We start from the raw sequence: 57,671 nt of genomic DNA on the forward strand, positions 1-57,671 counted from the left end.
TCGTGGTACTTTGAACATTGCAGCAGTTAAGGCTCCTGGTTTTGGTGATCGTCGTAAGGCAATGCTCGAAGACATCGCAATTCTTACCGGTGGTCAGGTTATCACTGAAGATCTCGGTATCAAGCTTGAGAATGTTACTGTTAACGACCTTGGAACCTGTAAGCGTATTGTAACCGATAAGGACAATACCACCATCGTAGATGGCGCAGGAGATGCTGAGAAGCTTGCTGCACGCGTTAAGCAGATCCGTACCCAGGCAGAAGATACTACTTCTGATTACGACCGTGAGAAGCTCCAGGAGCGTCTTGCTAAGCTCATCGGTGGTGTTGCAGTAATTAATGTTGGTGCTGCAACTGAAATCGAAATGAAAGAGAAGAAGGCCCGTGTTGAAGATGCACTGAATGCAACCCGTGCTGCAGTAGAAGAGGGCGTTGTTCCTGGTGGTGGTGTTGCTTATCTCCGCTGTCTTGGTGCTCTGGCTGCTCTTGAGCTTCCTGGTGAGCAGGCTGTTGGTAGAAACATCCTTCTCCGCGCTCTCGAAGAGCCTGTACGTCAGATTGCTGACAATGCCGGTCGTGAAGGTTCTGTTATCGTTGAGGCTGTTAAAAACCTCGAAGGTGCTAACGGATTCAACGCTGCTACTGAAGAATACGAAGACCTCATCGCTGCTGGTGTTATTGATCCAGCAAAAGTTACCAGAACCGCACTGCAGAACGCTGCATCAGTTTCCGGTATGCTTTTGACCACCGAGTGTGTTATCGCTGATGCACCTGAAGAAGCTGGCGCTGCTGCTGGTGGCGGAATGCCTCCAGGAATGGGCGGCATGGGTGGAATGGGCGGAATGGGCGGAATGATGTAAGACCCATCTGATCCTTTTAGTGCCTTACTCCTGAAAGTTTGTCATAAAAACAAGAAACTCAGGAATTGAAGTTGAAATGGTAAGTTTAGTCTAACCGCCAAGGCACTTATACCCCTCAAGGGGGTACTGAAAAGAGTCCCGGCTAGTTTGTATTTTTCCGGGACTCCGGATTAGTGTTGTAATGAAAAAGGCTTCCCATTTCGGGAAGCCTTTTTCTGTTTGTGCATTAAAAATAGAATAAGGTGTGAAAAAGTATTGACAGTATCTCCGTAGTGGGGTAAATATTTTCGCCTCACATCATGGCGATGTAGCTCAGTTGGTTAGAGCACACGGCTCATATCCGTGTTGTCCGGGGTTCAAATCCCTGCATCGCCACCACGAAAATAATGGCTCTATTTAGTTAGAATCATTTTTATATATAAGCCTACTCTTAGCCTAGCTTTGAGTGGGCTTTTTTTGTTGGTGCCTTCTTTATATTTCAGGGACAGATTCAATCAATAGAGGTGGACTGTGAAGGTATTGGGTCGCAACTCTTTTGCTATCAATATCCTTATAAACATTTTCCACCTGCTCCGCTGTTAAGCCAACCTGAGGAGCAACTTCTGCTGCTGAAAGACCATTATTTTTTCCATAGAGGCATACGTCCATTTTGTCATAGGTGAGACTGAAATAAAACTCATCCTGAGTCTGGGGTAGTGAGTAGGTGTCTGTGGTTGGTGGTCGTTTGCAAATTTCATTTGGGACACCGAGATACTCTGCAAGTTGATACACTTGTGTTTTGTAAAGATGTGCAATTGGTTTTATATCAGCTGCACCATCGCCTAGCTTGACAAAGAACCCCTGATCGTATTCAAGACGATTGGGTGTACCCGTTACGGCAAAATTAAGTCGATCTGCATGGTAGTATTCAAGCATTTTCCGAATTCGTTGTTTGAAATTTGTTGCGGCAACAATTTCCAGATATGCCTTCAGAGGCAAGCGCTTTTTAATGGTATCGCCAGCAGGCGACTGGGCAATAATCGAAAAATAGGTAAAGCCTGGTTTGTAAACGACGTTTGGCACCACGATTTTTGATTTCCACTCCGCAGTATATTCCGGAATAACTATTTTAACTGCCTTTTCGTAGCGTTGATAAAAATCAACAGCTTCCAACGGGCCTGAGATGTCTTCATGAATCGTTGCTACACCGAATGTCTCAGCTAACAAGCCGCTCAAGGATAGTGTTTCATCTGCAGAATGGCGTTCGGGCATTTGTAAAGCTAGGACCCGGTCTGTGCCCAATGCTTTTACCGCTAAGGCAAGAGTTACGCTACTATCAATACCACCGGAAATAGCAACGATAAGTCCTTTTCTTTTCAGTGTTTTGAGGTGGTTTTTAAGTCGTATGCAGATTTTATCAGTTGCCTGCTCCGGGATTACATTCAGAGCACTTTGGATAGTTTGAGAAGAAGTCATGAATAGTTACCCTTTTTAAAAATTGTGTTGAATGTTGAGATACTATTGCGTTTCCATAACGCACAATTGGTATTCTAAAGTGAGTTACTATACATATTAGTACCTTACTTCGGTAAAGGTGTCACAGAAAATAAGAAATGGGGTTGGCTCAACGTACTGGCCGTAATGAACCTCCAAGGTACTTATCCCGTTTATCGGGGTTAGGACGTTCGAGACTCCAAATGCAACGCCTTTGTTTACCATTATGGGCATCCAATTCCTTAAAGCAATATTACTGGGTTTTTCTGTATTGGCTTTTTAAGAAATGAATAAGTCCTTTAGACTCTAAAATTGAAGGGTATTTTGGGAAATCAGAGATGATATTGTTATGTGCTGAGGGGAAATTATTTTTCTTGGTCGCCTTGATTAATTTACAATATTGCCCCTATAATAATGATATGTGTTGCGTTTGGTACATCTGTTTTAGCAGTTGAAGAATTGTTTTAATGAGTAATGCGCGGCTATAAATAATTACTGCTTTGAAATAATACAACAAATACTGTGCCTGCTGTGTTGGCTGGTGAAGTTATAATAGAATTTTGGAGATAATCATATGACGAATAAACCGCGTTTGGGTGAAATCCTAGTGCAGGAGGGTCTCGTTAAACAAAGTGATATTGACCAGGCACTGCGAACTCAGGTTGGTGGAAATCGAAGACTGGGTCACATTTTAGTTCGGATGAAACTCATTTCTGCTGATCAACTTGCTGAAACTATTTCAAGTCAATTAGAACTTGAAATTTGTGATCTCTCAAATAGCTTCTCATCAGAAGTTTCCGGGGTGGTCCCCCGTTACTTGTGCCGTCGCTACACTGTTCTTCCTCTAGCTCTTAAAGAAAACAATATTCTTGAGATGGCAATGGCTGATCCTTGCGATGACGAGGCAATAAATAATCTCGAGCATTACACAGGTATGGTTATTCAGCCATTGCTTGCGCGACAATCAGATATTGAAAGAGCCATTCCTACTCGAGTTCCTCTGGGGATGAAAGATTTTTTTTCGCCACAATTCAATATGACCCTAACCCGAGTCGGAGTTGCTGCTTGTCTGGCTATGCTTCTGTTTTTAGGAGGTTTCACCTATCGATATGTGCATGAAACGACCTACGGTACAGAAGAAATTGCTGATGGTTCTAAAGTATACAAAAATCACGATTTGATTTTGGAAGTTAATACGAAGGGGGCGTTAAAGTTCTCAGGTCGAAGTGCTTTTGCAAAAGGATATTATTCTGTGACTTTCAATAGCAAGCAGGAACTCAATAAGTTCTTGGAGCGCAGGCAAGCGGATTTCTCAGAAAAACAGGCTGATTGGCTAGGGTGGGCAGTTTCAAACAGGTTACCATGATTTTTAGTACCGTAAAAATACAATCGAAGTCCTCGACTAAGGATTGTTTTTAATCAAAGATTTTTATGTAAATACTTATCCCTGCACAATTTTTGGTTGCAGGGTTTAAACTAAAATATGCCTGTAATTTGCTGAAATATAGACATCAGCTCATGTAGCATTTTGATGTAAATGGTTAATATGAAGATATTAAAATTAAATAAGCTGTTGTTTGTTACGATCTGCACAGTACTACTCTGTGGTCTAGGGGTAACGTTTGTAGTTGCTAAAGATTACTCATTTAGCTGGTCAGCAAATGTCGAGCCGGTAGAAGGATATAAACTCTATTACAAAAAAGGTGGTAGCGCAGGTCCCCCTTTTGATGGAGCAGATGCTGCTGATGGTGTATCTCCGATTGATCTTGGTAAAGTGACAAGTTTTACCATTACTGGTTTAGAAGATAACTCTACCTACCATTTTGCCCTAACTGCCTATAATGGAAGCGAAGAGAGTGATTTTACAGATGTAATTACTGTTGTTCCCGATACTCCAGATCCACCTGTTGTAATCGGAGCAAGTTATCCTTTTAGCTGGTCAGCTAATACAGAGCCCGTAGAGGGATATAAACTCTATTATAAAAAGGGTGGTTCTGCAGGTCCTCCTTTTGATGGAGCGGATGCTGCTGAAGGTGCATCTCCTATAGATCTTGGTAAAGTGACTAGTTTCACTATTACTGGTCTAGAAGATAATACAACCTATCATTTTGCCCTAACTGCCTACAATGGCAGTGAAGAGAGCGATTTTACTGATGTTATTACTGTTTTTCCGGATGGTAGTTTAGATCCTCCTGTTGCAGACCTTTCGGCATCAGTATTGACAGGGCCCGTTCCGTTGAATGTTACGTTTAATGGATCTGGTTCAACTGGAACTATTTCATCTTATAGTTGGGATTTCGGTGACAATAGTAGTGCAGGATCAGGTGAATCTATAACACACACCTATAATGTAGCAGGCAGCTATACTGTTGTTCTTACGGTTAGTGATGCAGCGGGTCAGACATCTCAAAAAAGTTTAGTGATTGTTGCAAGTGGAGCTGTTGCTTCAGGAGCGAGTTATCCTTTCAGCTGGTCAGCCAATGCAGAGCCCGTAGAGGGATATAAACTCTATTATAAAAAGGGTGGTTCTGCTGGTCCTCCTTTTGATGGAGCGGATGCTACTGAAGGTGCATCTCCTATAGATCTTGGCAAAGTAACTAGTTTTACTATTACTGGGCTAGAAGATAATACAACCTATCATTTTGCCCTAACTGCTTACAATGGCAGTGAAGAGAGCGATTTCACCGATGTTATTACTGTCTTTCCTGATGGTAGTCCAGAACCACTTTCGGCGACTATATTGGCAGATAGTCAAGCGGGCGAGGCTCCTTTCACAGTCAATTTTAGTGCAAACGGCTCTACTGGATCCATTACAAACTATACTTGGGTATTTGGTGATGGAGGTACAGGAACCGGTAATAGTGTGTCCCATACATATCAAGACTCCGGAACGTATACGGCTATCTTGACAGTAGGCGATGGTGCTGGTCAGACAGAACAGGCGAGTGTCGATATTACAGTTGCAGAGCCCCTTTCAGCAACTATAGTTGCAGATAGTCAATCAGGTGAGGCTCCTTTCACTGTCAATTTTAGTGCTAACGGCTCTACTGGTTCCATTACAAACTATACTTGGGTATTTGGTGATGGAGGTACAGGAACCGGTAATAGTGTATCCCATACATATCAAGACTCCGGGACGTATACGGCTGTCTTGACAGTCGGCGATGGTGCTGGTCAGACAGAACAGGCGAGTGTCAATATTACTGTTGCAGAACCACCACCAACAGATCCTCCTGTTGCGGGCATGAGTGCCTCGGTCACCTCTGGTGAAGCGCCGCTGACTGTTACCTTTAATGGAAATAGTTCGACCTCTGTGGTTCCTCCTATTTCCGCCTATAATTGGGACTTTGGTGATAGCAGTAGCGGAAATGGAGCATCTGTTGTCCATGTTTATTCCGAGGCTGGAAGTTATACTGCTGTATTAACGGTTGAGGATAGTAATGGTGTATCAGAAGAAGTAAGCACCACAATAACAGTTACAGCACCTCTACCCGATCCACCGGTAGCAGACCTTTCAGTATCATTGTCTACTGGCCCTGTGCCGTTGGACGTTACATTTAGTGGTTCTAGTTCAACTGGTACTATTTCATCATACGTTTGGGATTTTGGTGACAATAGTAGTGCGGGTTCAGGAGAAGCTGTAGCGCATACATATGATGTTGCCGGTAGTTATACTGTTATTCTTACAGTAACTGATGTCGCAGGTCAAACATCTCAAAAAACTACTGTAATAACTGCTGTTTCAGCTGGGGTGAGTTATCCCTTTAGCTGGTCGGCTAATGCAGAGCCTGTAGAGGGTTATAAACTCTATTATAAAAAAGGTGGGTCAGCAGAGCCTCCGTTTGATGGAACTGATGCTGCTGAAGGGGTGTCTCCAATTGACCTTGGTAAAGTGACAAGTTTCACCATTACTGGTCTTGAAGATAATACAACCTATCATTTTGCCCTCACCGCTTACAATGGCAGTGAAGAGAGCGATTATACCGATGTTATTACTGTTTTTCCAGAGGGTAGCACAGACCCACTTTCAGCTAATATAAGTGTTGATGGTCAGACAGGTGATGCTCCTTTAACTGTTAATTTTGATGGCTCAGGTTCAACTGGTTCCATCAGTTCCTATTCCTGGAATTTTGGTGATGGTGATACTGCTGCTGGTGTTACGGCCAACCATATCTATAGTTCAGTTGGAAATTACACAGCAACTCTTACTGTGGTTGATAGCAGTGGTTCATCCATGCAGGATTCAGTGGTTATTAATGTTACTGAAACGACTAGTGTTGATCTAACTCCGCCAACGGCGGTTGCTGAAGTCGATACAACAGAAGGAATTGTTCCCTTTGTGGTAGGCTTTGAAGGTGGAAGTTCAACATGCGCTCCTGGTAATACTATAGTCTCTTATGAGTGGGACTTTGGAGATGGAAGTGAAAAGCAATATGGAACAACCGTCGAGCACTACTTCAACCAGGCAGGGACGTACCTGGTTGCGCTCAAGGTAACTGATAGTAATGGTAATTCGGCTGAAGCAACAACATTGGTAACTGCTACCGAACCTGTGGTCGAAGAGAATAGTGATCCAGTTGCTGTATTTACACAAACATCAACTGTCGGAGCGGTACCATTCAGTGTTGAATTCAATGCCTCCGGGTCTAGTGATCCTGATGGAGACAACCTCACTTATAGTTGGACTTTTGGAGATGGTGCTGTTGCTTCTGGTGCTGTTGTTGAACACAATTATGCAATTACTGGAGTCTTTTCTGTACAACTTACCGTTGAGGATAGTAAAGGTGCAGCAACTGAAGTAAGTCAGACCATCGCCGTTTTGACTGATCGTGAGTATGAAAGATTTTTACGCGGGAAAAAGGTTCGTAGTATTATTAATATAATCAACACACTGTTGTTGAGTGATGAATAAAATATGTGATTAAACGGTAGGATAGTGCTGGTGTTTGGGGTCTATTGTACAAGAGAATAGGTCGTATGTTCACCTGCTTTCTCCTCTGTCTAGGTGAAGGCCTCTGGCCGAAGCCGTTTGGTTAGGGCCTGCTGAAATTACTGTATTAAAATGCCAAAAGTTAGGAATAGATGTTTTCCTGATTTTTGGCATTTTTTTGGTGCAGCTATTTTTAGTAAGGGTCCGCAGGTATTTGAGTACGTCCTGTGCAATAAAAGCTCTTATTGCAGTAAGTTAAGAATAGTGTTAAAGATGTTTTTGTTCATGCTGTTTTATACACAATAAATGGAGAAACTTTACTCAGTATAAAAATATCATTCTAGATGATTGTAGACAGTGGATAAAATGAAAAATACAACTATACGTAGGTTGAATGTATATTTGATGTGCATTGTTGTTCTTTTTGCTGTGTTTTTTGCAACATTGGTTTCTGCAAAAGAATACTCTTTTTCCTGGGCTGAAAATGATGGACTAATTGAGGGCTACAGGCTCTATTATAAAGAAGGAGGAGCGGCATCTGTCCCCTTTGATGGTATTTCAGCAAATGAAGGATGTTCACCAATAGATATTGGCAACAAAACTTCTTTTACCATTTCGGGGTTAGACGAGAATGAGACCTATCACTTTACCCTTACGGCGTATTCAGGCAATGATGAAAGTGATTTTACCCAAGTGATTACAGTTTCACCTGAAGATGGACAATTAGAAAAATGGAAGTTAGCAGGTCCCATCATACTGGATTATTTACTTGATCCTGATAATTAGCAATGATTCTGCTGCGTCGTTTATACGACTGTATTGCATTACAGTAGGCGTACATTGTCGATATAAAGAATCCGTCTGTTCTTCTGTTTTACAACAAAAACACCAAAACATTGGATGGTATCCAGGTTCATTTTTCGGTTGTCGGGGCCGTGGAGAATATCATCCATGGGGATGATTATTTCATTCCATCCATGGTGTAGGACTGATCTTCCGTTGAAACGATTGGAGAAATCCTGGAAATCGCCACTGTGTAAATTATCATGGACTCTGTAGTGTAATTGAACAGCTTGGGCAGGGTTAAAAACATTAAAAGCAAGCCCGCTGTGATTTTTCCAATTCCTTGGGAAATGATTTAAAAATATCCCACTGTACTGTTCTGTGCTAAGTTCAATTTTTCCCGAATAGTTGCCTTCAAGATGTACCGTAGAATCAATAGTTAACCCTGCCTCTCCGTCCCAACGATGTAATTCAGTGAAATGTTCAAACCCCGAGAGTAATGGAAACTCTCTGTACGAAAGGTATGTATCGACACTGATTTTTAGTAACGGAATCAGATTAATACCAAGACAAAGCAGAGCAATTGTTTTGAAAAGTATTGCTTTGATTCTGGCTTCTTTTTGACCAATTTTCCAAAACAGGACAAGCGCTCCTCCTGAAATGTCTTTCACTAAATCCATCCAGGAAAAATACCGATTGGACATACCAAGTTGGATTAACTCTGTTGTAAGGCCAATACTCAGCAAAATAATTAGAGTGGAGGTGATTCGAAAGAATTTTGAACGTTGTTGTGAGCACCAGTAACGGTCGAGTACAAAAACGAAGAGGGCAAAAAAGAAGAGATGCCCAAGGTTCCATAGTTCTTTCAATAGGCGGTGCGAATTCAAATCTGGGCCACCCAAGAAGAATAGAGGTAACACTGCAAGCAGAATTAAAAAGCTCCATTTATGCAGAGAATGAAACATTACACTTTTGGATAACAAAGAATTTTACGGTGGAGATTTCAGACTGTGCATCGCTTAGATGAAGTGCTTTGAAATACTGTGCGAGTATCTGAAAAATGTAAAGATGAGGGCCACTCATTTTTGCAATGCTGTTTTTTGTATCTTACCTGAAACCGTTTTAGGCAGATCACTTATAAAAGTAACGTGATGTGGGACTTTAAAAGCCGGAAGGTTTCGTCGACATTGACGGATTATTTCTTTATCTGTGGTATAACACCCTTCTTTGAGCACGACAAAAGCAACAATTTTCTCGCCGAGAATTTTATCTGGCCGACCAACGACTGCGACTTCGTGAACAGAGGGAAGCTGTTGGATGGTCTCCTCGATCTCCTTTGGGCCAATTCTGTGGGAACCGGATTTGATCATATCACTTTTCCGGCTCTCAATAAAAAGGAAACCATCTTTGTCGATTCTGGCGAGATCACCTGTCCACAATCTGCCATTTTTAAGAACCTTTTCAGTCTCTTCAGGATTTTGCCAATACCCGGCCATAATATTTTCGCCGGTTGCTACAATTTCACCAAGCTCCCCTGGTTCTGTGGCGGAGCCATCAGCTCGACAGACAGTTATTGTGACACCCGGTATTGCCTTGCCAATTGACCCGGCTTTGTCTTTGAGCAGTTCTGGCGGGAGATAACTCAGACGAGAAGACGCTTCAGTCTGGCCATACATAATAAAAATTTTGACTCCTTTAAACACCGCCGATAGTTCAGCTGCGAGCGTCGGAGACATGGGTGCACCCGCTTGGGTCAGGTAGCGCAGTTTGGGGAAACTTCGTTCTCTTACAGCAGAGCGGTGCAGTAGAATGGCAAAACTCGATGGCACCCCTGAAAACCCAGTTACCTTTTCGTCTGCCATCTGGTCGAGTATGACATTTGGATAAGTAAAACTTTGATTTACAATTAATGTCGCCCCGACAGCAATGTGTGTTAGCATAACAGAATTGCCGTATGAGTAAAAAAATGGCAGGACAGCCATGACTGTGTCGTGCTCTGTAAGCTCTAAGTACTCAATGACGGATTGTGTATTTGCAAACAAATTACGATGCCTGAGCATTATGCCTTTAGGGGTTCCGGTAGTCCCCGAGGTATAAATGATCTGGCAGATATCTTCGGTATTAAGCTGAGGAAGGGCTTGGACTTCTGTTACTGTGCTATTTTGCCACAGTGCGGGAATATCTGTTTCAAAAAGTCTTACATAAGGAGCATCCTCAGTAACGGAACTATACTTTAGGAATTTTTTATGTGAAAGGACAATAGAAATACCACTATCTTCTAAAACAGAATGAAGTGCATGATGAGAGGTTTGAGTGTTAAGACCCACAACTACCCCACCAGCATGTAATACACCAAAATATGAAGCAATATACTCACAGGCTTGATCTGTTAATACACCAACTCTATCTCCAGCCTTGAGGTTATTGCGTAGCAACCACTGACAGATTTTTTCCGACCGGTTATAGAGCTCAATATAGCTGACCTTCTCTTGACCATGAACTAGAGCAGTTTTGTCTGGTTTAGAGAGGGAGGCTTCTTTGAGATAGGACTGGATCAGGTTGGATTTTGACATTACTGTTTTTTTCTATCAATGTATGCTGAAAGAAGGATAACACTGTCAAGATTTTCAGGAATCAGTTCATCATCTTCCACCTGGATAGAAAATTCCTCTTCCAGCCAGTCTACTAGCTCCAGAACTCCAGTGGAATCGATGATTCCTTGTTCTAAAAAAGAACTTTCATTCTGCAGTGAATCCTCTTCGGCGTCAAATAGAAAATTTTCAAAGATAAATGTTCTTATTTTCGGGATGTATTCTTTCATGTTGAATTGTCCAAATTGTTAAATATATTTATTAGAGGTTTGCTACCCTTACATTTTTCAAATTTTTTGGTGTTACAATCGCAAAGTTTTTTATCATCTTTTCATAAAGTATCTGGCTGGATAAAATACCAACAAAGGCCATGTTTTCTTTAAAACCTTGCCGGCCTTTCTTGCGGCATTTCTTAATGAGTTTCTCTACATTCTTGTGCTTAAATAGTCCGGCTTCTTTAATTAAACTCTCGGAGAGATAGTATTCTAAGTAATCAGGTTCAGCATCAGTAAAAAAACTACTGGTGTCTGGAGCCATGTAGGGTTGTTTTTTTCGCTTTAGGATACTCCCAGGTAGTATATCACTCACCGCCTGTTTCAGTATATTTTTTTCATTCAGTACTTTCATTTTATATTTGCTTGGGATGCGCCCTGCATATTCAACAACTCGGTGATCAAGGAAGGGGAATCGTCCCTCTACCGAGTTGGCCATTGCCATACGATCTCCTTGAGATGAAAGCAAATAATTTGCCATAAGGACTTTGCATTCGACATACTGTGCTCTATTGAAAAAATCCAACCCCAGCAGGTTTTCTTGTAAATGTGACAAGCAATTGGGGGCTTTCGATGCACGTTCGAGTATTTCAGCAGTAAAAAATAGATGGGTCCCCTTGGTTGTTTTCCAACGTGGTCTATGGGCGAAAAAAGGGTCATGTATATCTGCATCTGTTGCGAAGAATTTTTGTGCATATTCAGCAGATCGTGTTGGAGATAGGGCTAGATAGGGATAGAGGCGTTTTAGAAGTTGCGGGCGGAGCTGTGAGTTCGGTTGAGATTGAATGAAAGCTCTGATTTTTGCTTCTTTGAAAATGTCATACCCACCAAGAACTTCGTCCGCCCCCTCCCCAGTAAGTACAACTTTGTAGTTGTTTTGGCGTACCAGTTTTGACAGCAGAAAAAGTGGGGTCGGGGCCGTGCGTAATATTGGGGCTTCCGTATGCCAGATTACCTCAGGAAAAGCAGTCGCAATATCATTATATGAACAGGCAACTCTGTGATGATCGGTGCCGAGGTAATCCACCATAGAGTTTTGTTCCTGCGATTCATCGTAGATCTTGTCTTTAAAAGTTACAGAAAAAGTTTTAAGGGGATTATCCGTATAATTTTTTATAATTGAAGTAATGGCGGAAGAGTCCAGTCCTCCACTTAAGTATGCACCTACCTGTACATCTGCTCGCAGACGAAGACGTACGGAATCGATAAGTAACTCCCTTAATCCTTCAGCGTACTCCTGTTCTGATAACACCCCTGGGTCATCAGGGCAGAAGGGCAGCGACCAATAAGACTGTGGTGCTTCAACTCCGGATGCACTCACTTCCATATAATGTCCCGGAAGAAGCTGTTGTACCCCTGTGAAAATTGTCTCTTCCCCTGTGGGACTCCAGAAAGTGAAAATCTCACTCATAACACGCGGATCTATCTCTCTTGGAATGGAAGAGCTTGCACAAAATAACGATTTTATTTCTGAACCAAAATAAAATGAACCATCATAAGTTGTATAAAAAAGCGGGCGAATACCCATCCGGTCGCGAGCCAGAAAAAGACTCTGTTTGTTGGAATCATAGATGGCAATGGCGAACTGCCCGTTTAGGTCATTAAGACAATTAACGCCCTTTTCCTCGTATAGATGAAGGATGACTTCAGTATCCGATTGAGTAATGAAAATATGTCCTCTTTTTAATAAACCTTCACGCAACTCAGGATAATTAAATATCTCACCATTGAAAACAATCCACAATGACCGGTCTTCGTTGGAGATAGGTTGCCAGCCACCTTCCAGGTCGACAATAGAGAGTCTTGCATGTGCTAAACCGACGTTTCTGTCGGAGAAAAAACCAAACCCATCTGGTCCTCTGTGCGTGACAGGGTGGATCATTTGCTCTAGTGTTCGATGAGCATCTGGCTGTTTATGAGTTATATGGTAAAAACCAGCTATACCGCACATATTTATAGTGTCATTAATTTAATGTTTCTTATCTCTATTGCTAAACAGTATGTTATTATGTCTTAAACTATCATAGTTTTATAAGTATAAAAAATTAATTCTAACTTTAACACCATCAATCAATTTCTTAAAATGGTCACTGTACGGCAGGTAGAAAAAAAGGATCAAAAACGTTGGAACAATTATGTTCTGTCTCATCCTGAGGCCTCACCATATCACCTCTGGGCCTGGAAGGATTCTGTTGAGCAGGCTTATGGCCATACATCATTCTATCTTGTCGCCGAATATAATGAAAAGGTCGTAGGTGTTTTCCCTTTATTCAATTTACGATTCCCCTGGTTATTAAATGAGTTAACCGCACTGCCTTTTTGTGACGTGGGGAACTGTCTTGCTGATTCATTCGCTATACAAAATGCTCTGGTAAATCAGGCTAAAGCAGTGGTCGATGAGAAGCTGTGCAACAAGAGCAGTCTGCGCGGCAGTATGGAGAATGTTGATGGGCTAAGCGAAAGTCTGCATATTAACGAAGGTGGTAAAGTGAGAATGTGTCTTTCTTTGCCAGGTTCTGCAGAAATTCTGTTGGCGAGTTTTAAATCCAAACTTAGGAGCCAAATCCGTAAAGCGGAAAAAAACGGTGTTCAATTCCAATGGAAGGGTCAAGAGGGAGTTAATGATTTTTATACCGTTTATAGTCAGAATATGCGCGACCTGGGTTCGCCACCACACTCAAAAAAATGGTTTAATTCCATAATGGTCAATTACGGCGAGAGAGGACGAATAGGTCTTGCTATATATGATGGGAAGTGTATTGGTGCTGGATTGATCTTGTCGACAAGTCTTGTGACGGCTATTCCCTGGGCATCAACTCTACGCGAATTTAACTACCTCAGTCCCAACATGCTATTATATTGGAATTTTTTAAAGTATAGCTCAGGTGGCGCTTTTAAATTCTTTGATTTCGGACGCTCTACAGAAGGAGAGGGCACATACAAATTTAAAAAACAGTGGGGAGCTAAGGCACAACCGCTCCAATGGTATTCTTTTCACGGTGAATCGAGCAATGATGTAGAAAATAAACCTCAAAATAATGAAGGGACTTCTCGCCACGTTGTAGCCTCATTATGGAAGAAGCTTCCTTTACCCGCGTCCAATTATATCGGACCAAAGTTGAGGAAATACATAAGCTTATAGTTTGTTGTCGTCACCTGCTTATCTGAATATATTTGCATCAAAGAATGCTTTATTACAATATGGCTATATGAACACTGGTATCTGAAAAAATGAGAATAGGACGAACACTCCCTCCTGCAGCATCACCTATACCGCTGATAGATATCTTACAAGCCCTTCCTGCTTGCCTAATTCAAAAAGATCATGGGGGCCGTTTCGAGCAAGAAATACTCCAGGAATTTGGCTCAAAATATTGCTTTCTTTTATCCTCAGGTAAAGCCGCCTTAACGCTGATTCTTCTGGCTTTAAAAGAAATGTACCCAGACCGTGATAGAGTTATACTCCCTGCCTTTACTTGCTACTCTGTTCCTGCGGCAGTAAAACGTGCTGGACTGAAGATAGTGCTCTGTGATTTCGGACGTGATTCCCTGGATCTTGATAAAGAAAAACTAAGTAAAATTATTGCTGAAGATACGCAAGATAAAAAAATCCTTTGTGTTCTGCCAACGCACCTTTTTGGCTACCCAGCAGATGTTGCTGGAGTTGAGGCTATTGTTGGACCTGAAATTACTGTTGTTGAGGATGCAGCTCAAGCTATGGGAGAGATAGTAAACACTGACAAACTCGGTGCAATTGGAGATGTAGGTTTTTTCAGCTTGGGACGGGGAAAGGCATTGTCTTCGATGGATGGAGGTATAATAGTTACTAAAAGAAAGGATGTGGCGGATAACATCAGACTATTAAGCGCTCCATTAAAAGGATGTACGAGGTTAGATAGTTTTAGTATGTCATTGAAAACTGCGTTGACAATGCTCTTGCAAAAACCCTGGTTATTTTGGCTACCAAAGTCTGTTCCTTTTTTGAAACTGGGTGAAACACTATATGAGCCTGATTTTTCAATACAGCAACTATCATCTTTCCAGGTAAAGTTGGCTGCAAATTGGCAAAAAAGATTAAAGAGCCATCAACGTGCAAGACAAAAAAATAATGATTATTGGGACAAAAAATTACCTGATAGCTTTACTCGTTTTAATCGCATTGGTGGCTCAAGTATGATTAGATTGGCGGTGTTGGCGCCAAATCCAGAGGTGAGGGATTATATCCTCAAGCAAAGTGAGCAACACGGACTGGGAATAATGTCTGCGTATCCATCTCCGATAAATATGATTTCGGATATTTCCGATGAATTCTCTGATGTCCAATTTCCCCATGCGGAACATGTATGTGACCGTATTCTGACTCTACCTGTTCATGAATATGTTAGGCCAGAGGACAATGAAAAAATTCTTTCTTTGCTAGTGAAATACCGGGCTTAAAGGAGGAGGTAGTTCCGGATGGTTAATACAATTATCATATCTAAAAAAGGATTTGAATGTGGGTAAAACACAGAATCCAGCTTCGATTATATACCATTTCCTACAGGTCGTTGAACGGAACCCTCACCGAGTTGCTGTTGTATACAAAGACCAGAGTGGCTGGCAAAGTCTAACGTATTCTCAACTGCTAGAGGAAGCAATTATAGTCGCATCCCGGTTAGAAGAATTAGGTGCTCAGAAGGGTGGTGCCGTAATGCTGCCTTCTATGAGGTGTGCGTCCTTGTGCGGAAGCATGCTTGGTATCCTTTGGATTGGCGGTCATTATGTGTTTCTGGATCCCAATTATCCAGAAGATCGACAGAAATTTATCTGTACAGATGTTGGAGCCAGGTTCGGACTTTTTGAAGGAGAAGAACCACCACTAAAGTCCACTGGGCTTAATTGGTTACAGTTGCCATTAAAAAGAAGCGAAAACAAAAGGCCGGAAAGCGTTGTTGATGCTGAGTTGCCTGCTTACATAATGTATACATCCGGCTCAACCGGAAAACCAAAAGGCGTTTCAGTTCCTCATCGAGGCGTAACCCGCCTTGTTGTTAATACCGATTATATTAATTTTGACAGTTCACAGGTTTTTTTACAGCTGTCGGCACTGAGTTTTGACGCATCCACCTTTGAGATCTGGGGTGCCCTTCTCAATGGGGGAACCTGTGTACTGCACCCAGAAAATGGGCTCATATCTCCTGCTGTCGTTCAGGATACGATACTAAGCCAGGGAATTACGACACTATGGCTGACATCTTCTTTGTACAACACGATCATTTCTGAAGATCCGGATACATTAAAAAACATACAACAGTTGCTCACAGGTGGAGAGGTGCTCTCCGTCCTTCATGTTAAGAAAGGACTGTCGTTATTGCGCGATACCAGGCTGTTTAATGGGTATGGACCCACTGAAAACACCACGTTCACAACAATATATCCCATTCCTAAAGAACTGCCCGATGAAATTAAACGTATCCCCATTGGTTATCCTATTCCAGGAACTATCTGTGAGCTTTTTGATGAACAGCTTAAGCCGGTTACAGAAATTGGTAGAGAAGGTGAGCTGATAGTTTTTGGAGATGGGGTGGCTCTTGGCTATTTGAATAGGCCTGATCTCACAGCTGAGCGCTTTATTGATGTCAAGTGTAGTGACGGTAAGCATAGGAGGGGGTATCGCACTGGCGATATCGTTGTAAAAAATAAAAATGGTTCGTACGATTTTCTACAGCGCATAGATAAGCAGGTAAAAATCGATGGACATCGAATAGAACCGGGCGAGATTGAACTCCGTCTCAATCAGCTCGACGAAATTGTCGAAGCTCGTGTTGTTGTTAAAACAGGTCCAAAGGGACAAAAGCGACTGGCGGCATATTACGTTGGCCATGCTGAGGTGGAAAGCAGTCGCCTGAGGTCAGCACTGGCTGAAATCTTGCCTGTTTTCATGATTCCCCACTTTTTTGTCGCTTTACCTGAATTACCGAAAAACCAGAACGGCAAACTTGATGAATCAAAACTTCCGGATCCTTTTACAAACACCGGTGAATCGGAAGATCCTGGAAATATGGTGGCAGATTGCTGGTCCAAAATTCTTGGCAGGAAAGTGGGTTTACATGATACTTTTCTGGATGCTGGGGGCACTTCTCTAGAGGCTTTGCAACTTACGCAATTACTGGCAAGGAATTTCAAACAAGAGCTTGGGGCCACATTTGTTTTTGAATACTCGACTATCTATTCTCAATCACTTTTCTTTCAGCCTGAGAGGAGTAAAATTGTTGCTGAAGTCTCCAGTGCAGGACCTTCTGGAACGAGGAAGAAAATTGCTATTGTGGGAATGGCTTGTCGTTTTCCTGGAGCGAATAATGTTGACGAGTACTGGCAGAATCTTCTTGAAGGCAAAGAGACCATAAGCTTTTTCAAAAAAGAGGAGCTTGAGAGTGAAATTGATCAGGCAGACATAGCCCACAAAGACTATGTGCTCGCCAAAGGCATTATTGACAACTGTGAGCACTTTGATGCTGCATTCTTTGGGATATCTCCCCTTGAAGCAAAAATCATGGACCCACAGCAACGCATAATGCTCCAGCTTGCCTGGCATGCGCTTGAAGACGCTGGACTTGCAAACGATGATCAGAGTTTGCGGATTGGCGTATTTGCTGGGATGAATTGGGCCAGATATTTCCAGCAATACGTACTGAACAACAAAGAGGTAAAAGACACTTTCGGTTTGTTTAACGCCAGCCTTGCCAATGAATCTGATTTTCTCTGTTCACGTATCTCTCACAAGCTCAACCTCAAAGGGCCAAGTATTAATGTCTTCACTGCGTGTTCAACAGGTCTTGTGGCGATAGCCCAGGCATGCGCAAATATAGAAAGCGGCGAATGTGAAGCAGCGCTTGCTGGAGGTGTATCTGTCTCTACTCCAGTAAAAAGTGGATACATGTATCAGGAAGGAAGTATGCTCTCAAAAGATGGGCATTGCCGGCCTTTTGATGTAGATGCCTCAGGAACCACATTTAATGATGGTGCTGGGTTTGTTGTCTTAAAAAGACTTGATCTGGCTGAACGGGATGGAGATATCATCCATGCTGTTATAAAGGGATATGCAGTAAACAATGACGGCAAAAATAAAGCGAGTTTTACTGCTCCAAGTGTGAAAGGTCAAATAGAGGTTTACAATGCGGCAATTGCTAAAGCGGGAGTAAGCCCTGAATCCATCGGTTTTATAGAAACTCATGGTACAGCAACACCTCTGGGAGACCCAATCGAGCTAAAGGCCTTGGCCGAAAGCTATTCACCTGCCACTGATAATAAGAAGGATAGCTGTGCAATAGGATCTGTTAAATCCAATATAGGCCACACTATACATGCCGCTGGCATCGCCAGCTTCATTAAAACTGTAAAGGCAGTGGAATCAGATAAAATTCCTGCTACTCTTCACTTTACAACACCTAATCCAAAGCTTGAATTAGAAAAAACACCGTTTTTTGTAAACAATAAGATCTCTTCATGGCGCACAGAGATGCCCCGAAGAGCTGCCGTGAGTTCTCTTGGCGTTGGAGGTACCAATGCCCACGTTATCATTGAGCAGTATGTCGATAAAGAAGCAGCTAAAAGACAGCAATTAGAAGCGGTAACACCGCATCCGGGTTATCCCATTTTTCTGTCGGCAAAAGATAGGGAATCACTCAACCAGCTTATAGAGGATTACCAGAAGTTTTTCTCCACAAAACCCAAAGATGAAAGCCTTCTCAACGTATCTTACACCTCGTTATCCCACCGTCAGCATTTTAAATACAGAGCTGCCTTCTCCGGGACTACTGCAGGTGATGCACTTAAGCAGCTAGAAAACAGGAAATCAATCACCTTCGGAAAATATCCAGAGCATTCTGGTTCAAAAATAGGGTTCATGTTTTCAGGGCAAGGGTCCCAGCGAAAATTGATGGGCCAGTGGCTCTATCAAAATGATGAGCAATACAGGGGGACTCTAGATAAAGGATGTCTCATTATCAAATCGCATCAGGGAGTTGATCTTAAAGATCTCCTCTTTGGTGAATCTGCTCCTGCCGATCTTGATATCAACCAGACACAAATAGCGCAGCCAGCACTCTTTCTTATTGAATATGGTTTGGCCAAATACCTGCAATCATGCGGCTGTCACCCTGATTTTCTGATTGGCCACTCCATTGGTGAATTTACGGCTGCAGCACTTGCCGGTGTCATGAGCTTTGAGCAGGCGGTTCAGATTGTCTGTAAGCGCGGGGCATTGATGCAGTCATGTAAACCAGGGAAAATGCTTGCTGTCATGGCTACACCTGATAAAGTTGAGACATTGATTACGACGGGGTTGAGTCTGGCTGCTGTTAATGCTCCCGACCGACTCGTACTGTCCGGTCCTGGAGAAAGCATTCATAGAGCGGCAGCAGAACTTGAAACAAATGATATAAGCTGTTCTGTGCTCTATACCAGCCACGCCTTCCATTCTGAAATGATGGAGCCTATTGTTGATGAATTTCGTTCTTTTATTGCAACAATGGACTTGGCGCCGCCTGAGTTATCGATTTTTTCCACAGCTACCGGTAAGCTAATGACGGCAGAACAAGCCACTGATCCCACATACTGGGCCACACAGATACGAAATCCAGTACGATTTGCCGAAGCAATTTCCTCTGCCAAAAATCAATTCGCAAAAGAAAATATTGCCTTTGTAGAAGTTGGTCCCGGAAAAGTCCTCTCAACTCTTGTTCGTTGCCAGAATGCGGAATCAAAAAACCACATTCTCACAGTAGCCCCTTCTTCTGCAATTGATGATTCTTTTATCGCAGAATTCAGTGGAACTTTAAACAGTTTATGGGCTTCAGGTTTCAAGGTAAATTGGTCTCATTTCTTCAAAGGGGTCAACCCTGGTAGAACCAAGTTGCCAGGATATGCCTTTTTACCCATACGACATTGGCTTTCATTGCCAAACTCTACTGTAGCCCCTCCGGTCAAGCAACCGGCGGCTATTGACTTTCAAATAGAAAAACAGACGATATCTATGAGCGCAGAAGAACATTCAACAACTATAGAGAAAAAATTACGAGACCTGCTTGAAGAAGTGAGTGGTTTTGATCTGGCAGAAGTAGGCGCAGATGATCATTTTAGTGAAATTGGTCTTGATTCACTTCTGTTAACCCAGGCTGCAACAATGATTGATCGTCAGTTTTCTGTGGGTACAACATTCAGGCATTTAGTTGAAGAGTACACCAGTATCGGCCTGCTGCGTGATTTCATAGCAGAGCAGGTCCCACCGGAAACAAAAGAAAATGCGGTAGAAAATCCCATTTCGGGCATAAACGCTCATCTGGATGAGGTGAATATGGCAATGTCACACAACCCTAATAATCCACCGAGTAACATCGAACAGCTTATTGCCCAGCAATTGCAGATTATGCAGCTTCAGCTACAAGCAGTAAGTGGGGGTGGCAGTATCAGCGGTTCACAGATACCATTGTCTGTAGCTGGAAATACACAAACAGCGACAACGGTTCCAGCGGAATCAGCTGATACAGAGTCGCAACAAAAGACAGCACCTGCTGAATCAGCTGTTCGTCATACTCCCGGCACTAGGATAACCAGGGAAAAAGTGGGAGCAAAACTTACAAAGGCCCAAGAGAAATGGATTAATGAAAAGTTGACAGCGTATCAACAAAAGTTCGCTGCTTCGAAACACTATACCCAGGAAAACCGAAAACATTTTGCTGATCCGCGCACTGTTTCGGGTTTTAATCCTGAATGGAAAGAGATAATTTTTCCTATTGTGGTACATAAGTCCAAGGGCTCAAAAATCTGGGATATTGATGGAAACGAGCTGATCGATACCTCAAACGGTTTTGGTCCAATCTTTTTTGGTCATTCTCCTGATTTTGTTACTGAAGCAGTAAAGAAACAGATCGATGAAGGAGTAGAAACCGGACCGCAATCACCGCTAGCAGGAGAAGTTGCCAGACTTTTTTGCGAGCTTACCGGCAACGAACGCTGCTCATTTGCCAGTACAGGATCTGAAGCTGTAATTGGAGCAATTCGATTAGCGAGAACTGTGACTGGACGAGACAAGGTTGTCATGTTTGAGGGAAGCTATCACGGTATTTTTGACGAGGTAATCAACCGCCCCGGAAAAAATCACCAGGCATTGCCTGCTGCTCCAGGAATAGCGCGTGAAATGACAAGCAATATGCTCGTACTGCCATGGGGTGATCCTGAAAGTCTGGAAATCATCAAAGAAAAAGGGACCGAGCTTGCCGCTGTGCTCATAGAGCCAGTTCAGAGCAGGCATCCTGATTTTCACAGCCCTGAATACTTGAAGAAAATTCGTGAAATAACTGAGGAGAGCGGGGCTGCAATGATTCTTGATGAGGTTGTGACCGGATTTAGAACTCATCCTGGAGGAATACGCAAGTTGTTCGATATTGATGCTGACCTTGCTACTTACGGTAAAGTTATTGGTGGTGGGTATCCAATCGGAATTATCGGGGGCAAAGCCAAATTTATGGATGCTCTCGATGGTGGCTACTGGGAATATGGCAATGACTCTATACCGGAATGTGGAGTGACGTTTTTCGCAGGGACTTTCGTGCGCCACCCTGTCGCCCTAGCCGCAGCAAAGGCTGTTTTGGATCGAATAAAAGCTGATGGCGGTAAATTATACAAACAGCTTGAAGACAACACATCACAAATGGCTGAAGAGGCTAAATCTTTCATCACACAGCTTAATTGCGATGTCAAATTCGAGTATTTTAAATCAATTTTTTATTTTGCAGTCCCGGCAAATGCTCATTGGGGACACTTACTTTTCATTCTTATGACATTTGAAGGTATACACACCCAGCAGTTCAGGCCGAATTTTCTCACTACCGCTCACAGCACTGAAGACATCTCGGCCATTCTGTCTGCTTTCAAGAAATCTCTGGCCCAGCTTGTTGCTCATGGTCTGATAGATGGCGATATGGTTGCAGCCAAGAAGTTTCTAAAAACTAAGGCCGATATTCCTGCTGGCGCCAGGCTTGGGAAAAACACAAGAGGGGAACCTGCATATTTTATAGAGGATCCGAAAAAATCAGGTGAATACATTGAGGTGGGAAAACCATGACTGAAAAGCACTCTTTTGATCCTTTTGCCGGTGGAGAATTATTACGGGTCTCACCAACAACTGCACCGCAGCAGGAGATTATAGCAGCCGCGAAAATGAGCGACGAGGCAAATACGGCTTTCAATGAAGCCATAGCCCTGCAAATAGACGGATCAATTGATGTGGACTTGCTGGAGAGATGTTTTAATACTCTGGCTGAAAGACATGAAGTTCTGAGAACAACCTTTTCGCCTGCCGGTGATGAGCTATGCCTGCAGGAACCGAAAAACGTAGTATTTGAGTATGAAGACCTGCAAGGCGAGGATGACAACAGCAAGAAGAAAGTCATCCAGACGCTTTTGAAAAATATAGCCATCTCTCCAATGAATCTTGAGGAGGGTCCTCTATTATTTGTCTATCTCAAACGACGAGAAGAGTCTCTTTATGAACTCATTGTCGCAACACATCACCTCGTTTGTGACGGCTGGTCTTTTGGTATAATGTTGAAAGAGCTCGGAGAGCTCTACAACAATAATGGATCGGCCAGCTCCCTTGGTGAATCACTCTCATTTTATGACTATGCTGAAGAACAGTCTGCAACATCTGTTAAAAATGTTGACGCCGATTTCTGGCTCGATTCTTTTGAACAATTACCCCCATCACTCGACCTGCCTCTGGATAAAACCCGCCCGGCAACACGAAGTTTCTCCGCTGCCAGACTGGATTATTCAATGGATACGTCTCTAGTTGAGCAACTGCCTAAGGCGGCTTCAGCTCTAAAGTCCAGCAAGGTAAATTATGTACTGGCGGCCTATTTTTCATTGCTCTATAGACTTACCGGCAATGAGGATATTGTAGTCGGTCTGCCTCTAGCTGGTCAGGCTGCCTTTAATCGGCTAAACCTTTTTGGTCATCTGGTTCATCTTATTCCCATCAGGTTGCAACTGAGTGGAGAGGCAACCTTTGCTGAACTGGTTAATATGGTAAAACAGGAAGTGATCAGGGCCTCTGAACACCCAAATTTTACGTTTGGTCAGTTGCTGGAAAAGTTTACGGTCGATCGCTCAAGAGTGCCAATAATAAGTACCATTTTTAATATTGACCAGCCTGCTCCGCCTATTCAACTGGGTGCGGCAACGGCTTCGGTTCGTTCAGTGCCTCGGGCTGCCGAGAGTTTTGAAATATTTCTCAACATTGTTCCATCAGCTAAAGAGCTTTTGATAGAGGCTACATACTCAAAAGCTCTTTTTAGTGATGATACCATTTCCTCATGGTTGACTGCCCTTGAATCAATATTACGAATCGCAATTACAGATCACAATACTCAATTAAATAATTTGCAACTTGCCAGTGAACCTCCTGAGCTGGCCCGGGAATTTAATCAAACCGAAAAAGAACTTGTCTTTAAAGATGTAATTTCAGCTTTCTTATATCAACAAAAACAAAACCCTGACGCCGTTGCAGTTATTTCCGAAGACACTCCATTAACATATACAGAACTTGACGATAGCTCATCTCAGCTGGCTCAGCACCTCTATAACAACGGTGTTCGTGAAGGCTCAATCGTAGGCATTTGTTGTCAGCGTTCCAGTAATTTATTGCAAAGCACCCTGGCGATTTTAAAACTTGGTGCAGCTTACCTGCCTCTTGATCCGGATTTTCCAGAAGATCGCCTGGTGTATATGCTTAAGGATAGTGGGGCCGTTGCGGTTATTGAAGACAATTTAGCTCCGGAAGGGGTTAAAGATGCAGAGATTTTCCATCTCAACCTTGAAGTTATGGACGCCCCCAGCTCAATTGATGTCGCTCTACCAGTGCTTCAAACAAAAGATGATCGCCTCGCCTACACGATTTATACATCAGGATCGACAGGAAAGCCAAAAGGTGTAAACATACAAAACATTGCCATGATCAATTTTTTAGAGAGCATGGCCGAAACTCCGGGATTTTCCAACAAAGATCGTTTGCTTGCCGTAACCACGTTATCGTTTGATATCTCTGTTCTTGAACTCTTTTTACCAATAATTGTTGGCGGAACCACAATAATTGCCAGCAGGGAGGATTATACAGATGGAGAAAGGCTTTCGACGCTGCTCCTGCAACATCAGATTACTGTTATGCAGGCTACCCCGAGTACCTGGCGGTTGCTCTTGGCTAGCAGTTGGGGGAAAAACAGTAGTGCAGCCCAGCAACCTCTAAAAGCGCTCTGCGGTGGGGAACCTTTGCCTCAAAGTCTTGTTAATGAATTACTGCCAATGGTTTCAGAACTTTGGAACATGTATGGCCCGACTGAGACAACGGTCTGGTCAACCTGTAAAAGGATTGATTTTTCCGATGCATTTATAGCCATCGGACCTCCGATAGCCAATACCCAGATTTATATTCTAGACAGCAACCTGAAGTCGCTTCCTATCTCCGTCCCGGGTGAACTCTGTATTGGCGGAACCGGCGTAACACTTGGATATCGAAATCGTCCTGAATTGAACGCGGACAGATTTGTCGAGCATGCTGAGTTTGGACGTATCTACCGAACCGGAGATTTTGCAAAAATTCATCCAAGTGGAGAAATTCAACACCTAGGCCGTATGGACGATCAGGTAAAGTTAAGAGGTTACCGTATCGAGCTTGGTGAGATTGAAACGGCTCTGGCAAACTGTGAAGGTATAAAACAGGCTGCAGTCTATTTGTGGACGCTCGGTGATGAAGATATTCGTATTGTTGCCTGCTGTGTGCCCGAACAAGAAGGACATTTCGAAACTATACGCCTTCGCAAACAATTACGCTCTGTATTGCCAAGCTATATGGTGCCGCAGTACCTTCTTAGTATTGAGGCGCTGCCTCTTACACCAAATGGTAAAATTGACAAGCGATCATTACCGCGTCCGGAAATAACTGAATCTGCCATACTGTCAACCGGTTTACTCCAAACTGATTCAGAAAAGACAATAGCTGGAATCTGGTCGGATCTTTTGAAGATTACTGGAAATATAAGCCGTGAGGATAATTTTTTTGAGCTGGGTGGTCATTCTTTGTTAGCGCTTGAAGCAATTCGAAGAATTGAAATTGCAACAAAAATGCGTCTGGAACTGGCACAAATAGTAACAGAAAGACTCGTCACGATAGCTGAGAAAGTAAGCGACTCTGAAACTGCCAGTGTTAATAAAACTAGCGGGCCAAGTCCCTTACCGCATTCAGTTACAAGGCAACTCAGTGCAGAGCAGAAAAGACTTCTTCAGAGACAGCTTGATTTTCCAAATAATACATCAAATAATCTTCCAGCTGCTTGGTTGTTTGATGGAGAGCTTGATCTGGATGCATTTCAGAACAGTGTAAAAAGAGTATTTGAAAGGCAGACTGCACTACGAACAATTGTGGTGAAAAAAGAAGAAAATTATTCTTTGAATTTAATACATATTTCAGATGTAGATTTTTTACGCGTTGAGGACTATTCTAAAAAAACTGATGCTATGGAAGAAGCAGTGAAGGATGCGAATTTGTTGGCATCAAAACCTTTTGATGTACTTAATAACTTTCTCTGTCGAACCACATTGTACCAGATAAATCCCACGAGCAATCTCCTCGTTTTTATACCCCACCAACTTGTTTTTGACGGTTGGTCTTTTGATATATTCTTAAGCGAACTTGAGGCTTTTTATGAAGCTGCGTTAGAACAAAGAACAGCGTCTCTTGATTTTTTGTCTTTTCAATTTAGAGATTATGCGGATTGGTCATCAAAAAGCCTACCAGACTCGAGTGTCCTCAATTATCACAAGCGTGTAGTTCAAAAGTATACTGATCATGACAGTTTTATTAATGCTGCTAAGCCGAAAGGCTGTTGTGGGAGAAGAAATGTAAAGCTTAAAAAAGATGCTTTACGTTCTGTGGAACTATTTTGCGAGAATCATCAATTCAGACTGCATGAAATCATATTTGCCGCTTTAGCCCAAGCCTATGGTGATTTTATAGATAAAAAAGAATTTTCAATTTGTTTGCCGGTAACAGGCAGATACACACCTGATGTAATAGGATTGGTCGGTTGTTTTGTTTCGACGCTACCGGCAGAAATAAACCTGTCCTATGATAACTTTGTCAGTAATGTTGAAGAAATAGCTTCTCAGCTTAGAGTTTTTCATGAGAATCAAGAAATTAGTTTTGCTCAACTAGCTACAAACACACCTTTTGAAAAACAGGCATTTCCCTCCATCTTATCCTTGAGTTTTGCTTACCAGGATATCAGAAACAGGCCCGTAACATTAGCCGATCTGCAGATAACGCAGGTGAACATTGATCGAAAACACACTGAATTTCCTCTAGAGTTCTGGGCGAGAATTGAAGATGATGGCGTACTGCTGGTAATTGACTATGATGAAGGTCAGGTTGACACTGAATTGATCGATTCGATTTTGACAACAGCCACTGAGACCTTGGAGAATCTTGATGCCGCAACCATAGAAGCGGCCAGCCAAAAAAATGGCACCGACAAGTCTCCCCAAAAAAAATCTCTTTGGAGGCGTTTGTTTCAATGATAACGATCAAGGATCTATATGGGCTCACTTACCAGCCTGTTTTATGACTAGCTGTAATGTACGCATTTCGGGAAAAACTATTTTTATGCAGATTGCCTTCTAAGTTTTTATGCTACGTGATTTGACAATGAAGAAAATGCTGTTTGGAATACTGTTTTTGGTTTTATGTGTATCTTCAATGGGTTTTACTAACAGCAAAAACTTTATTTCTTTTGTTGGTGATGTGACAGCACCTTTGCGATTTGGATTATTTAGGCAAAGCAATGTCATGATCGCAATGCGTGATGGTGTCGCTTTAGCGACTGATATTTATCGGCCATTAAATGGAGGAGCTCTTCCAGCAATACTAATCAGAACAACATATGGTTCATTTCAGTTCAACGGAATTAAGTTATTTGTTGATAACGGTTATGCTGTCATTGTTCAGGATGTTCGAGGGAGATATGCTTCGGAAGGTGAGTCGTATTCCCCACATCGATATTCCCGCAATGACGGTTTCGATACCATAAGCTGGATTGTTGAGCAGAAATGGTCTTCAGGCAAAGTTGGTTCCTATGGCTGCTCGTATCTTGGAGAAAGCCAAATAGTATTAGCGGCAGCTAATCACCCCAACCATATGGCTATGATAGCTGAAGGGGCTGGCGGAGCAATTGGGAAAGCAAAGAATAGTTATGGATATTTTGGTGTTTATGAAAATGGCGTCTTGAACTTGGCCAGTGCACTGGGTTGGTTTACTGCAGAAGGGGCGAAACATTCCAAGATTACTAAACGACCGCCTGATTATGCTGTTAAAATGCAGGAAGAAATGAACAGTTTACCCATAAGTCAACTCGCCAGAAACGTTGTTCCTTACGAAACTGGTTTCGATGATTTTGTGTCGCATAAGCTCACCGATTCCTGGTGGGAGGAGGAGGGGTATATAGACAATAATGATACATTTTCTGCAGCTGTTCTACATGTTAACACCTGGTACGATCAGACGGTACATGATACGTTTCGGCTTGCAGAACATTTAGCGGAAAACGCCCAGCATCCAAGAGCAAAGTCGCAGCATGTCCTCATTGATCCGGGCAATCATTGTTCTGCAGGTAGGTTTAAAAAAGGGCCAGTTCAGGTAGGTGAAATGGCATTTAATTACAAGGAAATTGACTTCAGTAGAATCTATCTTGATTGGTTCGACTACTGGCTCAAAGGTAAAAAAGTGGACCTTCCACCACGTTTTAAGTATTTTTTAATTCATGGCAACAGTTGGAAAACAGCGGAAAAGTGGCCTCCTCCAAATGTAAAAAAACAGAGGTATTACCTGGATGCTGATGGTTTCTTAGGAACTGGTAAACCGGAATCCTCTTTTGATGATGATAGCAGTGCTAATTTTGATTCCTATGTTTATGATCCTCTAAATCCAGTACCTACCAGAGGAGGTTCTATCTGCTGTACAAAGCGGGAAGGTGATATTTCTGGTGCTGTAGATCAGCGGCCACTTAAAGAAAGGGACGATGTTTTGATCTATACCTCCGATGCCCTGAAAGCTGATCTCGATCTGACTGGTAATGTGACAGCAGTTCTCAATGTATCTACAACAGCCTTGGACACCGATTTTACTGTTAAGATAGTCGATCAATATCCTGATGGGAAGGCTTTCAATCTGCATGATGGTGTTATCCGTTTGCGCTATCGTGAGGGGATAAATAAACCAAAGTTGGCGGAGCCAGAAGCAATATACAAAATAGAGTTGGAGTTGCGTCCTATTGCATATCGCTTCAAAAAAGGGCATAAAATTGCTGTCTATATTTCCAGTAGTAATTTTCCGCGTCTTGCTCGCAACCTTAATACCGGTGCTGAAGAGTATAACAGCACAGTAGCAATGAAAGCAGAGAATAGGTTGTATAGAAGCTTATCTCAGATGTCATATGTTGATCTGCCCATAGTGGTGGAGAAGAAAAATGACCAGAGAGTTCCAAATAACTAGAGAGCTGTTGATAAAACTATGAATGCTACTATCAAGAGAAAAATTCTAGCAGGACTTGAACTGCTGCCATTTGGACGTGATATTTATCTACAGATGGCAAAGAATCGTTTGGGGATAAGTTATCGTGGAATATATGATAGTTACAATGATGCAAAAAAAGCATTACCCACAAATAAGCCTGGCTTTTATGATGTTATTAATAAAAATAAAGCAACCAACATAGAAACAGAAAAACAAGGCTTGGATGTTCGTTTTCAGGACATGGATTATCCGGTATTGTACTGGCTCACAAAACTTATGAAAAAGAACTCCATTGTGCTTGAGTTAGGTGGTAATATAGGCCATTTTTTTTATACTTTCGAAACGTTCAGCCTGTATCCTTCAGGTGTGCAATGGATTATTGCAGAGTTGAGAGAGGCCGTTTTGCTTGGACGCAAAATCGCAGAAGAACGTAATGAACAAAGACTCACCTTTGTTGAGAGCGACAAAATGTATAATCTGGGTGTCTCAGAGATACTCCTTACCTCTGGAACGCTGCAATACATGGATATTAGTCTGCCTCAGTTGCTAAATGAATTCCAGACGCTTCCCCCACATGTGATAGTACATAATCTTCCTTCACATAAGGATATGTCGTACTGGACACTACAAAATTTGGAGGTATGCGAAGTACCATATCGAATTTATTCGCAAGAGGAGCTACTCAGAGAAATGAAGAATCTTGGTTATGGGCTGGAAGCACAGTGGAAATATGACCGGAAAGTTGAGGTGCCTTATCATCTTGATATGCAGGTGGAGGGCTACCTCGGCTATTATTTTCGACTGGTTAGCAGTCAGAAGCAATGAAAATACTAACAACCATGAATAAAGCAAAAAAACAGGATTTGCCAACACATAGCCAATGCGGTGTGTGCTGGCAAGGATGTTAGTTCATTAAGTCAACAGGGGTAGATTGTTACATGATTGAGCCTTTCTTTTTTGATAATAACCGTTTATTTGGCTGTTACCACCCATCAAATAATATAGATTCGAGAAGACTTCTGGTTATTTGTCCACCGCTGTTTGATGAGTATCGCAGAGCTTATCGTGCACTTTCGCAATTGGCAATTGCTTGTTCGACAAACGGCATACATGTGCTGCGATTTGATTATTATGGTACTGCGGAATCCAAGGGATTAATCCAACAGGCAAGCATTACAGAATGGATAATGAACATTAACGAAGCGATCATAGAAGGGATCGCCCTAAGTGGTGCCAGTGAAGTCATCCTGCTTGGTATACGATTTGGAGCAACACTCGCTGCACAGTCTGATAATCCACTTATAAAACGCTATATTTTCTGGGATCCTATTCTCAGCGGTAAAGAGTACTTAAGCTGGCTGGCTGAAGTTAATCAGGATCTAAAAAAGAAGCATAGAAAAAATTCAGAAAGGAACAATTTACCTTTTGAAGAGATTGAGTATGTGAACGAAACTCTTTCAAGCACATTTAAAGAACAAATTGCAGCTGTCACCATTGGCCATGAAATGTTATCCAATGCTGACACAACTTCTCTCATAACAACAAATCCGAAGGCCCTTAGCCCAGATGATTTTATAAACTGTGAATTTCCGGGAATTGTCTACGAATGGCCCTATTACCATGATGGGGTTATCACTCAAAAACCGGTCTTAGAAACAATAGCTAAACAAGTTTTGAAACCATGAAAGAACATGCTTTTAGATATGGCGAACATAATCAGGGCTTGGGTGTTCTCACAATGCCTGATGATCCGGTGAATGCACCTGTTGTTGTCATGCTCAATTCAGGGCTTTCGTATCGGGCAGAACCATACCGTTTAAATGTTCTTGCCGGACGTCTTTTGGCAGAAATTGGCTATATTTGTTTGCGCGTTGACCTGTCAGGTAAAGGTGACACTCCAGCACGTGAAAATATATCAAACCGGGAATCTGTGGCTCTTGATTGGCAGTTCATAAAAAAAGCGTTGCAACATGAGTTCGGTGATCGGAATTTTATAATCTTTGGGCTTTGTTCTGGGGCTGACAATGGAATAAAAATTGCCGCACAAGATACATCAGTAAAAGGATTAATCTTGCTGGATGCCGTATCTAAAAGAGACAAGAGGTTTCGGCGAAGAGATTTTTTCAACAAAGTTACAAATATTTCAAAATGGAAGGATTTTCACAATATTCTTTATAGAAAGATAAAGACACAGCTATCAAGCGATGACGACCCATCTGCTTTCCCTATGAGTCTGCGTGATGAACCTACTGATATAGACATGGATAACTGCTTTAACAATCTGGTATCTTTAGATGGTAGAATATTAGCTGTATTTACAGGACAGACACTTTACCATTACAATGAGCTGGGGCAGTTTAGCCGAACGATGGGTGTCGAGGGTTTGGAGCAAATCACTGAGGAAATATTTTGGCCTAATGCTGAACATATTTATCCTGTAGAAGTGCACCGGGAGCAGCTCCTGCAAAAAATCGCATCGTGGGGGAATAAGCATTATTATCACTTGCAAAAACTATAATCATAAGAGTTTGAGGAAATTAAGTCCATTTTAAGGAGCTGCAACTTAAGTGGTTTCTTCACTTAGTCCTTTACCGTTACAATGCCAGTGTATATTTCTGTGTCTTAATGAGCTACTCCACTCCTTATACACCCGATAGAGAACTCAACAGCTATTGGCTCATAATTGGATATATTGTTGTTTTAAAGCGAATATTTGTGTGCCCCTTAGAGTGATTGTGGTATTTTACTTGGTGCATACTGTAGTTTGTGGAAAATTCCGGAAAAGTGTAATGTTGTAACGGTTAAATGGATAAATCAAGAAACCTGGCTGTACATCTCAAGGAAACAGAGTATTCTTTAGCATGATTGTCCTGTCTTTTTGCTAATCTTTTCACTGGGCCGAGACCATTGATTTTTAATGGTTTGTATTTAGATCGTATAGGATGTGTATGTAAAATTACAGCTCAGTAGTGTATCCATTTTTTTAAGAAAACCTAGCAAATTTCTTGGCTATATAGCCGGCAGTGAGAAAGATGGAACATTTACGTTTGATGAAAGTCACTTATTGTCAGACATTGATCAAGAGTGCTGAACACGAAGAATGACTACTCATCGATAAACTTTACAGTTCTGAGTACTCGATATGGTCAAAACCAAAATCTAATATAAAATGTTAACTCTATGTGGTGCTTTTTTTGCAATGATTTTTTTCTAATGAAACTCAATTAATAAAAATTGAAAATTAAGTGTATTCGCAGGAGGGTCGCTTTCCATGAAAAGAATGATACAGTCTCTTTGTTTGTGCTTCTTTGTTTATTTACAATTATTATGCAACACAGCGTATGGCTATTCTATAGATTTCTCTATGGATTTCATGGGCACTGTGGAGGTCACCCCGAGTCTAGGGGCTAGTGATCATGACGTTGATGATTTTCTTGATTTTCTTGGTATTGATCAAGGGGCAAGTTTTTCAGGTAGCCTTAAAGGACAGGCTCTCTCTGATATAGGGCCTGTTGACATAGTAGTAGATGAGTTCAACCTAAGCATTGGCAATCGAACATTGATAAATAAATTTGTCGATATTTTTATGCTTGTATTTTTTGAGGACTACTCAGGTTTCGATCAAACTAGGATTCACTCGTTAGAGGGCAATATGGGATTTGCTGATAGTAGTATGTATTGGGCTGACACTAGCTGGTTTGATCTGATTGATAGTGAAAACTTACTATTTGATGGTATATCTCCAGAGGGGTCTATCGGTATAAGAATGTGGGACAATCGAGACCGGAGTATATTTATGCATATGAATTTGAATCCCATCGAACCATCGGCACCTATTCCTGAGCCGAGTACATTGCTACTGCTAAGTGTTGGACTTGGTGGGCTAATTGTCAGCAGGTGCAACGCTAAAAAATAAGACAAGCACACTAGGGTTTCTTGGATTTCGATTTTGGTAGCATAGTCATAATGAACTTTATGACTACACTGCACTTTGTTCATGTTGTCAGTGACCGTGTCTTGCTGATCGGTATAGTTTAAGCTTATGCTACTCACATAACCATTTGTAGGAACAGGATGAGCCTTTGAATCTGGATTTCCATGTTATTGCAATGAGGCTGGTGGTGTGGTGCCCAATTTAGTGTAGAGCTCTATCGGTCGTTTTACTGTTTCGATAGTTCAAAACACTCAATAATTTTCAAGTTATCCCCCCGCGGCATGGTATGATTCTTGAATGGTTTGTGTTTTACAATAAGGGATAGATAGAGTCACGAACTGTATGAAGAGTTTCCCATCCAGACTCTGCTCCAATCAGACTTCCGCTCTCGGCTCATATTGTATCGAACTTCCAGATTGTCGAAGGCTTTTTCAACAAGATCTTTAATCCGGTAAACCAAGGTTGCCTTTACCGAGTCCTGGATCTCATTATTGACAAGGGCGAACTGGCCGTGAGTATGCTTAGCCCCCCCAGGTGTATTTATCAGGTTCTTCCGGACTAAGCGTACTTATGATATGAAGCCTAAATTTTATAAGGTTCAAAAGATATTACATTCTGTAATGAGCGCTTTTTTTAGGTGGAATACTTTTCGTTTTGCTTCCCTTTCCCTTTCTTTTTCAAAGGGAGGGAAAGGGAAGCAAATTTTTGAAGCGATCAAATCTACCTAAAACAGCTTGTGGTTTCATTGCCTCCTCAGGCTTGCGGTACTGGTTGATGCCGAGAAGTAGGCCTAATCCGGAAGAACCACTTATCACCTCAAAATATTTGGTATATTGTTTCTCCAGTTTATGACACTGCTTATCAAAGATGAGAAGCAATCATCTTTCAGAAGGGGTCCAAAGAACCACCCGTTTACCAGAAAGATATTGGCACCAGGCAACTGCAATTGCCATATTTACAACCAAAAAGAACATAGGAATTTTCTTCACTCCTTTCAATGACTGCTCGATACAGCCAAAAATCGCAAGACCATAAAATATAGCTTGTCCAATCAATAAAGCAGAAAAGAGCATCGAGGAAAATGCGAGCAGCAAATTATTTACCAATAGTCCTACCAGAAAAACTGGAACCATCCACCGCATCAATTTATGACAAAAGAATTGGTATGAAAAAAGTCCATATTTGAAAATGTTTAAAAATTCGAGGTGCTTAAAGAAAACTGTCATTCCTCTCAACACAGTTCTGGTCTTTCTCTCAAACTCCCGCGTTTCATCTGCTATGTCCAAATAGTAACCAATGGCTCTTGGGTCGCTCACTCCCCGCAACCCGAGTTTCTTACTGTTTAGCAAGGTGCGAAAATCACTCTGCACATCCCCTGAAAAGTCTTGGCAAACTTCGCGCCGTGCGGCAAAAAAAGAACCGCTCAAACCAACCAGCGAGTTCACTTCAGATTCTAGACGCCTTAACCACATCTCATAACGAACATAAAAACCTTCTCCTCCAGGGTTGCCATTCTGTCCAATCAATCGATCCTCACTACTCACACAACCGACAGATGGATCGGCAAAGTTAGCAACAATCTCTTTTAATCCGTGAGGATCCAAAATAGTCGCTACATCAGAAAATACAATCACATCCCCCCGTGCCAAATCTAACGCTTCTTTCTGCGCATTTTCTTTACCACCTCGGTTGACTACTTTTAATAGTTCGATTCCCTTATCTGCATAAGACTGGACAATTTGATCTGTTGCATCATTGGAACCGTCGGAGGCAACGAGAATCTGCAATTTATCCTTTGAATATTCCAATTCCAAAGAATTTTCCAATTTCTCGTGAATTCGTTTTTCTTCATTGAATGCTGTGATTATTAGTGTTACCGAAGCAAAACATGGACCTTTTTGCACAGTTTTTCGCCGCAACAGTTTTATAAAGTATAAAGAAATGGGGTATCCAAAATATGCCCAGAAGAGACCAAAAAAGGATAACCAGAAAAATAATAGCATAGCGAAACCTTAATTAATTAATCAAATTACGAAAATAAATGTTTTTATTTCGGTATTGTTTAGATATGGGATATCAATTTAAACCTCAAGTTTGATTTTAATCTCAATATCATATATCAATTTAACACTTTACGGTAAAGATTGTAGTACTGTGTGACCATAGCCTCCCTTGAAAAGCAATCAATAACCCGCTGCCTAGCTGCCCCTGCGATTTGCTCCCGATCTTCGGCACAGGCTAATAGCATGAGACATCGTGCGGCAAATTCTTCTGGATCTCTTTTACTGATTAGATAACCACTGATACCGTCTTGAACAATCTCAGGAAAACCGCCTACCATTGGTACCACAGCTGGCAGCCCATGCGACATTGCCTCAAGTACACTCATAGGAATGCCTTCATGGACAGATGTACTGATATAAATATCAAGTTTTTTGTAAAAACTATCCATATCATCTATGTGACCCAGAAACAAAAAGCGGTCTTGCAGCCCAGCCTTTCTGACTTTTTCTTTAAGCATAGAGTCCTCAGGCCCGTCACCGGCAAGGACAAAATCAATTCCATCTGTTTTGGCAGCTAACAGTTTCGCAATGTCGACCAGCAATTCAAAGCCTTTGACAGGATAGAGTCGTCCAGCGGAACCAATAGTTAATCTCTTGCTGGTATTTTTTATTACGCTCTTGGGAAGGCAAACACCATTATAAATTGTATTTATGCCCCCGCTTGCAAAACCATAAGAATCGATTAAACATTGCCGCATTTCCTCTGAAACTGCTACAGTGCAATTAAAAAAGCGTGACAACACCTGAAAAGAAAGATAGATTTTAATTTTTTTTGGAATATTATTTTTATCCCCCTTTGAAAGCTCAGGCATACCATGCTGAGTTGAGAATAACTTAATATTCCGCATTGTCATTGCCATAAGCCAGGCCAATAAATTCTCTTTATAGCGGTGAGAGTGAATAATATCAGGAGAAAAAGCAGTTACTAGTTTCTTTAAAGCGCTGACTATTGCTATAAAAGAAAGCTTTGACTCATCAACAACATGCACTTTGACTCCTATTGTTTTGAGTTCTTTTGCTAGTCTTTCGTCATTTAAAAGAACAACACAAAGCTCGACCTCTTCAGTGGCATGAAGCCCAGAAACAAGTTGATAAACCATTACTTCAGCTCCGGCCCAGAGATCCCCTGAAGCTAGCAACAATATCCTCATCGAACAATCACCATTTCTTTTATTATCACATTTAATTCTGACCTTCTGTACAAAAATGTGCTTATCATACCTTCATTCATTTGCAAATTATGAGTCATAAAAGCTAACTCTGGAAGAGACATCTTGCATCACACGGTTTACAGTGGTTCACCTAACTCGGGCAGCAAACTATCTGAATATTTTTCTTGAATCGAAAAGAAGCTGAACAATCTTCAACTACTTTTTTAACAACATTATAGTTATTAGCTATCAACTTACCGATTCGTATGTCAAGTACTTCGATTTCAATTTAGTAATAACATAGGCGAAAAATGGTCTGTTTGACTGATAACTAAGGACTGTCAATCAACTAGTTTAATCGAATATGATTTAAACGTTATACATCGGTGATGTGATATTAAATAAAAAATACCAGACTGGCTCGATTTGTGCAATGTATCTAAGTCCATCTCTTTCCAACAAAAATGAAAAGTAAGGGGTGTGGCAGATTTTCGAGGGGCCTTGTTTTATATTTAGAATAATATGTAAGATAATTTGGCTTTTTACAACGAAATACTACTGGCAGGTATCACCTCCATCAGTGGGGTTACAACCCCATTCGTATTGCATTTTTTCACTCATGAAGGACAATAAATTTGCCAAAATTGGCATATTGTCTCGTCAATTATTATCACCTTTTTGATTTTGTATTTTTCTTATAGTAATATAAATGCTATTATAAGAATATGTAAAATGAAGAGCTTAAATGGAGAATTTTTATGTTTGATAAAGATATTTATACATTCTTTCTGGTTCCTACAATTAGTTTGTTCTTATTGTCATCATACGCAATTGCTGAACCCGAGATAAGCAGCATCAGTGGCAAAGTTTCTGAGGGCCAAACTATAAAAATATTTGGTAGCAGCTTAGGAACTAAATCTCCTGCTGCCCCGATATTGTGGGATAACTTCAACGGTGGAACTGATGGAGGTCGTTTAGATGTAGATCCTAACTGGACTATGAGATACGATTCTCCTCTCTACACCTCAACACAGCCTTATGGTGGGTCGGGCTTAGCTATTTATAATGAAGCATCTTATGGTGATAGTGACATGTTGAAGTTTCGCTCTGCTTCGCATAGTTTTACTGGTGTAAAAGAACTTTATTACTCCTACATGAACAGGCATGTTGGTGCTTCAACCTCTGGTAGAGTGTACAAAAATGGAAGGATAGGTGCAGATGGGGAGCGGTACAGTGGACCTGGTGTTTCTGGAATCTCAGATGGGTACTTCCTGTTTAATTCTGGCTCTGGTTTTATATACCCTACTGCATCACAGGGGTACAATCCTGATTACCGTTTTGAATCTGTCGATGTCGGCAGCGCAAATTGGCAAAGACACCAACTATATTCTAAAGCGTCTAGTCCAGCAGGCACAGCAAACGGGCGGGTATATGCAGCGGTCCACACGCAACGCAAAGACTACCCTAATATTGTATCTATGAAAAGTGGTTATGACTTCGATTACGACATCGTGCTTTTAGGCACAATGATGGATCAGCCCGGCGTCGGTGAGACTCACTACATGTATATCGACGATGTTTACATTGATAATACGCTGGCAAGGGTCGAACTATGCACTTCTGAAACATGGGATTATGGCGCGTCTTGTAATCCTCAAATACCAACAGCATGGTCAGACAATTCTGTTACAGTGACCGTTAATCAGGGTGCTTTCGCCAGCTACGAATATGCATATCTATATGTTGTAGATTCAGAGGGAAATGTCAACAACAATGGTTTACAAATTATAGTTAATGAAAGTTACACAGATGGGGGGAATCCACCTGCTGACGTTGATATACCCGTCGGCTTCCAAATGGTACAGCCTAATTAATTCATATTGTCTTCATGAGATGATAAACCTTTCGACAGGTCATGTAAGCAATAATCCCAGTCCTTAGACCAACAGGCGGCCGTGGTTATCACTTGGCTTAGCTTAATTTCCTCACAGCCATCCTCCGTAGGGATGGCTGATTATTTTTTATAGTATCTCGAAATCGCGCCTAAGAAAACATCTATTTTTAGTTGACCACATCTATACACTGAAAATGGCTAACTGTCCTTAACAGCGAAAAGCTGAACAACCAAAAAAAATAATTTCAGGGATATTTGAAATTTTGCTCAGGATGGCTACTTTCGAAAACCTCTATTGTCTTATAAATGTTTAAGAATAGGAATTGCATGAATGAAAGGATCAAGTTTGCAGCTGTTGGTGATATTTCGCTTGGAGATTTTCCAATAACTCTTGGTTTTGGTGTAAGGAGTCTTTTCGAAGAAAATAAAAATTTTGGATTTAATGATGGTGTAATAAGTATATTCAAAGAGGCTGATGTCTGCTTTGGAAATCTTGAAACTGTTATCTCTGATATAAATTATCGTCCGAATGATCTCATTTCAGCTCAGATGCGCGGTACTGCCGCTATGGCAGAACTACTTTCTGCCAGTGGCCTAAACTTTTTGTCAGTTGCTAATAATCATATGATGCAGCATGGACCGGAGGCTTTTAAGGATACAGTGTCTGTGCTGGCTTCACTGAATATATCTCCTGTTGGATTATTAAGTAAAAAAGGGGAAATTATTGCCAATTACCAAGAAATATATGGGAAAATGTTTTGTTTCATTGGCTATTCAATGAGGCCGGAAAAGTATAATAAACCTGTTTTGTATTCAGCGGGGTCAAAAGAAGTTATTTTGGCGGATATAGAGAAATATAAGAGTGGTTGCGATTATCTCATACTTTCTCTACATTGGGGTGACGAATTTGTCGACTTCCCTTCACCTACTCAGGTTTCAATTGCCCATGATTTTATAAATGCAGGGGCCAAAATTATTATCGGACATCATCCTCATATCATTCAAGGAATTGAGAGATACAATGGAGGGGTTATTGCTTACAGCTTAGGGAACTTTGTCTTTGATTTCTGGCAGAAACGCCTCAGAGAATCAATGATTTTAGTTATCACTTTGAATGGTGATGATGTTGAGGATCTATCGATTATTCCAGTGCGTATTAATAATTGTTATATGCCCGAATTGCTAGAAGGAGAAGATGCCAACACCTTACTCAAAAAATATCATAAGCTATGTGACCATCCTGCTCTAAAATTGAAATCAGTTGATAAGGATCTTGTTAGTTTTAATAGCTCTAAATATGACCGACAAGTAAGGTGGCGGTTGATCGAAAATAAAATCCAAAACAGACTCTTTTTCCTTAAAAATTTACATAAGTATCCTGAGGGAATTGTAAGGCAGAGTCTTGATAAGTTTATCACCGGTAGGCTAAGTAGGTGAAATGAAATTTGTGTATGGGGTGTAACTATCCCGTATAATAGTACCGGCACAAATTAGAAAATTCCGTAATAATAGTTCCATAATTAGGGAGGACATTATGCGGAAGAAACGTTTTTCTGAACATCAGATAATTAACGTTCTAAAACAAGTTGAAAGTGGTCGATCAATCCAGGATGTCTGCCGGGAGTGCGGCGTGAGTAATGCCACTTATTACAATTGGAAAGCCAAGTACGGTGGGATGGAGGCTTCCGACGTTAAGAAGCTTAAAGACCTTGAGGCTGAGAATCGCCGGTTAAAACAAATGTACGCCCACTTGTCTCTAGAGAACGAAGCACTAAAGGATATTCTGGGAAAAAAGCTATAAAACCGGCACGAAAAAGAACTTTGATCGATTATCTGAGAGAAACAAGATCAATGAGTGTTCGTGCTAGTTGTCGGCTTCTAGGGTTGAGTCGTTCAGTGTATCAATATCAGCCAGACCTCAATCGTGACAATGAAGTAATAGTAACTTTGAGTGAGCTTGTTGAAAAATACCCTCGTTACGGTTTCCCCAAATTGTATCAAATGATACGGCGAAAAGGTTTAAAGTGGAATCACAAACGGGTCCATCGAGTGTATTGCAAGATGGGTTTGAATTTTAGGCGCAAAGGTAAGCAGAGGCTGCCAGCTCGTAATCCTCAGCCTCTCTGTGTACCTGCTCAAGCAAACCAATGTTGGTCAATAGATTTTATGAGTGATACTCTTATTGATGGCCGAACATTTAGAACTTTCAATGTCGTAGACGATTATAATCGTGAAGCCCTTGGAATAGAAGTTGATCTTAATTTACCATCCATGCGTATTATTCGTGTGCTTGAGCGACTAGCTGCCTGGAGGGGATATCCAGGTAGTGTCAAATATTTTTCGCACATTTAGTTTTTCAAAGTAGCCTGTTTTTCTATGTATTCCTTTTCCTCTTCAATTCCAGGTCCAGCTCAGCGAAGGGGCAAAATGCAAGGTTGCGAGTTTACGAGCACCCATAGGGCTTGACCTTGCATTTTGGCACTGCTGAGCTCCTCAAGCTACCTCTAACTGTTTTACTACTTCTAATTCCTTGAGGAGTTGCATATTGAGATAACGTTTGCTGCTCCATTTAGTTCCCGCAATATGTCTTAATCGTGCTGCTACAAGCATTAATGCAGAATTGCCGTCGGGAAATGCCCCAACTACATTTGTTCTTCGGCGAATTTCACGCATTATTCGCTCAAGAGGATTATTGGTCCTTATCCTTCTCCAGTGTGAGCTGGGGAAGCTATAGTAACTTAGCGTCTCGGCAATTCCTTCCTTGAGTTTATCAGCCGCCTGATGAAGCCTCATGGCTGTTAATTTTCTCTCCACCGAAGCAGCTTTTTCATATGCTGAGTCAAGATCCTCTGAGGCGTGAATTGCCTTGAGCATTATCGTGACTTCTTTCATCTTCGCTTTGGGAACAACTCTAAAAATGTTGCGATAAAAATGAACCGTGCATCGCTGCCATATTGAGTCTGGATAGAAGTCCCCAAGGGATTCAACAAGACCGATACATGCGTCGCTGGTTATCAACTTCACCCCTTTCAAACCTCGTCCTTTGAGATATTTGAGAAATCCCGACCAGCCAGCCTTGTCTTCTTTGGCACCTTCGGCAACTCAAAGTATTTCACGGTGGCCATTTGTCGATACTCCAACCGCCACGAGAACAGAAACATTTCTTATTTCACCTGCCCAACATCGTTTGAGGACGATTCCATCCAGATATACGTACGGATGTTCACCTTTTATTGGCCGTGTTCTCCATGTCTCAATACGCGCATAAATCTTTTTATTGAGATTGGACACAGTTCCTGGGCTTACCTTGGTGCCCCACAAAGCCTCCGTTATGTCTTCGACTCTTCGTACGGAAACTCCAGCTAAATACATCTCCACCAAAGCTTCTTCAACCGAAGATTCGCGACGTCTGTAACGCTCAATTATTGCTGTCTCAAATTTTTGTTGGCGTAGCTTGGGTACCTTCAGCTTTACTTCTCCAGCCTTTGTATGTAGATCTCTTTCATAATAGCCCGCTCTGGTATCTGTTCTTGCAACCGTTCGCTCATATCTGGCCGCATTGCAAAGGCTATCAGCCTCTGCATCAAGCATAGAATTTAATGTCTCTTCTACCGTTCCTCGAACCAACTCTCCCAGATGGTCCTGGATTTGTGATTCGTTAATCTCAATGACATTGCCTAGCTTCTTTGTATAATGCGTTTTCATGGTGGCCTTCTCCTCTGGTTGATGGTTTGTTTGGCGACTGCCAATTAACCATGTTGAGGCCACCTCTTCATTCTAAATGTGCGAAAAATATTATACGTTATCATATCCTGCGAAGATCAGATGCGACAACGGCCCTGAACTGGTCTCATTGACTATGGCGGAATGGGCTGAGAAGAATGGAGTTGCGCTAGAATTCATTGAAAAAGGAAAGCCCACCCAAAATTCATATGTAGAGAGATTCAATAGGACGTATAGAGATGAAATACTGGATTTCTACATGTTTAATACTCTCACTGAAGTAAAAGAAATCACCGATAATTGGGTGAATGAATATAACCTGGAAAGGCCCCATGAGTCGCTTGGTAACCTCACTCCAGTGGAATATTTGAAAGCTAAGCAGCCGGAATTTTCTAAATTAGTGTGGGACTAAAAAAGGGGTATTTACAAATCTAAATTCGATGATGAGCACAAAACATTCTCAAAATGGCTTGTGCATATTGAGACTAAACAGCGGAACTTAAAATTTGATTTATGTTTTCCGTACCTATTACAACTGAAAGGATTCAAGTGTAATCATAAACGTGTCTATCATATATATTGTGAGCTTAAACTCAATATGCATATATAATCTATAACGCGTATTATACTTGAGACTTACTCATGCTCTACTAAGCTCTCAAAGTACTGTGATTTCTTTCTTTCCTTATCAAATACATCCACGTATCTAATATTAAAGATCATGTCTTCCGCAAAGTATTTGATCAATTCGGCCATTAGAATAGCTTCATGTTTCTTATTCGTGGTACCTTCGACATACAAGTCTACAAAGCCTCTATCGCGCTGAATCGCCTTATAATTTAGTAGAACAGCCTTATGTATGGCAATATTTTTAAACACATAATAAAATGTTAACGCTGGATATGTACAGGATACTCCATATACAGAGCTACCTTGTCGGCCAATAATATCTTTAATTATGGGATGTGCCCTACCACAAATACATTCCTCTGCCGACAAAGTTACAACATCACCTAATTTATACCTGATCACAGGGTATGAATACGAAGCAATGTTAGTTACAATTATCCCGCCATCGTCATCAATTTCAACAATAACATTTTCTAAATTGATGTGCATATTTCCCTCAGGGCATTCAAATGCTATCAATCCAGATTCTGCTGCACCATATTCGCTAGTAATTTTTCTACCAAAAGCTTTAAACGATTCTGCTTGATAGACATCTAAAATCATTTCTGAAGTCCCTTTAACAAGATGCAGCGGAGGAATTTCAATGTTTAATTCATTAACAATCTTCGCGACCTCATAAATCATTGATGAATAACCAGCAACGTATTTAGCTGAGACAAGATTTAGTGCAAATTTTTCAACAGATTTTCTATTATAGTTAAATATTCGAAATCTATTCTGTAACATATCGAGAAATTGAACTTTAATTGCATGAGATGGCGCCGTGTTGTATCCCCAAAAATAGCCATGTCTGTCCCACGGATTAACGTCATACCAGTCGTATGACCTCATCATACTGGCTCTATTAATAGAATCCCATCTTTCATTTTTACGAAATTCCAGAGCGCTCCCGGTAGTACCCGATGTTTCAGCAATAAAGATTTTATTAAAAGGATAGTCCGTATGTATAGCCTTGTTCTGCCCAATTAATTCTCTTTTCGAAATTGTAGGAATTAATTTCAATTTATTAATTGAGTCAAACGCTGTGGCCGAAAACCCACAACGTTCAAAAACTTCCTTGTAATAAGGGGAATATTTTTCAACGAATATTAGAAACGACTTTGCTTTTTCTAACTGCAATTGTTCTAGCTGGTTTCTAGTAAACCATTCAGAATTCTTTAATTGTTTATACTCGTTCCATAAAGAAGGGTTTCTTCGATTTACGCCCGAGTTGAATAAGCATTTGGCTAGATTAGCATTCATTTTTTACCCTATAGTCTTACCTGCTATATCTGTTACAATTCGATTGCGTCAACATTTAGTTCAACACTGTTTTTTCTGTGAGTTATCAGCTCTTAGTCTTGCTTTAATCTTTTCTAAAGTACTTCAAGTTAAGTTTTTCTACACAAAATCAACAACATTAATCTATTTATGATTACCTAAATTTAAATAAAGACAAGCTTCTTGCCAATGAATAAATAAAATAAAGCGTAAACAGCTTCAATGTACTAGTGTTTATTTTTTTTTCTTTTTGGAACGACTTCAATAAAGGTACAAATATTAAACCGGCCCCACAAACTAATATGAGAATAGGCTTAACACTAAAAATTGAATATGTGAAAGTTATTAAAATAAAAAAGAAACTAAAGAAATATATAGTTAAAAAATCGATGTTTTTATGTTTAAACAAGTCTTCAATACAATCACCATGCCAAAATTCTCTTTTAAAATAATTTTTTATGCTACGTGGGTGTCCTGTATTATAAAGAATAATTTGTTTTGATTTTGCTAGTTTAAAACCACTCTGCATCAATCTTTTTGAAAACTCAGAATCTTCCCCAATAGTTAAAGTTCCATTGAAGCCCGACATATTTTTGAAAACATTTGATTTTATAACAAAAAAACCGCTACTTAAGTTGTCAACAAATTGGACAGGGTTAATATCTGTGCAAGAAGTTGTATGAAAATACCAAGTTTTTTGTACCCAAGTGGCCTCACCGTATGGCAACAACCCATCTGGTCCTAAAGCATCAATGTCTTCATTTTCAAATAAGGAGACAATTCCATTAACAACATTTTCTTCTAAAATATTATCAGCATCAGCAAAAATTAATATTTCGCCCGAGGCAACCTCGGCACCTCTATTCCTTAAATCGCCTATAGTTAACTCTGGAAAAGTCAAAGTTTTTGCTCCCCACGACTTAGCCAAAAATATAGTACGATCTACAGAACCATTATCAACCACAATTATATCAGATATAGTAATATTAATGTTTAGATTCTGGTTTTTTATTGATTCAAGAATATTAAGTATATTCTCCTCTTCATTTAAGGTTGGTATTACAAATGAAACACTTTTGATTTTCAAAATCTAATATCCTAATTCAATTTTTTATTCGATTGAAAGGTGAGGTTATTCGCCAATAGTGGAGACCAAAACCATTACGCTACCTTTACATTTTCATAATACTTTCTTTCGTAAGCTGCGGGTGAAAATATCCTAACTTTTTCTGAGTCCTTTACCTGTTATGGAAAAATTCGATATATTCTGTAATGACCCTAATTGCTTCTTTTTCTGGTTTGATAATCACGGTGATAAATCAGCTCATTTTTTAAGCTTCCCAAAAAGATTTCTATTGGATCATTATCGTAACAATTACCCTTACGACTCATAGACGCTATCATTTTAAACAGTTATATCAGGATCCAGTATTTCTTTGAACAATATGGACCACCACGACCGGAGTAGTGAACTAAGGCTGCAGGGGGATGCTTCTTTGCCACTGCTCTGAAGAATGATTTCATGACAAGAGGGTGTCATACGTTTATCGAGAACATAGTCTACTATCTCACTATTAAAGAGATCCTTGTGTGCTGCGAATTAGAACCAACTTTCTCTAGTAGGGACATACGTAATGTCAGTCAACCAGAATAGATTGGCGGATTATGCAATAAACTTCTGACCAACCAAGTTTTTTGCTACTGGTAGAGAATGGTTAGAGTTCGTGGGTGCACAAAATTTGCGTTTCTGCCGACATCGAAGATCCAGTTCCTTACGAAGCGTTTAATTCTATGGATTCCAATCAGCACCCTTGCTTGTTCAGCCATATCTTGCTGCAATCCCTCAGGACCACCTGTTCTCCTAGTTCTTTTATGCGCAACACTAATCACGAATTTCAGTTTTGAATAATCACATTTACACTGAGAAGGTGATCAACATCGCCAACTGCAGTAGCAGCACTCTGACACTTTCAATAGTTGACAAAGGTCTGCTACGGAATATAGGATGCACAGTTCATCTATTGTTGCGTATCTAATATCGACTCCTTCGCTAAAAAAAAGCAACGGCATTTTTTAGGGTATCTCGCTCCATTTTCACTTTAGCGAGTTTACGTCTTAACTTGGAAATCTCCAGTTTAACCTGCTCAGTTCACGTTGATTTTGTCCTATGTTTCCAAAGTCTCCTTCCTTGTTGGATTCAACTCACTAGTTGAGGGTTGATTGGGGGGACATCCAAACGCATTGACGCTTCGGGGTAGATAGCTCTTGTCCAATTACGTGTTCTACAGCTTCTAAGCGAAACTCTATGAAGTATCTTCCATGTGGAATTCTTTTCATGATAACACCTCCACTCTCTATTTATTATACAAGAGTATTGGTTTTCACTTCTTTCAACCAATTTCAGACCTCACTAACATGTCCTTAATGGTAGGGAACCTACAAATACACTTAATCCAAGAGTGCCAGACTTACCTATATAGGGCTTGATAAGATCTGAAAATACTATTAATACAATAATTCCTACTAACGCTCTCAACTGAATGTTTAACAATCCAAGAACTAAGCTCTTTTTCGACGAAAAGACGGTCAATTGCCCTCGATATAGCACGGTCTGAGCACTCAACAGTTAGTCCATTGAAATCGTGTTCTACAATTTCTTCTGGACCACCACTCTTTGTCACAATTACGGGCAATCCACAAGCCATCGCTTCTATCGTTGATATAGAAAATCCTTCTGAAACAGATGGCAAAACAAAAATATCAAAGTTATTGAAAACTTTACTTGCATCATTTTGGAAACCAATGAATTGAAACACTTTATTTAGTCCTAATTTTGTGCGCAATTCTAATAAATCATCATATAACTTTCCAGTGCCCTGCCCAGCCACAATAAAGCGACATTCAGGGTGCTGTTTATAAATCAGTTGAGCAGCTTTTAGAAAAATATAGTATCCCTTTGCTGGACGAATGTTTCCTACGGCACCAATGACAACATGCTCCGGGCCAAACCCTAATTCTTTTCTTATACAATCATCTTTTTGTGGATAAAATTCTGAAGTATCCACCCCATTGTAGATTGTTATCGATTTTCCAGTAGAAAAACCCTTTTTATTGACATAGTGTTCGCGCAATCGGTCCGAAACGAAAACAATTTTTTTCGACCCCCAATTAATAAGTTTTGTCTTCAACCACATAAGCCGTTCTTTGTCTTTAGTATCAACAAAACCATGAATTGTTGATATAATAGGAATCTGGCAGATCAACCCAACCATGCTACAGTACACATTTGAACCAAACAGATGAGACTGAATAACATCTATTTTATGCTGGCGAACAATACGTACCAATTCTATTAAATATTTGAAATTAAAACCACCACGTGATTGGATAAAAAGTGGTTCAATACCTTTTTCTTTTAGGGAATCCTGAACCCAACCAGGACCCCGAATTGCGACAACCGATTCGAACTCTTCTGGGTCTAGTCCCTTTACCAAATTAATAAAAACTGTCTCAGCCCCACCAGGACCTGTGGTGTCAATAGTATGCAGCACCCTGATCATTATCTACCCCACAGCGATTTTAAATAAATTGCACTTTCATGGATCAGGGGTTTCATGTCCCTGAAACTGGCAACATCAAAAGAGGTGTTCTGCTCTTTTATTTTTGCAAAATTCGCCAGAGCCTGCCATTTAGATGGGGCGCCTGGGGGGAGGTTCAACTCAACACTTTTGTTTTTTAGGCGAATAATTAAATAATCGAGATTTCCAAAAAACCATTTCATTTTATGACCCACCTTATAACTTCTGTTGGGTTTCAAAGGCACAGACCCCATCAGATAATCGAGGTATAGCGAAGGAAAGTCAATTCCACACGAAATAGCTAATTGTAAAGAGCCCCAAAATCGCCCATTAATCTCCATCAGCTTGGGCTTGCCATCACGTTGGTCTCGTTTGAATTCGACCATTGCAACACCTGTAAAATTAACAGCGGAGAGCAAACGACCGGCAGATTCAATCATTTCTTCATCAAGTGGTATGCTTTCAGAGAGGATACTAACACCACCTGAAGGGGGCTTTTCGCGCAAGCGTTTATGAGAAAACAGTGCGATGTGCTGGTTTTTATCGTAGAGGCTAAAAAGACCAGTTCCATCACCAACAATCTTCTCTTGAATCATGGAAGGATAACGCAATACTGGGCATGTCGCGTAAAGATTTTCCAGCTCATCCCTACTTGCAGCATACCTGACTCCGGCGGAAAGAAACCCCTCCACCGTTGGTATTCTTGAAAGGGCTGGCTTTACAACAACAGGATAGCTATCGATATTATGAATAATTGCTGCAAGCTCATCACTCCCGTTTAAATAAAATGTTGCTGGTATCGCCACCTGAAGCCCTTCTGCCAATCTGAAAAGCTCCGATTTGTTTGAAACTGCCTGCATCATCTCCTGAGAGGGACATGCAAGCAGGGTCTTATTAGGTAAAATACCACGAAGTTGGTTTAGTAAATAAATAGATTGCTCACTTGTCGGAAAAATAACATCTATACTTTCTCTATTAGTAAGCTCAAGTATTGAGGATGTGTAAGCACCTCCATCTTTCAAGGGGTTGGGCACACTGAAACCACCTGCACAGAAACGAGAACATGAAGCAAGACATTTTGCACCAGAAGCAACAACGTATACCCTGTGTCCTTTACGTCCTAATGATCGAGTTATAGCGAGGGCGGGTCGGTTGTCACCGTCAGTTACAAGAATTTTCATATTTCAAAACCACCTTAATAGTATTCTGGCCTGCAACAGAGATATAGTGCTACTAACGTCCTGATGCATACCAATTCTTGGTATTTCAAAAAGATCGTTATACGCACAAAGTCTACCCCTTTTAGTTGTTGTAGCAACCTTAAAACCATGCTTGCGGACTAAGGATTTTATCTCAAGATTATAGTTTCCATTTGGGTAAGCAAAAACATCTGGCGTAAAGCCAAGGTTTGCTTTTAAACTTTGAAAACTTTGTACTATCTCTCTTTCAGCTTCACTTAAGGAAACCTGATCCAGCATAACATGATTGGCCGTGTGTGCACCAAAAGTAATCAAACCACTTTCTTGCATCTCCTTAACCTCTTGCCAATTCATCAATTGGCGCTCTATTACAATCTCATTGCAGTGGGTCCGTAGATGTGAAAGCAATTCCATCCGATCAATCTGTGGCCAGTTTTTCAGCTCAGCTATAACGGCATCATTGTAGTCAGAGCCGCATGGGTTATTGGGTAATAAAGATTTTAATAATCTATCTAATAACGGAACTCTTTCTTGCGCTGTTACAATGTCTGTTTGATTAAGATATAGTGTAAATTCTTCTGGCCAAAAAAGTCGGTTGGATCCAATTAAGTTGGTTGCTAAGAATATAGTAGCGGGAACCTTGTATTCGCAAAGTATGGGATAAGCATGAGTGTAATTATCATGCCAGCCGTCATCGAAAGTAATCACACAAGTATTATTAATGTCCTTTTTATTTTGATACCTCTCAATAAGATCAGTAAATGTGATGATATCATAATGTTTTTTCAGATATTCAATATGTCTTCTGAAGGTTTCTTGAAAAACATACATACCTGGCTGTACATAAAAAGAATTCAAATATTCTTCATTAAAAACGCGGTGGTACATGAGGACACACGAATTGTTATTGATACTAGTCTGTATCAGGTTTAACCCCCCTAAAGCCCTCAAGCAAGCAGATATTGATTTCTTAATTTTCATTCTATTAACCAAACAAAAGGATGGAACTCCTACTGAACTCAGAACATTATAAAGTGGTTATGTCGCTGCTCTTATTCACTCTGGTCCCTTCAGAAAGAGACTCACCTGCAAGCGTTTAGCATGTTGTCCTATAAAAACATTTTTTTACCCAAATGTTGTCCTGTTGCATTTGCAAGAATTTGTTATGTTCGCGATAGGCCCATTTTTTTGGCCCAAGATAAAGAGTCAAAATCGAACAACCCATCAAAATACATTTGGGCATTCTTTTTACTCCAAAATCCTCTGCGCACCTGCGGCCAGTAATCAACATCCTCAATATCTATAACTGCATCTTTAAAAAAAACTGCAGGAAAATCTTCATAACCAAGGGCCATAAGTGCAGCAATCCTATGGCTACCAGGCCCAAACCTATAATACTTGATTTCTGATCCACGTTTTAGTAGCCATACAGTTATATCACCATTGTCTCGAACATAACCATTTGCCATAATAGATTGATATATCGAGTGAAGTCTATGAAACTCAAGATGGACAAGTGATTTATGTGCAGGCCCGTGGAATTGGAAGCCATGTGTGTCAAAATTAAAATCGGGTTGATCATGCTCAATATAGTCTTTTCTGCACCAACTCTTAATATCTATCAAGAGTTCTTCAGGAGTCTGTGCAATCCATGGCGCCAATAAAAGCAGATAACTAGGGAGTTTTTCAAAACTGAGTATTGGTTGATCTAAACAAACAATTGCTTCACTTAAATTTCTTGGTTGCCATTTTTCAAAAAAACTCTTAACAACGGATTCATTGTACTTAGTACAAATCCCATTGTGGAACTCAGCTAGTGTTGCTGACAATGGGTGCCACCCATCTTTAGAAAAACTAAACCCATGAGGTGAAACGCATTTTGCCATAGGGCAATGAAACGCAGCTTTTTTCAAGCCAACATTGTGATGCAGTGCTTCAAACGGATCATCTAAAACCGGAGGAATACTCCGGCGCTCCTCCACACGGCGAATTTCTATCCCAACTTTCCTAAACCCCTTCTTTAAAAAACTTTTCATCATGTTTCCGGTAACCTGTATTTATAAAAATTTTGAACCTAATTATTGCAAAGTTATTGACTAGCTGGTGACACACATTGTGACCCTTTAAAAGGCAATTTACTTACCGGAAATGTTCAACGAGTTCTTTCTCTTAACATTAGCCTCCAAAAGGGCCTTAAATATTACATTATTTTCGGCTAAAACATCGTACTCCCCCTTACCTACAACAGCACCTTTGTCAAAAACAACAATAGTATCGGAATTAATAACCGTTGATAGGCGGTGTGCAACCATAATCACCGTAGTTGACGCAGACAATCCTTCTATCTCTGTAAGTATTTGTTCCTCTGTGACTGAGTCTAAGGCACTGGTAGCCTCATCTAAAATTAGAACACTAGGGTTCCTATAGAGTGCTCTGGCAATGCCAATACGTTGTCTCTGCCCACCGCTTAACTGACTTCCTCTCTCTCCAACAATATTATAATAACCCTTAGGTAGTTCTTGAATGAAATGATGAATGTTTGCTCGTTTGGCAGCTGTAATAACACGATCCTTATCAATAACTTCATCTGGTACACCAAATGCGATATTTTTCATAATGGTGTCATCTAACAAAAAAATTAACTGAGGTACAAAGCCAATTTTCTGCTGCCATATTGGCAGAAAATTCGAGTCAACCTCTACACCTCCGACTACCAATTGCCCGGTACAAGGTGTGAGTAAACCTAAAATAAGGTCAATAGCAGTACTTTTCCCGGACCCAGAACTACCAACAAATGAGGTAATACAGTTTTGTTGAATTTCTAAACTAAGAGAATTGATTGCAGGCTTCGGTGAATTTGGGTAAGTAAAGGAAACATTTTTTAATGCTATATCTACGCAGTTGGGCGTTTGTGTACTGCTGTGAGCGCTAGAGACAGGAACTTCTACTATATTTTTTTGAGCCATATCAAGTTCATCTTTAATAATATCCATTACTCGAGCATTTGACTTAATAGACGAAATCGATTTGTAAATGACTTGTGCAGAAGGTAAAAGTTTATAACCTGCCATCGCATAAAAGCTGAGCATGGACATTGCTTTACCATCTGTTCCGTGTGTAACAATCAAATAAACAGCCAACGCTAAAATCGCTATAAAAACCACTGATTCTACTATGAATTTTGGCAAGTCACCACCCAAAGACATAAAGGCACTTGCGTTTAACCCTTTTTCAGTAGTTTCTTTAAGCTCATTGATGTACCAGTCTTCAACCCCCGATAGCTTAACTTCTTTTATCCCAACAATGCTTTCGTTTAGTAATAGTAATTTTTTCTTATTTACATTTGTAACGACGTCACCAGATATAACCATACGTTTTCGAATTGTGAAGTAAATGGTTGAGTAAATACCGCCAATAAGAAATATAGAAATGAAAGCTAATGGTGGATCTAGATATACGAGGCCTACGATGATAATAACTACTATAAATAATTGAGAAATCAGGTGAAGAAATGGCTGTATTACCATATATATGAATCTAGGAACCTGTTGTGTAATGTTGGAAATCAGAGTAGAAGAGTTGTTCATCGAAAAAAATACATACTGGTTCTCCATGTATTTTCTATATAATCTATTTTGTAGCTCTGAACCCACAGCAATTGAAAATTTAAACAAGAGCCAAAGTGCCATTATTGAAACTGTATTTGCCAGTAGAATAAAGCCTGCTACTAATAGTGCGTAGCGAATTAAAAATTGACCTAAACTCAGGTGGCCTAGATAAGAATTTAAGGCGCTAAGTATGGAATTTGTTTCAATCAGCTCTGGATTGCTGACAACTGCAATAAAAGGAGCAAGTGAAGCAATACCACCGACCTGAAAAATTGCAGTTATTAAAAAGAACAACTGCAAAACATACATTTGGTATCTGTGTTTTCTGCTGATTAATTGCAGTAATAATTGGTATCGCTTCACGTGTCAATTCACCTATTTATAAGTATACTAGCTATACGATCAATCTGTGTTTTTTCAGAAAATTTTTCTTTTGCTCTTAACCGAGCGTTTTTGCCGAATAGTTTCAACTTACCCTGGTCATTAATGAGTTTGTAAATTTTATCAGCTAACGCTATGGGATCACTTGGGTTAATTACGTAACCTGTTTCATTATGCTTTGTTGTCTCTATTAAACCACCAAGGTTAGAAACAATAAGTGGTACCCCAGATGATAATAGTTCAACAGCGGAGCGTGTAAACGAGTCCCACCCAGTAGAAACGATTGCCCCTAGATCACTAGACTGCATAAGTTTGGGTATATCAGACCTGTACCCTGCAAAAGTGACGTGGGATTTTGCATAGCTATTATTAAGTTCGGCGATATAAGTATCAGCCTCACTGCCAACGTTACCACATAGTACAAAATGTATATTTTGAATTTTATTAGTAGCGGCTAGATGTTTGGCAGCTCTTACTATGACACGCACACCTTTTCGTTCTTCCATGTGGCCTGAGTAAAAAACAACGTGCCTCTCCAAAGGGATTTTCAGTGCATTTTTGATATATGATTTGTCTTCTGATGGAAAGAAGCAATCGGTATCGACACCTAAAGGTATCACAGTTGTAAGCTTTTCAGGCACCCCTCGACCATGAGTTGCAGTATGTTGCATGGCTTTCGATTCAAAAATAAAGAAGTTAGGCCTAGACTGCCTTCTAAAAAACCATTCAATTTTTTTTGCTAAAAGACTCAAGCCTTTATTAAGGCCACTCATACTCGCCCCCGAGTATGAAATTATTCTCTTAACATTGGCTTCTTTGGCTGCTTTTGCAATTGAGGTTGGATAAGGTAGATCAAATGCTAATATAGTTGATACTTGGTGCTGATCAATGATTTCTTTTACTGCAATGGCAGATTCTTCGTTTTGATAATTCAAACAATACGTGTTAGTTTGTGGTGTAACAAGCTCACTAAAGCTCCAAATAATATTATTGACATTGAACCCAGCGACCTGTGCTGATTTGAAAAATATTTTTTCTAGTTTTTCAATAGCATAACCTGTATTTTGGGAACAGTGAAACATCAACAAAATCGAGTCACTTCTCATAAAACCTCCACAACTCAAAAACTCAAATGTTCAAAGTATTACATCCAACTCGTTCATCTTTTTACGATGGGTATTGCGGAAATAAGTACCGGTCCTAAATCCAGAAACCGCGCCTCTTAAGGGGACACACCTATCGAAGAAGCACCTCTCGCTGCTTCTTTATTTCTTAAAGTTACTATTGCACTAACAAATACGAGATATACCCAAAAGAAAGGATAGTACATAACAGTAACAAACTGACCAGCAACAACAAATCCAATAAAAGAAAGGATCATGCCTTTCGATATGCTAGTTAAAAATTGATCACCAGACATTTTACAATCAGTAGATATTTTTTTCATACTTAAAACACTAAAAAACATTAAAAGAATAATTACAAACAAACCAGAGAATCCAGTATCTGTACCCACCTGTATGAAGATATTGTGAGGAAGCTCCGCGCCTCTATCGCGCAACATTTCTAAGACGAGATCATCAGAGTGATGTTTTGTGTAGTAAGCAGGAAAATTCATATACCCGACACCAAGTAGAGGATGTTCTTTTATCATCTGCCATCCGTGTTTCCAATAAAGAAGTCTCTGTACTGAAGTGCCATCTTTTCCTGAAGATTCAAAACGCGCCTTCTGCTTGTCTGGCAGCAATTGGAAGCCAATAACGCTAATACAAGCAATAATAATTAACATCTTGAACCATTTTTTTGTGGTCATGATCAAGGTTAAAATTTGTACTGCCAATGCAAGTTGACCACCTCGTGTGTTGGTACCGATAATTGTCAATGCAGCGGTAATCGGCATAAGATAAAGAACATTTGCTTGCCATCGCTTCAGATATTTTCTAATACCCTGAATAAAAAAAAGTGCTAGTGGAGCAAACATAAGCATCTGAATTGCATATTCACCAGGATTTTGAAAATACCCCTCCGGCCCAGCTATACCCCATCGAGTAAATGCGAAACCACGCATAGCAAATACTTTTGCACCAAAAAGTGACAACTTAAAACTAGCCAACATGAAAATTAATAAGAGAATATAGAAACGCTTGCGTGTTGTCACAGTTTGTGACAACACAAAAAAAACAACAACCCAATTAAAAAAATCCATAAACTTTTCATGGGATATTTCAGGCCAGTATGCATTGTAAGAAGAAAGTATTATCAATAGGAGATAGGCGAAAACACCTGTTGTGAATTTGGTCCACACAAATTGTCGCTCTGCATCTATAAACCAGCCAATGAAAGCTAACAAAATAAAAGTTCTTGCCCAGTAAGGATATACGGCAAAAACTGGCCAGATGGCCTGAGGACGGATATACTCAAAAAACAAGTAAGCGCAACACATCCAGAAAGCAAATTTATCTTCCCAGAAAGAATGCCATATTGCACTTGGATTTAGGCGATAAAGTTTATCTATCCGCGTATCTTTATTGTTCGTAAGATGTTGCGACAATTGAGCCATAGTATCTCAGTTTTTTTAGGGATGAATCACATTCAAGCAATTATACTTTTCCTTTAATATCCTTTGCTTTCTGACGAAAAAGGAGCGCGAATGCCAGTTTTCAGGCATAATTTAGGTGTTTATCTGGCTTCAATTCTGTTGAATATGTAAAGAAGGTGAAAGACCTTAGGCTCATCGCTGTTTTTTAGCGAGGCTCTTGCCAACTGCACACTATGAACCCTAGGGTCACCAAAACAGGAAAATATTTTTTTTGGTGGGCATAAACGTGTCTAAATTGAAAAATCGTTATGCACTTAAATATCTATTTTTTGGCATTTTCTCCACAGAATTTCAACTTTCAAATCTATTAACAAGCTAAAAGCTTAAAACAAGTGGTCAGTAGTATTTCAAACCACAAACACCTCTTGAGAACATTTTGGTTGCTTATTTCTTGTCGCACAATCGTTTTTCTATAAGCAACTTATGTCTTACATTTTTTATGGAGCCATTTCAGAATTTTAAAGCTTTTTTTGGGCCAAGGTTAATATATTTTATTAGTTTGTTGACGTGCCTACTCATTAGATCGATCAACAATTTACCTCAGGGTTTCAGCCATTGCATCTAAAGCATCTTTCATTGTTCGGAAGCAACGACGAAAATCTTTGTCGTTACAACCAAAAGGATCGTGGATATCGCTAACCAGTGAAGCCGGCCAGGGAAAAAAACTTCGCAGTAAATATATATGTTGAATTTTGTCAGGATGACTTCTGCTGAGTTGCTGGTAATGAGTATATTCTGTGACTATAATGATGTCTGCACCATCGGTATCGATTTCAGATATATTTTTTGATCTATTTACAGTGAGGTCGACTCCAAATTCTCTAGCTATCTCTATAGCACTCTGAGGAGAGGCCATTGGTTGAGTGACATCAAGACCGCAGGATTCTATTTTAGTGATCTTGGGCAAATTTAAAGTCTCCATATAGTATTGAGCAAAAGCACTTCTGCAGATGTTGCCTTTACAAACGAAGATTATATGATAGGCATTGCTTAATCTAATTTTTTTTCGAGGATGACATAAAGTATACAATAATGATGACCTTATATTCTTAGCAATTCTATTAAATATTCTTTTATATTTATTAGGGATGTATTTCTTCAACGATTTTCCTTTCGGTTTTTTTTTGCAATTTTTGAAAATTCAGTCAAAGTTACTGATTCCCATGATTCTTGCTGTGCTGTGCTCAAAAATGATTCAATATTTTTCATGAGTGTAATTTCGTCTTCAAATTTTTTTACAAATGGGCTCAAACCTGCTTTAAGGCTTGTTGAATGGAAAAAGAGGTTTATGCATTGGTATTTACTTTTAGCCATTCTCCTTGCAAGTTTGACAATCTCTTTTGGGTCATCTTTTTCAGGAGATAGCCAAACTTTATTTAGCAATTGTAACTTTTCTAATATACTATTAGTCTTTGTTATTTTTGCTAAAGAGTTATCTAAAGATTTTGTCAATTTTTGGCATAGACTAAAGTTCTTTTGGAGAAAGCCCACCGTTGCAGGGACTTCTAGCAAGGGACCACTTCTTTGTTTAACAAAACCCTCCGAACCGAAATTAAATATTGAAGGGCTATAGTCCGAATAGTCCGGACCGTGAGAATTTTTCCAATTTACATAAGGTAAAACTGAACTATCGACATGGAAATTGAGCTGAACGAGTGCTTTGGCCACTGCAGGGCCAAAGCCCCAACGGCCAGCCCGAAAAGAGGTGGGAGCGGCGCTAAAATTTTTGGATATAGTATTATGAAGTATCTTCATTTTTTCCAAAACCAATTTTTCTGGCAAATTGCACAGCATCGTAGCTTCCTTTTGAATTATTCTTTCCTTATCGAAGGGAGGAGTATTCCACGGGTGGCAATGCATTCCAATTTCACATTTGCCTGCATCTTGAATTGTTTTTAGAATCTCCACCGACCTTGTGTTGGTTGCAACTGGATAGGTGATAAGATAGGTCGGTCGAATCTGATATTTATCAAAAAGTTTTTGTAAGGAGATTACTTTTTCTATGTTACTTACTGGGTTCTCATTAACTGAGTATTTAGACCAGTTATCTTCTTCTGTATCGATTGTTACAATGAAATACATGAAATTCCTTGGTAAGAATGAATCAGAAGTGGTTTAGCTTTTGAAAGCCATAAGCCTGTATACCTGTCTCAAAAGGTTACAGATTGCGGAGGTAAATCAAAACTCAGTATCAGTATGCAATAATTACGTGTCATTGTCGATCAACGTTAGATACCAACTTTGTTTTTTAAGATTATCTGCTAAATGAGTATCAGGTAAACTAGAATAGGCGACATAGTTCATATCGGTCTCTCTTAAAATAAAACCATTACTCTTTAGTTCTTTGATAACCTGATCATGCCCTGACATTGCTATTGCTATTGAACTTGTTTTTTCATTATAGTGGTATTCCGTAAAAAGAGATAATATTTTTTGCAGGTTAGCTGTTTCGCTGTCATATGCTATATCTTTAACCTGGCATTTCTTGTTGCTGAGGTGATAGCTGACATATCCAACTAAATCATCTTTTTTATGTACAAGAAAAAATAAGTTTTTCTGGTTAATTGGGTATTTATGGCGCCAGTTTAAAAAAGAAGAGGTTCTTTCACCGAGAAAAGAAAAATTGTTTTGGATTTTATGACCAAGGGTATTGAACTGAGAGTCGAGAGCGTCTGTGACTTTGACTTTGTATTCACTCTTCAATGTTATGGATGATTTTTTATGACGTAACCATAGAAGCCAATCCATCGGGTTGGCCAGAAAATTGCTCATTTTTTTGTTTTTTATTTGTCGTTGTAAATATTGCTGACTACTCATCACTTTTGTCATTCTATAGTATGGAGAAATATGCACAAATCCCACCCGCTTGGCTACGGGAGCTGAATTCTTATTCGGAACGCTGATAAGTATGCAGGGACATTCGTCGTGGCATTTCTGGATGGCTGAGCGGAATAAAGACAGCGCAGGTCCAAGTAAGCGATGCTGTTTGTTAACCACTAAATCGCCGCAAATATACCCTCTTATTTTATCTCCTTGCAGATAGAAATTCCTCGGGAAAAGTGAAAGAGCTCCGACAAATGAGTC

Annotated in this window: 34 protein-coding genes, 1 tRNA gene and 4 pseudogenes (2 of these 39 only partly in view); 19 read left to right on the top strand and 20 right to left on the bottom strand. The window is 40.4% G+C overall.

What is annotated here, in order from left to right:
• Both groL and ACX6CI_RS23230 read left to right on the top strand, forming a co-directional pair.
• Positions 1–859: the 3' portion of a chaperonin GroEL gene (gene groL, locus ACX6CI_RS23225; protein WP_458776033.1), read on the top strand. It extends 800 nt beyond the left edge of the window; only the last 859 of its 1,659 coding nucleotides appear in the window; the start codon falls outside the window, past its left edge; it ends in the stop codon at positions 857–859.
• 301 nt (positions 860–1,160) lie between these two features.
• A tRNA-Met gene (locus ACX6CI_RS23230) sits at positions 1,161–1,237 on the top strand.
• Between the two features lie 93 nt (positions 1,238–1,330).
• On the opposite strand, the gene nadE is transcribed toward ACX6CI_RS23230, so the two are convergent.
• Positions 1,331–2,314, bottom strand: a complete 984-nt coding sequence (nadE, locus tag ACX6CI_RS23235; protein WP_458776034.1) for an NAD(+) synthase — start codon at positions 2,312–2,314, stop codon at positions 1,331–1,333.
• Between the two features lie 592 nt (positions 2,315–2,906).
• Between nadE and ACX6CI_RS23240 the strand changes: the two genes are divergently transcribed.
• The 3 genes from ACX6CI_RS23240 (at position 2,907) to ACX6CI_RS23250 (ending at position 8,048) form a co-directional block, all read left to right on the top strand.
• Positions 2,907–3,698, top strand: a complete 792-nt coding sequence (locus ACX6CI_RS23240) for a GspE/PulE/PilB domain-containing protein (RefSeq protein ID WP_458776035.1) — start codon at positions 2,907–2,909, stop codon at positions 3,696–3,698.
• A gap of 180 nt (positions 3,699–3,878) precedes the next feature.
• The gene (locus ACX6CI_RS23245; protein WP_458776036.1) at positions 3,879–7,244 is read left to right on the top strand and encodes a PKD domain-containing protein; all 3,366 of its coding nucleotides are present in this window, start codon (positions 3,879–3,881) and stop codon (positions 7,242–7,244) included.
• 384 nt (positions 7,245–7,628) lie between these two features.
• The gene (locus tag ACX6CI_RS23250) at positions 7,629–8,048 is read left to right on the top strand and encodes a fibronectin type III domain-containing protein (protein ID WP_458778510.1); all 420 of its coding nucleotides are present in this window, start codon (positions 7,629–7,631) and stop codon (positions 8,046–8,048) included.
• 38 nt (positions 8,049–8,086) lie between these two features.
• Here the strand turns inward: ACX6CI_RS23250 and ACX6CI_RS23255 are convergent, their stop codons facing one another.
• The 4 genes from ACX6CI_RS23255 to asnB all read right to left on the bottom strand — a co-directional run bounded on the left by ACX6CI_RS23255 (position 8,087) and on the right by asnB (position 12,859).
• Positions 8,087–9,010 carry a VanZ family protein gene (locus ACX6CI_RS23255; RefSeq protein WP_458776037.1) on the bottom strand — a complete coding sequence of 308 codons (924 nt, stop codon included), beginning with the start codon at positions 9,008–9,010 and terminating at the stop codon, positions 8,087–8,089.
• A gap of 114 nt (positions 9,011–9,124) precedes the next feature.
• Positions 9,125–10,618, bottom strand: coding sequence for a class I adenylate-forming enzyme family protein (locus ACX6CI_RS23260; RefSeq protein ID WP_458776038.1), 1,494 nt, complete (start codon positions 10,616–10,618; stop codon positions 9,125–9,127).
• Entirely contained in the window at positions 10,618–10,866 is a 249-nt protein-coding gene (locus ACX6CI_RS23265; RefSeq protein ID WP_458776039.1) for an acyl carrier protein, read from the bottom strand. Before ACX6CI_RS23265 ends, ACX6CI_RS23260 begins: the two co-directional genes overlap by 1 nt.
• A gap of 31 nt (positions 10,867–10,897) precedes the next feature.
• Entirely contained in the window at positions 10,898–12,859 is a 1,962-nt protein-coding gene (asnB, locus tag ACX6CI_RS23270; RefSeq protein ID WP_458776040.1) for an asparagine synthase (glutamine-hydrolyzing), read from the bottom strand.
• Between the two features lie 132 nt (positions 12,860–12,991).
• Between asnB and ACX6CI_RS23275 the strand changes: the two genes are divergently transcribed.
• The 9 genes from ACX6CI_RS23275 (at position 12,992) to ACX6CI_RS23315 (ending at position 32,423) form a co-directional block, all read left to right on the top strand.
• Positions 12,992–14,050 (top strand): GNAT family N-acetyltransferase, encoded by a 1,059-nt coding sequence (locus ACX6CI_RS23275; protein ID WP_458776041.1) that lies wholly within the window; start codon positions 12,992–12,994, stop codon positions 14,048–14,050.
• 89 nt (positions 14,051–14,139) lie between these two features.
• Entirely contained in the window at positions 14,140–15,345 is a 1,206-nt protein-coding gene (locus ACX6CI_RS23280) for a DegT/DnrJ/EryC1/StrS family aminotransferase (protein ID WP_458776042.1), read from the top strand.
• A 58-nt stretch (positions 15,346–15,403) separates the two neighbouring features.
• Positions 15,404–22,012 carry an amino acid adenylation domain-containing protein gene (locus ACX6CI_RS23285; RefSeq protein WP_458776043.1) on the top strand — a complete coding sequence of 2,203 codons (6,609 nt, stop codon included), beginning with the start codon at positions 15,404–15,406 and terminating at the stop codon, positions 22,010–22,012.
• Positions 22,009–26,517 (top strand): amino acid adenylation domain-containing protein, encoded by a 4,509-nt coding sequence (locus ACX6CI_RS23290; protein WP_458776044.1) that lies wholly within the window; start codon positions 22,009–22,011, stop codon positions 26,515–26,517. The genes ACX6CI_RS23285 and ACX6CI_RS23290 overlap by 4 nt, the downstream gene beginning before the upstream one ends.
• A gap of 127 nt (positions 26,518–26,644) precedes the next feature.
• Positions 26,645–28,486 carry a CocE/NonD family hydrolase gene (locus ACX6CI_RS23295; RefSeq protein ID WP_458776045.1) on the top strand — a complete coding sequence of 614 codons (1,842 nt, stop codon included), beginning with the start codon at positions 26,645–26,647 and terminating at the stop codon, positions 28,484–28,486.
• Positions 28,487–28,504: 18 nt separating this feature from the next.
• On the top strand, positions 28,505–29,332 hold the full coding sequence (locus ACX6CI_RS23300; RefSeq protein ID WP_458776046.1) for a methyltransferase, TIGR04325 family: 828 nt from the start codon (positions 28,505–28,507) through the stop codon (positions 29,330–29,332).
• A 113-nt stretch (positions 29,333–29,445) separates the two neighbouring features.
• On the top strand, positions 29,446–30,192 hold the full coding sequence (locus tag ACX6CI_RS23305; RefSeq protein WP_458776047.1) for an alpha/beta hydrolase family protein: 747 nt from the start codon (positions 29,446–29,448) through the stop codon (positions 30,190–30,192).
• A complete protein-coding gene (locus ACX6CI_RS23310; RefSeq protein ID WP_458776048.1) occupies positions 30,189–31,025 on the top strand; it encodes an alpha/beta hydrolase family protein in 837 nt (278 codons plus the stop codon). Before ACX6CI_RS23305 ends, ACX6CI_RS23310 begins: the two co-directional genes overlap by 4 nt.
• Before the next feature lie 753 nt (positions 31,026–31,778).
• Complete coding sequence (locus ACX6CI_RS23315) at positions 31,779–32,423, top strand: PEP-CTERM sorting domain-containing protein (RefSeq protein ID WP_458776049.1); 645 nt, start codon at positions 31,779–31,781, stop codon at positions 32,421–32,423.
• Between the two features lie 896 nt (positions 32,424–33,319).
• Here ACX6CI_RS23315 and ACX6CI_RS23320 read toward each other — a convergent pair.
• Positions 33,320–34,345: a glycosyltransferase family 2 protein gene (locus tag ACX6CI_RS23320; protein WP_458776050.1), complete on the bottom strand. Its 1,026-nt coding sequence runs from the start codon at positions 34,343–34,345 to the stop codon at positions 33,320–33,322.
• Between the two features lie 215 nt (positions 34,346–34,560).
• Positions 34,561–35,655 (bottom strand): glycosyltransferase, encoded by a 1,095-nt coding sequence (locus ACX6CI_RS23325; protein WP_458776051.1) that lies wholly within the window; start codon positions 35,653–35,655, stop codon positions 34,561–34,563.
• A gap of 758 nt (positions 35,656–36,413) precedes the next feature.
• On the opposite strand from ACX6CI_RS23325, the gene ACX6CI_RS23330 reads away from it, so the two are divergent.
• From ACX6CI_RS23330 to ACX6CI_RS23340, 3 genes and pseudogenes are all read left to right on the top strand, one after another.
• Positions 36,414–37,529 (top strand): hypothetical protein, encoded by a 1,116-nt coding sequence (locus tag ACX6CI_RS23330; RefSeq protein WP_458776052.1) that lies wholly within the window; start codon positions 36,414–36,416, stop codon positions 37,527–37,529.
• A 347-nt stretch (positions 37,530–37,876) separates the two neighbouring features.
• Positions 37,877–38,986: a CapA family protein gene (locus tag ACX6CI_RS23335; RefSeq protein WP_458776053.1), complete on the top strand. Its 1,110-nt coding sequence runs from the start codon at positions 37,877–37,879 to the stop codon at positions 38,984–38,986.
• 97 nt (positions 38,987–39,083) lie between these two features.
• Positions 39,084–39,883, top strand: a pseudogene (locus ACX6CI_RS23340) (IS3 family transposase); the annotation flags it as partial.
• A 159-nt stretch (positions 39,884–40,042) separates the two neighbouring features.
• Here the strand turns inward: ACX6CI_RS23340 and ACX6CI_RS23345 are convergent.
• Positions 40,043–41,254: pseudogene (locus ACX6CI_RS23345) on the bottom strand (IS256 family transposase).
• Positions 41,255–41,360: 106 nt separating this feature from the next.
• Between ACX6CI_RS23345 and ACX6CI_RS23350 the strand changes: the two are divergent.
• Together ACX6CI_RS23350 and ACX6CI_RS23355 are read left to right on the top strand one after the other, a co-directional pair.
• A pseudogene (locus ACX6CI_RS23350) lies at positions 41,361–41,684 on the top strand (transposase); the annotation flags it as partial.
• A 51-nt stretch (positions 41,685–41,735) separates the two neighbouring features.
• A pseudogene (locus ACX6CI_RS23355) lies at positions 41,736–41,879 on the top strand (IS3 family transposase); the annotation flags it as partial.
• A gap of 29 nt (positions 41,880–41,908) precedes the next feature.
• On the opposite strand, the gene ACX6CI_RS23360 reads toward ACX6CI_RS23355, so the two are convergent.
• The 12 genes from ACX6CI_RS23360 to ACX6CI_RS23415 all read right to left on the bottom strand — a co-directional run.
• Positions 41,909–43,204 (bottom strand): phenylacetate--CoA ligase family protein, encoded by a 1,296-nt coding sequence (locus tag ACX6CI_RS23360; protein WP_458776054.1) that lies wholly within the window; start codon positions 43,202–43,204, stop codon positions 41,909–41,911.
• A 172-nt stretch (positions 43,205–43,376) separates the two neighbouring features.
• On the bottom strand, positions 43,377–44,309 hold the full coding sequence (locus ACX6CI_RS23365; protein ID WP_458776055.1) for a glycosyltransferase family 2 protein: 933 nt from the start codon (positions 44,307–44,309) through the stop codon (positions 43,377–43,379).
• A gap of 1,381 nt (positions 44,310–45,690) precedes the next feature.
• The gene (locus ACX6CI_RS23370; RefSeq protein ID WP_458776056.1) at positions 45,691–46,782 is read right to left on the bottom strand and encodes a glycosyltransferase family 4 protein; all 1,092 of its coding nucleotides are present in this window, start codon (positions 46,780–46,782) and stop codon (positions 45,691–45,693) included.
• On the bottom strand, positions 46,782–47,981 hold the full coding sequence (locus ACX6CI_RS23375) for a carboxylate--amine ligase (RefSeq protein ID WP_458776057.1): 1,200 nt from the start codon (positions 47,979–47,981) through the stop codon (positions 46,782–46,784). Before ACX6CI_RS23375 ends, ACX6CI_RS23370 begins: the two co-directional genes overlap by 1 nt.
• 3 nt (positions 47,982–47,984) lie before the next feature.
• Positions 47,985–48,980: a polysaccharide deacetylase family protein gene (locus tag ACX6CI_RS23380; protein WP_458776058.1), complete on the bottom strand. Its 996-nt coding sequence runs from the start codon at positions 48,978–48,980 to the stop codon at positions 47,985–47,987.
• A gap of 182 nt (positions 48,981–49,162) precedes the next feature.
• A complete protein-coding gene (locus ACX6CI_RS23385; protein ID WP_458776059.1) occupies positions 49,163–50,038 on the bottom strand; it encodes a hypothetical protein in 876 nt (291 codons plus the stop codon).
• Positions 50,039–50,134: 96 nt separating this feature from the next.
• Positions 50,135–51,970: an ABC transporter ATP-binding protein gene (locus tag ACX6CI_RS23390; protein ID WP_458776060.1), complete on the bottom strand. Its 1,836-nt coding sequence runs from the start codon at positions 51,968–51,970 to the stop codon at positions 50,135–50,137.
• An 8-nt stretch (positions 51,971–51,978) separates the two neighbouring features.
• The gene (locus ACX6CI_RS23395) at positions 51,979–53,094 is read right to left on the bottom strand and encodes a glycosyltransferase family 4 protein (protein WP_458776061.1); all 1,116 of its coding nucleotides are present in this window, start codon (positions 53,092–53,094) and stop codon (positions 51,979–51,981) included.
• Between the two features lie 116 nt (positions 53,095–53,210).
• On the bottom strand, positions 53,211–54,548 hold the full coding sequence (locus ACX6CI_RS23400) for an O-antigen ligase family protein (RefSeq protein WP_458776062.1): 1,338 nt from the start codon (positions 54,546–54,548) through the stop codon (positions 53,211–53,213).
• Between the two features lie 574 nt (positions 54,549–55,122).
• Positions 55,123–55,689: an arsenate reductase/protein-tyrosine-phosphatase family protein gene (locus ACX6CI_RS23405; RefSeq protein ID WP_458776063.1), complete on the bottom strand. Its 567-nt coding sequence runs from the start codon at positions 55,687–55,689 to the stop codon at positions 55,123–55,125.
• Positions 55,686–56,669, bottom strand: coding sequence for a polysaccharide deacetylase family protein (locus ACX6CI_RS23410; protein WP_458776064.1), 984 nt, complete (start codon positions 56,667–56,669; stop codon positions 55,686–55,688). The genes ACX6CI_RS23405 and ACX6CI_RS23410 overlap by 4 nt, the downstream gene beginning before the upstream one ends.
• Before the next feature lie 123 nt (positions 56,670–56,792).
• A protein-coding gene (locus tag ACX6CI_RS23415) for a GNAT family N-acetyltransferase (protein ID WP_458776065.1) crosses the window boundary here: on the bottom strand, positions 56,793–57,671 show its 3' portion. 165 nt of this gene lie beyond the right edge of the window; the window shows 879 of its 1,044 coding nt (coding positions 166–1,044); its start codon lies off the right edge, out of view — the gene reads right to left on this strand; the stop codon is at positions 56,793–56,795.

This window comes from Desulforhopalus glucosivorans (assembly GCF_054397165.1).

Coding starts and splice junctions, on each gene's coding strand:
- nadE (WP_458776034.1), bottom strand. CDS start 2,314: ATGACTTCTTCTCAAACTATCCAAAGTGCTCTGAATGTAATCCCGGAG.
- ACX6CI_RS23240 (WP_458776035.1), top strand. CDS start 2,907: ATGACGAATAAACCGCGTTTGGGTGAAATCCTAGTGCAGGAGGGTCTC.
- ACX6CI_RS23245 (WP_458776036.1), top strand. CDS start 3,879: ATGAAGATATTAAAATTAAATAAGCTGTTGTTTGTTACGATCTGCACA.
- ACX6CI_RS23250 (WP_458778510.1), top strand. CDS start 7,629: ATGAAAAATACAACTATACGTAGGTTGAATGTATATTTGATGTGCATT.
- ACX6CI_RS23255 (WP_458776037.1), bottom strand. CDS start 9,010: ATGTTTCATTCTCTGCATAAATGGAGCTTTTTAATTCTGCTTGCAGTG.
- ACX6CI_RS23260 (WP_458776038.1), bottom strand. CDS start 10,618: ATGTCAAAATCCAACCTGATCCAGTCCTATCTCAAAGAAGCCTCCCTC.
- ACX6CI_RS23265 (WP_458776039.1), bottom strand. CDS start 10,866: ATGAAAGAATACATCCCGAAAATAAGAACATTTATCTTTGAAAATTTT.
- asnB (WP_458776040.1), bottom strand. CDS start 12,859: ATGTGCGGTATAGCTGGTTTTTACCATATAACTCATAAACAGCCAGAT.
- ACX6CI_RS23275 (WP_458776041.1), top strand. CDS start 12,992: ATGGTCACTGTACGGCAGGTAGAAAAAAAGGATCAAAAACGTTGGAAC.
- ACX6CI_RS23280 (WP_458776042.1), top strand. CDS start 14,140: ATGAGAATAGGACGAACACTCCCTCCTGCAGCATCACCTATACCGCTG.
- ACX6CI_RS23290 (WP_458776044.1), top strand. CDS start 22,009: ATGACTGAAAAGCACTCTTTTGATCCTTTTGCCGGTGGAGAATTATTA.
- ACX6CI_RS23295 (WP_458776045.1), top strand. CDS start 26,645: ATGAAGAAAATGCTGTTTGGAATACTGTTTTTGGTTTTATGTGTATCT.
- ACX6CI_RS23300 (WP_458776046.1), top strand. CDS start 28,505: ATGAATGCTACTATCAAGAGAAAAATTCTAGCAGGACTTGAACTGCTG.
- ACX6CI_RS23305 (WP_458776047.1), top strand. CDS start 29,446: ATGATTGAGCCTTTCTTTTTTGATAATAACCGTTTATTTGGCTGTTAC.
- ACX6CI_RS23310 (WP_458776048.1), top strand. CDS start 30,189: ATGAAAGAACATGCTTTTAGATATGGCGAACATAATCAGGGCTTGGGT.
- ACX6CI_RS23315 (WP_458776049.1), top strand. CDS start 31,779: ATGAAAAGAATGATACAGTCTCTTTGTTTGTGCTTCTTTGTTTATTTA.
- ACX6CI_RS23325 (WP_458776051.1), bottom strand. CDS start 35,655: ATGAGGATATTGTTGCTAGCTTCAGGGGATCTCTGGGCCGGAGCTGAA.
- ACX6CI_RS23330 (WP_458776052.1), top strand. CDS start 36,414: ATGTTTGATAAAGATATTTATACATTCTTTCTGGTTCCTACAATTAGT.
- ACX6CI_RS23335 (WP_458776053.1), top strand. CDS start 37,877: ATGAATGAAAGGATCAAGTTTGCAGCTGTTGGTGATATTTCGCTTGGA.
- ACX6CI_RS23360 (WP_458776054.1), bottom strand. CDS start 43,204: ATGAATGCTAATCTAGCCAAATGCTTATTCAACTCGGGCGTAAATCGA.
- ACX6CI_RS23370 (WP_458776056.1), bottom strand. CDS start 46,782: ATGATCAGGGTGCTGCATACTATTGACACCACAGGTCCTGGTGGGGCT.
- ACX6CI_RS23375 (WP_458776057.1), bottom strand. CDS start 47,981: ATGAAAATTCTTGTAACTGACGGTGACAACCGACCCGCCCTCGCTATA.
- ACX6CI_RS23380 (WP_458776058.1), bottom strand. CDS start 48,980: ATGAAAATTAAGAAATCAATATCTGCTTGCTTGAGGGCTTTAGGGGGG.
- ACX6CI_RS23385 (WP_458776059.1), bottom strand. CDS start 50,038: ATGATGAAAAGTTTTTTAAAGAAGGGGTTTAGGAAAGTTGGGATAGAA.
- ACX6CI_RS23395 (WP_458776061.1), bottom strand. CDS start 53,094: ATGAGAAGTGACTCGATTTTGTTGATGTTTCACTGTTCCCAAAATACA.
- ACX6CI_RS23400 (WP_458776062.1), bottom strand. CDS start 54,548: ATGGCTCAATTGTCGCAACATCTTACGAACAATAAAGATACGCGGATA.
- ACX6CI_RS23410 (WP_458776064.1), bottom strand. CDS start 56,669: ATGTATTTCATTGTAACAATCGATACAGAAGAAGATAACTGGTCTAAA.